Annotated in this window: 49 protein-coding genes and 1 riboswitch (2 of these 50 cut by a window edge); of the genes, 25 read left to right on the top strand and 24 right to left on the bottom strand. The window is 62.5% G+C overall.

The features are described 5' to 3' along the window. Both tkt and gap read left to right on the top strand, forming a co-directional pair. A protein-coding gene (gene tkt, locus ACDC67_RS07270; protein ID WP_376691872.1) for a transketolase crosses the window boundary here: on the top strand, positions 1–270 show its 3' portion. It extends 1740 nt beyond the left edge of the window; only the last 270 of its 2010 coding nucleotides appear in the window; its start codon lies off the left edge, out of view; it ends in the stop codon at positions 268–270. Positions 271–516: 246 nt separating this feature from the next. Next, positions 517–1521 carry a type I glyceraldehyde-3-phosphate dehydrogenase gene (gene gap, locus ACDC67_RS07265; protein WP_376691870.1) on the top strand — a complete coding sequence of 335 codons (1005 nt, stop codon included), beginning with the start codon at positions 517–519 and terminating at the stop codon, positions 1519–1521. A gap of 516 nt (positions 1522–2037) precedes the next feature. On the opposite strand, the gene ACDC67_RS07260 is transcribed toward gap, so the two are convergent. Beyond that, positions 2038–2526, bottom strand: coding sequence for a helix-turn-helix transcriptional regulator (locus tag ACDC67_RS07260; protein ID WP_376691868.1), 489 nt, complete (start codon positions 2524–2526; stop codon positions 2038–2040). 196 nt (positions 2527–2722) lie between these two features. On the opposite strand from ACDC67_RS07260, the gene ACDC67_RS07255 reads away from it, so the two are divergent. Next, a complete protein-coding gene (locus tag ACDC67_RS07255) occupies positions 2723–3883 on the top strand; it encodes a phosphoglycerate kinase (protein ID WP_376691866.1) in 1161 nt (386 codons plus the stop codon). Positions 3884–4126: 243 nt separating this feature from the next. Then, the gene (locus ACDC67_RS07250; RefSeq protein WP_376691864.1) at positions 4127–6415 is read left to right on the top strand and encodes an NACHT domain-containing protein; all 2289 of its coding nucleotides are present in this window, start codon (positions 4127–4129) and stop codon (positions 6413–6415) included. A gap of 533 nt (positions 6416–6948) precedes the next feature. Here the strand turns inward: ACDC67_RS07250 and ACDC67_RS07245 are convergent. Next, the gene (locus ACDC67_RS07245; RefSeq protein WP_376691862.1) at positions 6949–7254 is read right to left on the bottom strand and encodes a hypothetical protein; all 306 of its coding nucleotides are present in this window, start codon (positions 7252–7254) and stop codon (positions 6949–6951) included. A gap of 286 nt (positions 7255–7540) precedes the next feature. On the opposite strand from ACDC67_RS07245, the gene ACDC67_RS07240 reads away from it, so the two are divergent. The 3 genes from ACDC67_RS07240 to ACDC67_RS07230 all read left to right on the top strand — a co-directional run bounded on the left by ACDC67_RS07240 (position 7541) and on the right by ACDC67_RS07230 (position 13796). After that, entirely contained in the window at positions 7541–11011 is a 3471-nt protein-coding gene (locus ACDC67_RS07240; protein ID WP_376691861.1) for a hypothetical protein, read from the top strand. A 581-nt stretch (positions 11012–11592) separates the two neighbouring features. Then, the gene (locus ACDC67_RS07235) at positions 11593–12486 is read left to right on the top strand and encodes a hypothetical protein (protein ID WP_376691860.1); all 894 of its coding nucleotides are present in this window, start codon (positions 11593–11595) and stop codon (positions 12484–12486) included. 455 nt (positions 12487–12941) lie between these two features. Next, complete coding sequence (locus tag ACDC67_RS07230) at positions 12942–13796, top strand: CPBP family intramembrane glutamic endopeptidase (protein WP_376691859.1); 855 nt, start codon at positions 12942–12944, stop codon at positions 13794–13796. A 24-nt stretch (positions 13797–13820) separates the two neighbouring features. Here the strand turns inward: ACDC67_RS07230 and ACDC67_RS07225 are convergent, their stop codons facing one another. Together ACDC67_RS07225 and ACDC67_RS07220 are read right to left on the bottom strand one after the other, a co-directional pair. Beyond that, positions 13821–14660, bottom strand: coding sequence for a DUF6544 family protein (locus ACDC67_RS07225; protein ID WP_376691857.1), 840 nt, complete (start codon positions 14658–14660; stop codon positions 13821–13823). A gap of 192 nt (positions 14661–14852) precedes the next feature. Further along, on the bottom strand, positions 14853–16085 hold the full coding sequence (locus tag ACDC67_RS07220) for an acyltransferase family protein (RefSeq protein ID WP_376691856.1): 1233 nt from the start codon (positions 16083–16085) through the stop codon (positions 14853–14855). A gap of 131 nt (positions 16086–16216) precedes the next feature. On the opposite strand from ACDC67_RS07220, the gene ACDC67_RS07215 reads away from it, so the two are divergent. After that, positions 16217–17098 carry a LytTR family DNA-binding domain-containing protein gene (locus tag ACDC67_RS07215; RefSeq protein ID WP_376691854.1) on the top strand — a complete coding sequence of 294 codons (882 nt, stop codon included), beginning with the start codon at positions 16217–16219 and terminating at the stop codon, positions 17096–17098. A gap of 314 nt (positions 17099–17412) precedes the next feature. On the opposite strand, the gene ACDC67_RS07210 is transcribed toward ACDC67_RS07215, so the two are convergent. Then, a complete protein-coding gene (locus ACDC67_RS07210; RefSeq protein ID WP_376691852.1) occupies positions 17413–18000 on the bottom strand; it encodes a helix-turn-helix domain-containing protein in 588 nt (195 codons plus the stop codon). Positions 18001–18048: 48 nt separating this feature from the next. Between ACDC67_RS07210 and ACDC67_RS07205 the strand changes: the two genes are divergently transcribed. Continuing rightward, positions 18049–18780, top strand: coding sequence for a CPBP family intramembrane glutamic endopeptidase (locus ACDC67_RS07205; protein ID WP_376691850.1), 732 nt, complete (start codon positions 18049–18051; stop codon positions 18778–18780). Between the two features lie 157 nt (positions 18781–18937). Beyond that, on the top strand, positions 18938–19855 hold the full coding sequence (locus tag ACDC67_RS07200; RefSeq protein ID WP_376691848.1) for a hypothetical protein: 918 nt from the start codon (positions 18938–18940) through the stop codon (positions 19853–19855). Positions 19856–19934: 79 nt separating this feature from the next. On the opposite strand, the gene ACDC67_RS07195 is transcribed toward ACDC67_RS07200, so the two are convergent. Beyond that, on the bottom strand, positions 19935–20663 hold the full coding sequence (locus tag ACDC67_RS07195; RefSeq protein ID WP_376691847.1) for a hypothetical protein: 729 nt from the start codon (positions 20661–20663) through the stop codon (positions 19935–19937). 467 nt (positions 20664–21130) lie between these two features. On the opposite strand from ACDC67_RS07195, the gene ACDC67_RS07190 reads away from it, so the two are divergent. Together ACDC67_RS07190 and ACDC67_RS07185 are read left to right on the top strand one after the other, a co-directional pair. Continuing rightward, positions 21131–21388 (top strand): GlsB/YeaQ/YmgE family stress response membrane protein, encoded by a 258-nt coding sequence (locus tag ACDC67_RS07190; RefSeq protein ID WP_376691941.1) that lies wholly within the window; start codon positions 21131–21133, stop codon positions 21386–21388. Positions 21389–21539: 151 nt separating this feature from the next. Beyond that, positions 21540–21926: a DUF302 domain-containing protein gene (locus ACDC67_RS07185; RefSeq protein WP_376691845.1), complete on the top strand. Its 387-nt coding sequence runs from the start codon at positions 21540–21542 to the stop codon at positions 21924–21926. Between the two features lie 93 nt (positions 21927–22019). On the opposite strand, the gene ACDC67_RS07180 is transcribed toward ACDC67_RS07185, so the two are convergent. Continuing rightward, positions 22020–22466, bottom strand: a complete 447-nt coding sequence (locus ACDC67_RS07180; protein WP_376691844.1) for a hypothetical protein — start codon at positions 22464–22466, stop codon at positions 22020–22022. 227 nt (positions 22467–22693) lie between these two features. Between ACDC67_RS07180 and katG the strand changes: the two genes are divergently transcribed. Both katG and ACDC67_RS07170 read left to right on the top strand, forming a co-directional pair. Beyond that, on the top strand, positions 22694–24856 hold the full coding sequence (gene katG, locus ACDC67_RS07175) for a catalase/peroxidase HPI (protein ID WP_376691843.1): 2163 nt from the start codon (positions 22694–22696) through the stop codon (positions 24854–24856). A gap of 152 nt (positions 24857–25008) precedes the next feature. After that, positions 25009–25254: a YdcH family protein gene (locus ACDC67_RS07170; protein WP_376691841.1), complete on the top strand. Its 246-nt coding sequence runs from the start codon at positions 25009–25011 to the stop codon at positions 25252–25254. A 102-nt stretch (positions 25255–25356) separates the two neighbouring features. Here ACDC67_RS07170 and ACDC67_RS07165 read toward each other — a convergent pair whose 3' ends face one another. Then, positions 25357–26448: an SMP-30/gluconolactonase/LRE family protein gene (locus ACDC67_RS07165; protein ID WP_376691840.1), complete on the bottom strand. Its 1092-nt coding sequence runs from the start codon at positions 26446–26448 to the stop codon at positions 25357–25359. Positions 26449–26768: 320 nt separating this feature from the next. Here ACDC67_RS07165 and ACDC67_RS07160 point away from each other — a divergent pair, with 320 nt between their 5' ends. Next, a complete protein-coding gene (locus ACDC67_RS07160) occupies positions 26769–28670 on the top strand; it encodes a choice-of-anchor D domain-containing protein (protein WP_376691838.1) in 1902 nt (633 codons plus the stop codon). 79 nt (positions 28671–28749) lie between these two features. Here the strand turns inward: ACDC67_RS07160 and ACDC67_RS07155 are convergent, their stop codons facing one another. Beyond that, entirely contained in the window at positions 28750–29652 is a 903-nt protein-coding gene (locus tag ACDC67_RS07155) for a TraB/GumN family protein (RefSeq protein ID WP_376691836.1), read from the bottom strand. Between the two features lie 211 nt (positions 29653–29863). Here ACDC67_RS07155 and ACDC67_RS07150 point away from each other — a divergent pair, with 211 nt between their 5' ends. Then, the gene (locus ACDC67_RS07150) at positions 29864–30295 is read left to right on the top strand and encodes a GtrA family protein (RefSeq protein ID WP_376691835.1); all 432 of its coding nucleotides are present in this window, start codon (positions 29864–29866) and stop codon (positions 30293–30295) included. Between the two features lie 21 nt (positions 30296–30316). Here ACDC67_RS07150 and ACDC67_RS07145 read toward each other — a convergent pair whose 3' ends face one another. From ACDC67_RS07145 to ACDC67_RS07135, 3 genes are all read right to left on the bottom strand, one after another. Beyond that, positions 30317–32416: a bifunctional metallophosphatase/5'-nucleotidase gene (locus ACDC67_RS07145; protein ID WP_376691833.1), complete on the bottom strand. Its 2100-nt coding sequence runs from the start codon at positions 32414–32416 to the stop codon at positions 30317–30319. Positions 32417–32526: 110 nt separating this feature from the next. Next, positions 32527–33327, bottom strand: a complete 801-nt coding sequence (locus tag ACDC67_RS07140) for a crotonase/enoyl-CoA hydratase family protein (protein ID WP_376691832.1) — start codon at positions 33325–33327, stop codon at positions 32527–32529. 228 nt (positions 33328–33555) lie between these two features. Beyond that, positions 33556–34185: a DNA-3-methyladenine glycosylase family protein gene (locus ACDC67_RS07135; protein WP_376691831.1), complete on the bottom strand. Its 630-nt coding sequence runs from the start codon at positions 34183–34185 to the stop codon at positions 33556–33558. 172 nt (positions 34186–34357) lie between these two features. Between ACDC67_RS07135 and ACDC67_RS07130 the strand changes: the two genes are divergently transcribed. Next, positions 34358–35308 (top strand): hypothetical protein, encoded by a 951-nt coding sequence (locus ACDC67_RS07130; protein WP_376691830.1) that lies wholly within the window; start codon positions 34358–34360, stop codon positions 35306–35308. A 2-nt stretch (positions 35309–35310) separates the two neighbouring features. Continuing rightward, a complete protein-coding gene (locus ACDC67_RS07125; protein WP_376691828.1) occupies positions 35311–36765 on the top strand; it encodes a glycerophosphodiester phosphodiesterase family protein in 1455 nt (484 codons plus the stop codon). A gap of 33 nt (positions 36766–36798) precedes the next feature. Here ACDC67_RS07125 and ACDC67_RS07120 read toward each other — a convergent pair whose 3' ends face one another. Next, the gene (locus tag ACDC67_RS07120) at positions 36799–37506 is read right to left on the bottom strand and encodes a DUF3047 domain-containing protein (protein ID WP_376691827.1); all 708 of its coding nucleotides are present in this window, start codon (positions 37504–37506) and stop codon (positions 36799–36801) included. Between the two features lie 83 nt (positions 37507–37589). Here ACDC67_RS07120 and ACDC67_RS07115 point away from each other — a divergent pair, with 83 nt between their 5' ends. The 4 genes from ACDC67_RS07115 (at position 37590) to ACDC67_RS07100 (ending at position 41584) form a co-directional block, all read left to right on the top strand. Next, positions 37590–38378, top strand: a complete 789-nt coding sequence (locus ACDC67_RS07115) for a 23S rRNA (adenine(2030)-N(6))-methyltransferase RlmJ (protein WP_376691825.1) — start codon at positions 37590–37592, stop codon at positions 38376–38378. Positions 38379–38664: 286 nt separating this feature from the next. Continuing rightward, positions 38665–39381, top strand: a complete 717-nt coding sequence (gene gntA / locus ACDC67_RS07110; RefSeq protein ID WP_376691823.1) for a guanitoxin biosynthesis heme-dependent pre-guanitoxin N-hydroxylase GntA — start codon at positions 38665–38667, stop codon at positions 39379–39381. After that, positions 39378–39980, top strand: coding sequence for a DUF1989 domain-containing protein (locus tag ACDC67_RS07105; RefSeq protein WP_376691821.1), 603 nt, complete (start codon positions 39378–39380; stop codon positions 39978–39980). Before gntA ends, ACDC67_RS07105 begins: the two co-directional genes overlap by 4 nt. 338 nt (positions 39981–40318) lie before the next feature. After that, the gene (locus tag ACDC67_RS07100; RefSeq protein WP_376691820.1) at positions 40319–41584 is read left to right on the top strand and encodes a mechanosensitive ion channel domain-containing protein; all 1266 of its coding nucleotides are present in this window, start codon (positions 40319–40321) and stop codon (positions 41582–41584) included. 53 nt (positions 41585–41637) lie between these two features. Here ACDC67_RS07100 and ACDC67_RS07095 read toward each other — a convergent pair whose 3' ends face one another. The 5 genes from ACDC67_RS07095 to ACDC67_RS07075 all read right to left on the bottom strand — a co-directional run bounded on the left by ACDC67_RS07095 (position 41638) and on the right by ACDC67_RS07075 (position 45519). After that, the gene (locus ACDC67_RS07095; RefSeq protein WP_376691818.1) at positions 41638–42276 is read right to left on the bottom strand and encodes a lysophospholipid acyltransferase family protein; all 639 of its coding nucleotides are present in this window, start codon (positions 42274–42276) and stop codon (positions 41638–41640) included. Then, a complete protein-coding gene (locus tag ACDC67_RS07090; RefSeq protein ID WP_376691816.1) occupies positions 42276–43217 on the bottom strand; it encodes a phosphatidate cytidylyltransferase in 942 nt (313 codons plus the stop codon). The genes ACDC67_RS07095 and ACDC67_RS07090 overlap by 1 nt, the downstream gene beginning before the upstream one ends. Then, positions 43214–43762: a CDP-alcohol phosphatidyltransferase family protein gene (locus ACDC67_RS07085; RefSeq protein ID WP_376691815.1), complete on the bottom strand. Its 549-nt coding sequence runs from the start codon at positions 43760–43762 to the stop codon at positions 43214–43216. The genes ACDC67_RS07090 and ACDC67_RS07085 overlap by 4 nt, the downstream gene beginning before the upstream one ends. A 122-nt stretch (positions 43763–43884) precedes the next feature. After that, entirely contained in the window at positions 43885–44637 is a 753-nt protein-coding gene (locus ACDC67_RS07080) for a class I SAM-dependent methyltransferase (protein ID WP_376691813.1), read from the bottom strand. 9 nt (positions 44638–44646) lie between these two features. Continuing rightward, the gene (locus tag ACDC67_RS07075) at positions 44647–45519 is read right to left on the bottom strand and encodes a PA4780 family RIO1-like protein kinase (protein ID WP_376691812.1); all 873 of its coding nucleotides are present in this window, start codon (positions 45517–45519) and stop codon (positions 44647–44649) included. 165 nt (positions 45520–45684) lie between these two features. Between ACDC67_RS07075 and ACDC67_RS07070 the strand changes: the two genes are divergently transcribed. Further along, positions 45685–47124, top strand: a complete 1440-nt coding sequence (locus ACDC67_RS07070; protein WP_376691810.1) for a 1-acyl-sn-glycerol-3-phosphate acyltransferase — start codon at positions 45685–45687, stop codon at positions 47122–47124. 45 nt (positions 47125–47169) lie between these two features. Here ACDC67_RS07070 and ACDC67_RS07065 read toward each other — a convergent pair whose 3' ends face one another. The 5 genes from ACDC67_RS07065 to ACDC67_RS07045 form a co-directional block, all read right to left on the bottom strand. Further along, a complete protein-coding gene (locus tag ACDC67_RS07065) occupies positions 47170–49275 on the bottom strand; it encodes a diguanylate cyclase (RefSeq protein ID WP_376691808.1) in 2106 nt (701 codons plus the stop codon). Between the two features lie 262 nt (positions 49276–49537). Next, positions 49538–50572 carry a sodium:calcium antiporter gene (locus ACDC67_RS07060; protein ID WP_376691806.1) on the bottom strand — a complete coding sequence of 345 codons (1035 nt, stop codon included), beginning with the start codon at positions 50570–50572 and terminating at the stop codon, positions 49538–49540. Positions 50573–50648: 76 nt separating this feature from the next. Continuing rightward, positions 50649–51416 (bottom strand): phosphotransferase, encoded by a 768-nt coding sequence (locus tag ACDC67_RS07055; RefSeq protein WP_376691804.1) that lies wholly within the window; start codon positions 51414–51416, stop codon positions 50649–50651. Continuing rightward, on the bottom strand, positions 51413–52048 hold the full coding sequence (gene pnuC, locus ACDC67_RS07050) for a nicotinamide riboside transporter PnuC (protein ID WP_376691802.1): 636 nt from the start codon (positions 52046–52048) through the stop codon (positions 51413–51415). The genes ACDC67_RS07055 and pnuC overlap by 4 nt, the downstream gene beginning before the upstream one ends. Before the next feature lie 18 nt (positions 52049–52066). After that, positions 52067–54187, bottom strand: a complete 2121-nt coding sequence (locus ACDC67_RS07045; RefSeq protein WP_376691800.1) for a TonB-dependent receptor — start codon at positions 54185–54187, stop codon at positions 52067–52069. Positions 54188–54265: 78 nt separating this feature from the next. Next, a riboswitch (TPP riboswitch) is annotated at positions 54266–54369 on the bottom strand. Positions 54370–54512: 143 nt separating this feature from the next. On the opposite strand from ACDC67_RS07045, the gene ACDC67_RS07040 reads away from it, so the two are divergent. Continuing rightward, positions 54513–55889, top strand: coding sequence for a GntP family permease (locus ACDC67_RS07040; protein ID WP_376691798.1), 1377 nt, complete (start codon positions 54513–54515; stop codon positions 55887–55889). Between the two features lie 4 nt (positions 55890–55893). Here ACDC67_RS07040 and ACDC67_RS07035 read toward each other — a convergent pair whose 3' ends face one another. Further along, positions 55894–56499: a hypothetical protein gene (locus ACDC67_RS07035; RefSeq protein WP_376691797.1), complete on the bottom strand. Its 606-nt coding sequence runs from the start codon at positions 56497–56499 to the stop codon at positions 55894–55896. Positions 56500–56611: 112 nt separating this feature from the next. On the opposite strand from ACDC67_RS07035, the gene djlA reads away from it, so the two are divergent. Further along, positions 56612–56739 carry the start of a co-chaperone DjlA gene (djlA, locus tag ACDC67_RS07030; RefSeq protein WP_376691795.1) on the top strand. Its footprint extends 664 nt past the window's final position, so the window shows 128 of its 792 coding nt (coding positions 1–128); it begins with the start codon at positions 56612–56614; its stop codon lies off the right edge, out of view.

Raw genomic sequence — 56739 nt, 5'->3', positions numbered from 1 at the left:
GGCAAGCAAGTCCGCGTCGTCTCCATGCCCAACCCCGGCCGCTTCCTCGAGCAGGACGAGAGCTACCAGAAGTCAGTCCTGCCGAGCGACGTCACCGCCCGCGTGGCCATCGAAGCCGGTGTGACCTACTATTGGTGGCCCTTCGTCGGCCAGCACGGCAAGGTCATCGGCATGGATACCTTCGGGGCGTCCGCGCCGGCGGAGGACCTGTTCGAAGAGTTCGGGTTTACGACTGAGCGCGTGGTGGCTGCTGTTCGCGAAGTGCTGTAACCGTCGCGGACGGAATGATCAAGTACCAAGCACCAATTTACAAACAAGGACTGAATACCCAATGACCAAACGACATCCGGGCGTCGCCGACGGTAGGCGAGTTTCCGTCATTCGGTCATTGCAAATTGAAAATTGTTTGGTACTTGGTGCTTGAAAATTGATCATTAGGCAGGTTCCGGTGGTTCGCGCGGCCCGCTCGCAGTACAATCTTCACATCCCTGAAAGCCAACGAATTTGGAGACTCAGATGCCTATAAAGGTTGCCATCAACGGCTACGGCCGCATCGGCCGCAACGTGCTGCGCGCGCTCTACGAAGCCGATCGCACCAGCGAAATCCAGATCGTCGCCATCAACGACCTGGCCGACGCCGAAACCAACGCCCTGCTGACCCAGCGCGACACCGCCCACGGCAAGTTCCCGGGCGAGGTCTCGGTCGAAGGCGACCACATGATCGTCAACGGCGACAAGATCCGTGTCCTGGCCGAGCGCGATCCGGCCAAGCTGCCCTGGGGCGAGATGGGCGTGGACGTGGTGCTCGAGTGCACCGGGCTGTTCGCGAGCAAGGAAAAGGCTTCGGCCCACCTGACGGGTGGTGCGCGCAAGGTGCTGATCTCCGCCCCGGCCGGCAAGGACCTGCCGACCATCGTCTACGGGGTCAACCACGACATCTTGAAGGCCGGCGACGACATCGCCTCGAATGCCAGCTGCACCACCAACTGCCTGGCCCCGCTGGTCAAGCCCATCCACGACGCCATCGGCATCGAACAGGGTCTGATGACCACGATTCACGCCTACACCAACGACCAGGTCCTGACCGACGTCTACCACAAGGACCCGCGTCGCGCCCGCGCCGCCGCGCACAACCAGATCCCGACCAAGACCGGTGCAGCCGCCGCCGTCGGCCTGGTCATGCCCGAACTCGACGGCAAGCTCGACGGCTACTCCATCCGCGTGCCGACCATCAACGTCTCGGTCGTCGACCTGAGCTTCATCGCCAGCCGCGACACCTCGGTCGACGAGATCAACGACGTGGTCAAGAAATCCAGCGACGGCGCGCTCAACGGCATCCTCGCCTACAACACCGAGCCCCTGGTGAGCAGCGACTTCAACCACAACCCGCACTCATCCATCTTCGACGCCACGCTGACGAAAACCAGCGGCCGCCTGGTCAAGGTCTTCAGCTGGTACGACAACGAGTGGGGCTTCTCCAACCGCATGCTCGACACCGCCCTGGTCCTGTCCAAGGTCTGAGCCCGACACCCGGGGCCAAGCCCCGACCCCCAAAAAGGCCCGGCACCCCGCCGGGCCTTTTCGTCTACCCACCCCTGCCCGCCCCGCAGTCACACGTAGGATGCGTGAAGGCGAAGCCGTAACGCATCAGCCGAGCCCACCGGTAGCCGATGCGTTGCGCTGCCGCTCCACGCATCCTACGAAACCGGCCACGCCAAGGAGAGCCGCAGCACCAGCACTCGTAGGATGCGTGAAGGCAAAGCCGTAACGCATCAGCTCCCACCTGGCGCGACTGCCCCGCTGCGGCCACACCTCCACACACCCCACGAAGCCCCCAACCAAACCCCAAAAACCCCGGCACCCGGCCAGACCTTTTCCTCTGCCCGCCCCGCAAGCACACGTAGGATGCGTGAAGGCGAAGCCGTAACGCATCAGCTCCCGTCTGACACGACTGACGTGCTGCAGCCACACCTCCACACACCCCACGAAGCCCCCAACCAAAACACCAAAAAACCAAACAACCAAAAAACCAGCCAATCAGAGCTTCCGCCCCAGCTTCTTCTCCGCCAGCCGCCGCTCCAGATCCTGGAACGGCAGCCGAATGATCTCGAAGGCCACCAGCCCCTGAATAACAAGCCAGAGTCCGATACCACCGAAGACCAGGTTCAGGACGGGTTCGTTGAAGCCGAAGAACGTGAAGAACATGATGGCGAGACTCAAAAAGCACGCCACCCCGCTATAAAAGTCCTTGATCCCCTGGGCATATTCGAGCGCTTCAGCTTCCTCCGGCTCGAGGTGCTCGTCCTTGGTGTCGGTGCATTGATCGTCGTTCCGAGTCATGTCGTCGTCCTCCAAAGTGAAAGTTGTACAGTCCACCTCGAATACCGCCGCCAATGCCTTGGCCGTCTCCAGACTCGGTTTGTGCCCGCGCTCGAGCCGCTGAATAGTGCGAACCGTCACGCCGGCAAATTCGGCCAGCTGATCCTGCGACCAGCCGTTCCGGAGTCTGAGTTTTCGGACAATCATCAAGCAGTTCCTTTGGTTCCGAGGTGGCTGCATCATCACTTCGGGCCGCGAAATTGCACACGACACCAACCCGAAATGTACCCGAAACTGCCCCGACCCGCCCAATCGAGCCCCGCCACCCCTTGAGCCCAACCCCACCCCTCTCTAAACTGAACAACCAGCCAACAAGCAAACCAGCCAACCAGGAAACCAAGAGATGAAAACCCTCGACCAGGTCGATCTCCAAGGCAAACGCGTCCTCATCCGCGCCGACCTCAACGTCCCCATCCGGGGCGGCCAGGTCACCTCCGCGGCCCGCATCGAAGCCGCCCTGCCCACGATCAAGCAGGCCGTCGACGCCGGCGCGGCGGTGATGGTCATGTCCCACCTCGGCCGCCCGGAAGAGGGCAAGTTCGACGAGGAATTCACCCTGGCCCCGGTGGCCGAGAAGCTCACCGAAATGCTCGGCCAGCCCGTCGAACTCAAGCGCGACTGGATCGACGGCGTGGAAGTCGACAAGGGCCAGGTCGTCCTGCTCGAAAACGTCCGGTTCCTGAAAGGCGAAAAAGCCAACGACGACGCGCTGGCGAAAAAGATGGCCGCCCTGGCCGACGTCCTGGTCTTCGACGCCTTCGCCACCGCCCACCGCGCCCAGGCCTCCACCGAAGGCGTGATCCGGCACTCACAAGTAGCCTGCGCCGGCCCCCTGCTGGCGCGCGAAGTCGACTCCCTGGAAAAAGCCCTGGCCAAGCCCGGGCGGCCCATGGTCGCGATTGTCGGCGGCGCCAAGGTCTCGTCCAAGCTCACCGTGCTCGAAGCCCTGATCGACAAGGTCGACCAGCTCATCGTCGGCGGCGGCATCGCCAACACCTTCCTGGTCGCTGCCGGCTACGACGTCGGCGGCTCGCTCTACGAAAAGGACCTGGTAGACACAGCCAAAGACCTGATCAAGCGCGCCGAAGAAAAGGGCGCCGCAATCCCACTACCCACTGACGTCCTCACCGCCGAGCGCTTCCACGAAGACGCCCACGCCACGCTGAGATCCGTCGGCCGCGTCCACAAGGAAGAAATGATCCTCGACATCGGCCCCGAAACCGCCGGCAACCTCGCCGCCATCGTTCGCCAGGCCGGTACCGTGGTTTGGAACGGCCCGGTAGGCGTATTCGAGTTCGAGGCCTTCCATTCCGGCACGCAGGCCATCGCGCATGCCGTGGCCGCCTGCAAGGGCTTCACGCTCGCCGGCGGCGGGGACACCATCGCGGCGATCGAGAAGTTTCATGTAGCGGATCGGATTGATTACATTTCGACGGCCGGTGGGGCGTTTTTGGAGTATGTGGAGGGAAAAGATCTGCCAGCGATTGAGGCGTTGGTTTCCTGACACGTTGATTTAAGACACCGCAAACAAAGATTGCGAACTATTTTCCAAGCTCTCTGGTTTGACCCAGTGATGCCTCTGAGCTAGTTTTGTTAAAAGGTGGGCAGTAGGATAACTCTAGAATCACCGTGCAACGGCGACGTAGCAGATGTTGTTGGTGATTCTACTCTTGTTGCCCAAAAGCCCCTGAGATATTTCCGGGAGAACTCAGAGGATGGGGCTGCGCGTTAAGAGTGGAGGGCTCTCATGAAGCTTAAACAACAGATTCAAGGCCTCAAAGATGAGGTGCGTCAGTTTCACCCGATGCTCCACAGGCTGTTCGGTGCAATGCCGAATGTCCGGAGAGTAATTTATACGCATGGCATTGACGAGATGGGCGCTGACTTTGTTCTAGAGCGATTTGACTCTGATCTGGCGTCAGAAGAATCGATTGGCGTAGTTGTTAAGTGTGGGTCGATAAGTCAGGGGCACGCTGACGTCGATCGACAGATAGAAGAGTGCAGAGTAAGAAGGCTCATCGATGGAGAAGAAAGATACTTAAACTCAGTATGGGTCGTATGCAATGGAAATATTTCAAGAAATGCGCAGGAGAAAATTCGAGACAAGCACAATGCTTCTAACGTCAAATTTATATCGATCGACCCTCTGTGCTCATTGGTTGAGAAACACTTAAACGGCGCAATCGATGACGTGCCGATTAGGCTGCAGAATTATGCTGATCAACTCAGGCATACAATTGACGTCGCGGAGAAGGCGAGCGAATTAGTTCCGGGTCTATCTTCAATCTATGTTGAGCCCGAGATTTTCCTGCTCTCAGAGGACTCGGCAGGATTTTACAAAAAAGAAAAAGAGATCGGGTCGATTAACGGGCTGAAGAAGCACCTAAAGCGAAATCGGCTCTGCCTATTCGAGGCAAAGATGGGTGGTGGCAAGTCAAAAGCCATGAGAAAACTTGCTGTATCTCTTCTTGATGATGACGAGTTTTCGTCTGGTTCGTTGATCCCGATACTGATCTCAGCCCAGGGCTTTGTGGATATTGTAGCTACTGCAGAAGACTGGTTAGCTGAAGTAGTGCCTAAGGAGTTGCGGCACGAGGGCTGTGAGGTTTACGTCTTGGTTGATGGGCTTGATGAGGTCGGAGGTGACGAGGATCAGATATCCGAACTTTTGGAGATCGCGTTCCAGACTGTGCACCAAAATGAAGGCTTGCGCCTGTTGGTTTCATCTAGGCCTGTAGATAGGTATACGGGGGCCCTGCATTCTACATTCAGTAAAATGGATCGCCTAGAAATAGAAGCTCTACGCGGGAAGCGTGCAATCAGTTTCTTGACAGAGATAGCGGACGCCACAAGTATCAGTGAAAGAGTCATTCAAGATCTGAGCTCAAACAATCTGATACGGGCTTTTGACTCAACGCCGATTGCCTACATCCTACTTGGCAGTCTTATGAATCAGCAGTCAAAAGAGTTGCCCGCGACCGTTCCAGATCTATTTGAGCGGTACTTTGGCTTGGTCTTGGAGAGGTGGGAGATTGAGAAAGGCCTTCTGCACCAGAAAGAATCTCAGGTCATGTTTCAAGGTCTCGAGGAGGTTTCTGGGCGAATGTTTGAGTCAGGATCCTTTCAGCTAGCTGAATCAGAAGTGGTAGATATTTTCCGCCAGTATATTTCAGAACGCGACATCTCCGGTGTTTCACCAGAGGAGGTTGTCGACAAGCTTTGTAAAAGGTGCATGGTCCTCTACCGAGGGGCGGCAGGCACCCTCTCCTTCCGTCACCGTACATTTGCGGAATATTTTCAAGCACGGCTTTGGCTGAGACGGGGTGAGAGAGAGTTAGATTATTCTGCCTTCTTTTATTCCAACGTAACTAGTGCGTATTTTTTTGTGGGTTCCTTAAAAGATTGCCCAAAGGTTCTTGGGGATTTGGCTTGCATGGAACTGCCGGGAGAAGTGCTTCGGTTTAACCGGATGGTCCATTTTGGAAACATGCTTCAGGCCGCGTACACGACACCGTCCCATTGCCGAAGAGAGTCATTAAAGCAAGTAATTCAAGACTCAGCCAAGCTGTACTTTGAGATTTGCGATGGGGGTGTAGATACGCCACTCGCCAAGCTTAGCCGAATTCATTTGCTAGGGTTTTTCCGGAATGTAATCGTAGGCTGCTATAGCTACTCAGATTTTGCAAAACATGCAGAATGGATAGCCAGCCAATTGCTAGACGGCGAGAAGAATAGAGAAAATGCGCTGGCCATCTTTTTCCTCGTGCTTATAAAGGCAGAGCATGACAATGATCTAGATTTCGCTAAGCTTATCGATGAGTATGGTGCTGATATCCCAATAGAAATTAAGCTAGGTATTCGTCACGAGGAAGATCTGCGCTATTCTGGGTTAACGAAGGCAGCAAAAAAAATGTCAAAAAATTTGAAGGCCGGTCTAAGAAATAATCCAGGCGCAAAGAAGTTTATTGACGATCTATATAAGCTACCCATAGAGAAAGCCACTAGTGAGAAAAAAAGCAAGGCTGGGAGCAGCTAGTAGGATAATCCCATGGAAATTGGTATTGCTCAGCGGAAAACCAGGGCACTCACGATTTGCCCGGCGAACTGAACGGAAGGGAGGCGCCTGGGCTATTAAGACTGCTGGGATTTAAGCCGGAGCGGCAGTGACCGGGTGAATTGAGTTATCAGTTGGCCGTCTACGGCTGACTTTGTGCACGGGTGGACGCCCGGCTCGTCCGGATCAATCGTAGACCCAGAGGGAGCGCAACCAGGGGACAGGCTGATGTCGTAGCTTCTACAAGGCGAACTCCCCGGAAGCAAAAAAACGAGACACCCACGATTCTCTGGGTGTATCGAGCGTCAACAAAAAAACGGGACACCCATGATTCTCCGGGTGCCGGGTGTATCGAGCGTCACGGGACCTGATTGGTCTCCGGGGACTCTGGGATTGAGCCGGAAGTGGCAGCGAGTGGCCCTTCCGTTTGGCAGGCTGGCCAACTGCGGCCGAGTTCGTGCACGGGCAGGCGCCCGTCTCATTCCGGTCGATCGGAAGCGCAGATTAGGCGGGTGCTACCAAGGGGCTGGCTGTTCTCGTAGTTTCTTGAGGGCAAACTCTCGGGAGACGCCTTTAATCCAACGCTGGCCAAGATCGGCAGCCTCAAGCATAAGCGCTTCGGCCGAGCCGATTGCCCGGTAGTAGCGGCTCGCCGTCCCTTGTACCCGTCGCATCCACTCGAGCGGATGGTTGGCGACGCTCTGAAGACTCTCGGGCGGAGATTCATCGGCAGTGGAAAGCTTGCTGCGTTTGTCCGGGTGCGCCCGTTGTCCTGTCCAGCGCACGAGCTCGATGTAGCAGGATTCTGTGAGGTCGGCCACGGTGTCGAAATCAGGATCCGCGACCGGTTCAAAGGATAAGAGCCTTCATGCGTGGAAGAAGCCAGGATCCCCGTCGCTGCCCAGTTGGCTGCGGGTATAAGCCATCCATCTATGATAGCGGGATCGACAAAGAGCGAAATCGGGCCAGTTGCGCGATGATCTGTAGGAAATATCCTACAAGTCGTGAGTGTTCCGAGTCGTACCACCCTTTCACGCGCATCGCCATTTATTTTCCGCTAACATGAACTCCGCAGAGGGTTCATGCGCGTTATCTAATGGGTCGCTCGTGGCTCTATCTTCCATCGGCTGGGGGCTTCTTTTGGTGTTCAATTTCCGGTTTCTTTCGCTTCTCCCACTGTTGCTGGCGGCTGTTTTGCCGACGGATCATCCGTCGGCAGCGAGCCCTGAATCGGACCTATCTATTGTGGTTGTGGACGATGGGCAGAACGGCGGTGCCGCCCAGGTAGCGGCTCACTGGACCGGCTCGCTTCCGGTGCGGTTGGTCCCAACCAGATTAGCCAGTTCAGGCACGCCAGTTCCAGCCAGTCAGGCCATTGTCCTTGACGATCCCATGAGTCTGGTGGAGCTAAGGCGCGGGCAGCTCGATGAATCCTTTTCCGTGGTCGGGAGAGAAGGCAACATTCTTGCAACAACATCGATAGCGGGGAGTTCGTTTGGGTGGCAGTCCGAATTTTTTGGACCCGGCGTCAATGGAGCGATCCATACGGCGCTGGTCCACGACGGTGAATTGATTGTCGCCGGCGACTTCGATGCTGCCGGTGCGATCAACGCGGTATCCATCGCTCGCTGGGATGGCGCGCAGTGGCAATCGTACGGTGACGTTCTAACGCAGCCGACGAACCCGGGCATCTCGATCAATGATCTAGCCATCTACCAGGATGATCTCTACATCGGCGGGGAATTCCAGCAGATCGGCGATAGCGAGTTCAATGGCGTCGCCCGCTGGGATGGATCCGCTTGGCAACCGCTGACAGGAAGCTCAGGCACAGGCGTCTGGCGGGAGGCGGGTTATCCCTCTGACGTTCGTGCTTTCGCCGTTCATGAAGGAGACTTGATTGTGGGCGGCCTTTTTGACCGAGCCGGTGGCTTGGAAGTCAGCAACCTGGCCCGTTGGAACGGCGATACCTGGCAGCCGGTTAGCGGAGCCGCCGGCGGAGGTCTCACTTCGTCCGAAGACGGGCCGAATGGACCTGTCTATGCGCTGCACAACTTTGAAGGTGAGCTGATCGTTGGCGGCGCCTTCGATGCAGCCGGGGGTGTTCTCGCCTGCAAGGTCGCGCGTTTGCATGATGGTCTCTGGCGACCACTGCGAGAGGAGACCGGCGGGCCCTGCCTGAATCATGTGAGCTCCATGACGCGGCTTGGTCCGGATTTGATTCTGGGCGGAGAGCGCTGGCTAAAATCATGGGATGGCCAGTCCTTGGCGGATTTCCCGAGTGACCCCGGGGCCGACTACTATCCCGAGCACCTGCAAGATCTTATTCAATGGAATGGCGAGCTTTATGCAAGCGGTGAGTTTCGCAAGACGTTGGATCCGCTCGACCGACTGAAGGGTCTGTTGCGTTGGACGGGCGAAGCCTGGCAGCACGTTAAGACTGCAGACGGGACTGTGTTGGATTCGGTAAACCGTACAAAGGCCTTGGCGAACTACGAAGGGCAGCTTGTGCTGGGCGGGTATTTGTCCTCCCTGGCGGGCTTGGGTGTAAATGGCGTGGCACTATTCGACGGTCAAGTCCCTCAGAACCTCGAGGCCGGTACGGGCACGGGAATTCTCTCGGGCGGTGTTACGACCAGCACGATCTGGAAGGGCAATCTAGTGGTAGGCGGCTCTTTTGTCTGGGCTGGTTCGGAGACTGTGAATCATGTGGCACTGTGGGATGGTGCGAATTGGCAGGGGCTTGGGGAGAACGGATCGTATGGTGTTTCGCGACAGGATGCAGAGGCAAAAGTGCACGACTTGCAGGTCCTGGGCGATGACCTGATTGTTGCCGGAGAATTTGAACAGGCTGGTGGCGTGTGGTCTCGGAACATCGCTCGTTATGGCAGTGAAGGATGGTCCCCAATGACCGCGTTTGACCTATTCACGGGACCGACTTACGCGTTGGGCCTTTGGGATGGTGATTTGGTGGCCGTAAGCTCGAGGCCCAATGCCTCGGGATACCCGATTGAATTCCATGTGGTCAGAATGATCGGCTCCGATTGGCATCGATTGCATGCCAGCGGTTCGGCAGGATTCAGCGAAAGGATTCGAGATCTCACGGCCTATCAGGGAGACCTCTATGCGGGCGGGGATTTCACCTGGGTAGATGGGCAGCCGGTGGAATATGTTGCGAGGTTCGAACAGGGGGAGTGGCGGAATCCCTCGCCAGCTTCTGGTGACGGCCCGGATAGCAGTGTTTGGACCATGCTCCGCTTCGAGGATGATCTCATCGTGGCCGGTAGCTTTTCCGAAGTGGGAGAGGTCGATGCAGAAGCGATTGTGCGATGGGATGGCCAATCATGGAATCCGATCCAAAGCCCGTCGAATTTTCTGGGCAATGTTGACGTAATTAGAGCGATATCGGTGATCGATGGGCGCATTCATGCTACCGGAAGGTTCGAACGTAGCTCCGATCTGCACTACGTCGCTCGTTTCGACGAAGATGGCTGGTGGCCACTGGGCCCTGGTGGCTCTGGCCCGGGATTCATGCCGACCACTCTAGTCAAATGGATGGGCTCGCCCCTGGTGGCCGGATACTTCGAGAGGGTAGGCGGTTTCCCGGCATGGGGGCTTGCCCGGTTTGTTCGCGAGCCGTCGTCGACGGAGATCGTCGAGCTGGTTCCCGGCGGCGGACAGGACTATCCCTATCTGCACGGCGCTGTGGTTACGGCGAGCGTCACAGGCGTGGAAGGGCCGCCGGAGTCCGGATTTATTAAAGTGGTCAGTGACGCCGGGGAATACTGCGAGACCTCGTTGGAGCAAGATGCAGATGCTGCCACCGAGTACAGATGCGCGATTGAGTATGAAGGCAGCGGGCCGAGGGAGCTCACAGCCATTTTCTCGCGCTCACCGACTCATAAGAACAGCGAATCGGCGCCTGTCAGCACACTGGCGCGCTATGAAACTACAACCGAAATAACGGAAATCTCGCCGGATCGGGTGCAGGCTACGGGACAGCCAATCGAGGTGAATGTGGCTTTCTCGGGCGGCGTGAATCCGACCGGTACGGTGGAGATCAGCGTCGGTTCCGATTCTTCTTGCTCGGTTCCTTTGCAGGATGGCCAATGCTCACTTTCACATGATGGATCAGGCTGGATCGACGTTACGGCCTCCTATGTTGGCGATGACGCCAACCGAGGTAGTTGGGACTCGAGGGAGTACTACATCAACCCTGGCTCATTGACGCTTTTGCCTAGTCGACTTGATTTCGGTTCCGTCGGGCTTGGACAGCAATCCGATCCGCGAACCATGCGGGTCTCCAACTCGACCGACGAGCCTGTCGAGATCTGGGGCATTTCCGGTGCCGAGGCGCCCTTTCACGAGTCGGACGGCGGTACCTGCGTTCCAACACCGGTCACGCTCTCGCCAGGAGAGGCTTGCGCACTGGTATATCGCTTCAGCCCGCTTTCCAACCAAGAGTACATTCAGTCGGTCGGAATTTACCTGTCTCCCGACAATGTGCCACACCTGTTCTACCAGTACGGTTTCGGACAGGATGTGATCTTCGGTGATTCATTCTGGGCGGCTGAGAATTAGCAACCCGGCGGATGAAATCAGCATGAGTTTTCAGTCGACGCCAAGGCTGGATAACAGCACCGGGAAACACACGATTTTCCCGGCGCCTTGAGTCCACTGTCCCCGACTCCAGGCTGTAAATCTCTGTCATTGAGTTTGAATTGGCAGAGATCGAGCCATTCTAACCATCGAGCGGCTTTCTGCGGCCAAGTTCGCCCACGGGCGGGCGCCCGACTCATTCCGGTCGATCGGAAGCGCAGATTCGGCGGGTGCTGCCAAGGGACTGGCTGTTCTCGTAGTTGCTTGAGCGCAAAATATCCGGAGACGCCTTTCATCCAGCGCTGGCCGAGATCGGCGGCCTTAAGAATAAGCGCTTCAGCCGAGCCGGTTGCCCGGTAGTAGGGGCTCTCCGTCCCTTGTGCCCGTCTCATCCACTCGCGAGGATGGTTGGCGACGCTCCGGAGAGCCTCGGGTAACGAGCGGGACTTCGCATTACACGGGTCCGTGTGCCGCCCGAATTCGCCTGTGTGGTTGCAAGGCGCAAACTAGCTTTGATCCGGTATCATGAGAGATACGCGGATTTAGGGCTCTACTGAGTTGGAATGGCAATCAAGAACTGGATAATTACCGTGTCCTTTGGCGCCCTCTGGGCATTCTTGTGCCAAGGCGCGCACTCAAGCTCTCAGGAACTGGCGCAGAGTGTCAGGGACACCATTGCAACCACCTCGCCTGAGGAGTGGCCAGAGACTTGCGTCGAATTGCGTGCGCAATTGCATGATTTGGTCCCGATGCCACAAGCCCTTGCCCTAGAGCGAGAGGAAACAGAAAGTCAGGGAATGCGCGTGATTTCCTGGAATGGCATCCGAATTCCTGTGCCGTATTCGAACATCCAAACGGTCGTCTTGATTCCGGGCGGTCTTGCTGGATTGATGGCTTCGGCAGAGGGCGTCGTTTTGTCGAGCATGGATTTGGGCGACCATTTCGATCACTTTGACGGTGTGGAAGGGTTTGATGGGTACGTTGAGAAGCGACATGCTCTCATTGGTTGGCTTCACGAAGGCCTCGCTCTCCAACAACGTGATGTCTTATGCAAGCAAGACTCCATGCCTTCTGATTTGGTTTCCCTCGTCCACTCGCTGGTGGCCCGTCTCTTGGTCTCAGTGTCAGAAGAGACGGTACTTATGCGTCTTAGCGAGCCTGAAGCGGTTCTACTGGTTGGCTCGCGTCAAGCTGATGGTAGTGGTGCGCGGATCCGCTATTTCTTTCAGGATCAGGAATCAAAAAAGCCCACATTGCACACGCTACTGTATAGCTATGAAGAGCCTGCAGCGGTTATTCAATCAATGCAGGGGCTGGCTAGCGCTATCAGTAATAGCGGACTTACTGACAACACACGACTATCAGATCTCATTCGAGCTATTCTTGAGCTCAAGTATTCGCGGGCAGAGTCCATTGCCGAATCTATTGGGTTGCCTGTCCAGATCGGTCTTGAGTGACCGGAAGCCTAAGAGAGATCAGGATGCCAACGAACCCAGCGAGAGAAATTGAGAAATCGGGACACCCACGATTCTCCGGGTGTATCGAGCGTCAAGGGACCCGGTTGGGCACCGGAAACTGCTGGAGTTGAAGAGGAAGTGACAACGATCGGGCCTTCCGGGTGGCAGGTTGGCCACCTGCGTCCGAGTTCGTGCACGGTCAGGCGCCCGGCCCAGCCGATCGCCACTTGCAAGCGACTGGTTTCCCTCTACAACTCCTGCACGTTCTCCGGGACTCCCAACCTTGCTCCGGTTTCGTATGCCGCGTAGCGGGCATCCAATTGGACCACTGTCGCCGTAAGCTGCCCGGACTGTTGTCTCGTTGAAGGCCTTTCGTCCACACTACACGCGAAGGTAAAACTCGTCGTATATTGTCACCAAGCGATGACTTCGCGCACGACACGCAGGGCTTCCCGATGCCAACCGAGCCAAGCTCTCCTCGCTCGAGAACGATTCCAGGTTCGGCGCTGGCTCCTTTCCTTGGTCTCGCGTTTCTGATCACCTGGGGTGTTATCGGCGCCTATATTCTGGCGCCGGATCTGGCCGCCGGCATGTTCGGCCCGATCAGTGGGTCGCATCCCCTGTTCTTCCTCGCTACCTGGTCGCCGGCCATCGCGGCTTTCTGGGTGGTCTACCGACATGGCGGTCTGTCGGGCATCCGCGCGTTTTGCTCCCGGCTGTTGATGTGGCGCGGGTCCTGGCGCTGGGCGGTCTTCATCCTGCTGGTGCTGCCGCTCGTCTTCGTCGCCGGCTCGCTCATCAAGGGCGGGCCGGTGCTGGCGCCCTTGCCGCCCGAGGGTGTGGGGCCGGTCCTGGTCATCCTGTTCATGATGCTGTTCCTTGGCCCAATCGAGGAATTCGGCTGGCGCGGTGTCATGCAACCCGTGCTTCAACGGCACGTCGCTCCGATCTGGGCGGGTCTCATCATCGGCGCGACCTGGGGGATCTGGCATTTCCCGGCCTTTTTCCTCGCCGGGGTCGTCTTCGCCGACTGGGGCTTCCTGCCCTTCTTTATCGGGAATGTCGCGTTGGCGGTGCTGGTCACGCCGATCTTCAACAGCACGCGCGGCAGTCTGCTCTGGCCGATGCTGTTTCACTGGCAGTTGATCAGTCCGTTCTGGCCGGATGCGCAGCCGTGGGATACATGGATTCTCGTGGCCGTGGCGGTTGTCGTCGTCTGGTGGCAGCGAGACACGATGTTCAGCCGCAAGGGCGCGGTGACCTCCGTGATCCCGGCCAAACGCGCCGGCGAGCCGCGACCCACGAGCTAGTGCAGCTGGCGGAGGATTCGCATGTCACGGTGTGCTTTTCGGAAAGCGGATGGCTGTCACCTCTGCGAGAAAGAAGGGAAAGTAGTCGTCGGTGCCGTACAGGTTGCCGGCCTCGACGCGGAAGGGAAGCCTGTAGCCATCCACCTCGCGGAAATCCGACATGACCGCACCGAACGGCTGCAGCCGGTGGACCTTGTCCGGGTTGGCGTCGCTCCATCGCTGGAAGACAACCTCGACCGGGCGGCCGTCTTGGTCGACCGTGACATCGACCGCCTGCTCGAGGTCGCCGTGTGTGACCGTCACGCGGGCGGTGTCCTCGTCCACGGCCGCCCATGTAATACCCGGCCCGGGCAGCAGGGCCGCGGGCGACCAGATCATGGCCTCGCCCACGTAGCGCCCGAAGGCCGAACGGGTATGGTCCGGATCGCCGCCGAGCCGCGCCACGGGGATCACCCCAAGAATCCGAAAGCGCGTCCAACGCCCGGAATCGGACCCGGAGATCGGCATGCCGTCGCGTGTGCGCATCGTCCAGACGAAACCCTCGGGTGCGGCCAGGATCTGGTTCGCCGCCATTGGCTGGTAGCGGGAGTCCTGCTTGCTGCCGAGGCTGAACTGCCCGCGCATGTCGATTTCGACCACCGGCAGTATCGGCGTGCCCGGCCGAATCACATAGCCAAAATACCGGCGTGCCGGCTCGGGCAGGTCGGCGACCATCTCCGGGGCAAAGCGCTCTGGCGTGGCAGGCTGCAGCGCCGAGAGCCTTTGCCATTCAGCGCTATCCGAGCGCCGATCCATCATCAGCAGGACCACCAGCGCCAAGGCGCCGACGAGAAGACAAACCAGGATTGCAGCAACGATCTTCATCTTGGGCGCACCATCCCGAAGACACGCTCGCTATGGTAGCGCTGATCGCCCGGTAGTAGCGGCACTCGGAATCTCGAATGCGCCGCATCAGTGACAAATTCGGACAGCGCGACCTGTCCGGTGAAACTGGCGATCGAAAACTCGACCGCCCAAGCAGATGGCCGAGGCGGAAGAACAGGCGAGCTGTGCCGTTCATGCCACGGACCCGCTGCCCGTCGGTCGGCTCTCCGGTTTCGGTTGGATTCGAACACCCATGAGCGGCTGAAGCCAGCGGACCCGCAGCACAACGAAATGATGGAGCACGGCGCAGCCGACAACGGTACCGGTCAGCACCAGCATGGCCTCGATGGCGCCGGGCAGGGACAGCGGAATCAGCAATGCGGCGAGCGGCACGATCAGGCTCTGGTGCAGGATGTACCAGGGATACACCGCCCGGTTGGCGTACGGCATCCAGCGTCTCGGCCGGTTCAGCCACGTCGCGGCGTAGCCGAGAATCGCCAGCAGCGCGTTCCAGGCGTAGAGCGCGTGGGCGCCGTCGGAGATCGCGCGCCAGTTCAGGTCGGGCAGCGCGGCCAGTTCCCCGGGCGGCAGTGCGCGCCCGGCGATGCGAAGCGTCATGTAGATGGCCAGCCCGGTCAGCGCCAGGCCCAGCGGAATGCGCCGATAAACGCGAACGGCCGTCCACCATGCGCGCCGCCGGGCCAGCCAGAACCCGAACACAAACACCGGGAAGTACTTCGCGTGCTGGGCCCAGTCGTCGAGCAGCGACTTGGTGTCGCCGAAGCGCGGCTCGAGTGCGTAGAGCACGATGAACCACCACAGCACGGGCAGCGTAACCAGCCACGCGATGCCCGCCCGTCCTACGGGCGCTGGCGTCTGACCGGTGTTCGGGTGCCGAATCGCTCGCCGAGCGGTCAGGCCGGCCGCCAACGCCAGGGTGTAGGTCCACAGGTAGGCCAGGTACCAGAGATGGTTCCAGGTCACGCCGAACTCGGCGCCGGCGAAGCCGCCGCCGGCCCAGGGCCGCAGCTGCAGGTAGCGCAGCATGAACGCTCCAAAGCCGGCCTCGAAGGCGCCGTTGGCGCGCGCTTCCACCCAGGCCTGGATCGGCACGATGGCCAGCATGCCGAAGACCAGCGGCACCAGCAGCAAGCCGGTGCGGCGCAGCGCCATCCGGCCGGGGCGCAGCGCCAGTGCGCTCAGGCCCAGCGCCAGGCCGGAGACCAGGAAGATCAGCGGCATCCGCCAGCGGTTGATCGCCACCATCGGCCACTGCAGCCACTCCATGGCGCTCGGGCTCTTGATGTGGAAGCCCCAGTCGGCCACGTAGACCATGCCAACGTGGTAGAGGATCAGCAGCGCGAACGCGCCGATTCGGACGGCATCGACGTCGTGGCGTCGTTCGGATGGGGTGAGTCGGTTCATGATCGGAACGCGTGGAGAGTTGAAGCCATCGTCGTGCGGCCGAGGCTCACCGGCAAGCAGTTGGGGACGAATCGTGGGCCCGGAGGGACCAACCGTCGAATTGCGGGACGAAGCTCGGCTACCATCGTCGGATGCAAATAAATTCCCGCTCGATACTGAACTGGTACGCGCCCCGTCGGCTTCGGTTCGAATGGGGTTTCTGGATCGTTCTGTACCTGGTCAACGCTGTCGCCAACAGCGTGGTCCGTGTGCTCGACCTCGAGGCCGGCGGGCCGACCGAGCGCTGGGAGCCGATTGTCTGGGAGTGCTCGAGCGCGCTGGCGCTACTGCTGCTGGTGTGGCCGGTGGTGGTGTTCACGCGCCACTGGTCCTGGAGCTGGTCGCATCCCGCACGATGGCTGGTCGGTCATGTCATCGCCAGTGTTGCGTTTTCTCTGGCGCACGTGCTCCTGATGGTCGCGATGCGCGAGGCCGCCTATCGCCTGGTCGGCGGCAACTACGATTTCGGGCACTGGCCGAGCGAGCTGGTCTACGAATACCTGAAGGATGCTCGAACCTATGCCGGCGTCGTGCTGTTCATCGAGGGTTATCGCTTCATCCTCCGGCGCCTGGCCGGCGAAGCGCGCTGGCTCGATGCGCCACCGGACAGTCGGCTCGAACGGTCGTCCGGCGATGCCGCGGCTGAAGGCCTGGGGGACTATTCGGAACGCTTCCTGGTCAAGATGCTGGGCCGCGAGTTTCTGGTGCCGGCGGCCGACATCGACTACGCGCAGGCCGCTGGCAACTACGTCAACCTGGTCGTCGGCGGGCGCGAGTACCCACTCCGCAGTACCATGAAAGGCCTGGTCGAACGGCTCGACCCCACGCGATTCCGCAGGGTGCACCGCAGCTTCCTGGTCCGGATCGACCGGGTCGCCGAAATCGAGCCGCTCGACAGCGGCGACGCGCGGCTGAAGCTCGTCGACGGCACTGAACTGCCGTGCTCTCGGAGTTACCGGTCCGGGCTGACCTGATTTTGCCAGAAAGCAGGGCAGCGACGGTTTGGTGCGCGAGTATGCAACGCGATGGCTCTAGATCTACGATCACGAACGGCCGAACATGGCTTTGGGTGGCATCACCCGAAACAGAAGTTGGCCCTTGTGGCCTGGGCTCTACTTCTGAGCCGCACCAAAAACGGGGGGGATTACCCTAGAATGAGGCAGCGCCACGCCGTGCGGGCCGCAAGGGTTTTCGGATGTCTGCAGTATTCCGGGGCGGAGAGGGGCGTAATGGGCGTGGTCTGGGCATAAGTGCGGCCTGATCGGATCAACGCCTACGCTCAGTCCTCTCAGCTTTCATGAAACACGATCATTGCGTTGGCCGAACGCGAATCCTTTTCGCCCGAATCTTCCCGGCCTGACTGGTCCATTGAGGCCAGCTCGATCCAGTCGACCAACATTGCGCGCAATTCCCTGAGTCGGGTAGGTGTTGCCCCCCGGATCAATATGCGAAGACAGATCGGGTCGAGGCGCTCGTCCGCACTTTCCTTCGCCGAGAGTGACTCCACAAACGAATCTGCGGCGGCTCGGAACTGATCGCGGATTGGGTCATGGTCTTCGGAAGCTGAGCCGGTATCGAACAACGAGGGGTCGGCCTCGAAGCGTGAGGCTACCGCCTGAAGCGTGCGTTCGACAGTGCCGCGCTTTGGAATTTCCTGGACAATCTGCAGCAGGCCCGCCTCGAGCAACGCATCGACATGGCGATACAGCCGCGTTGGCTTCTCGCCCAGTGTCGCGGCTACTTGCTTGACGGTCGTTGCCTGCTCAGCAAACGCTTGCAGGAGCTTCAGCTTGAATTCGTCGGCCAGCAAACGCGCCTGTTCCAGCGTCGTGACGACGTACACATCGGCCTTTTCTGGAGGCGCTTGACTATTCATGTTAGCGTGAATATTCTATGTTCACCGTAACGTGAATAATAGAGCAGCATGAACCAGATTTCCATCTTCGACCTGCTTGTGCTTGCCGCCATCGCCGGCGTACTACCCATACTCGGGGCGGTCGAATGGCGCCGCTTCAAGGCCAGCTGCGCGTCGCCCGAGGGTGCGCCGCGGCTTGCATTGTATCGATCAACGATGGTGCAGGCCTGGTTGGTCGCGTTTACCGTAATGGCCCTGTTTCTGCTTCTGGGGCGTCAACCGGCGGAGTTGGGTATCCGGTGGCCAAGCGGCCCATTGCTTCCCTGGGCGCTACTGGTCGCCGCGGGCTTGGCGGGCGCCTTGCTCTGGGGTCTGCACTCGGCCCGCCACGCCGGGCCGAAGCAGCGCGAGAGGGTTCGTCAGGCGTTGGGTTCCCTGGCCCATTTCATGCCCCGCGGCATTGCTGAACGCCGAGCCTGGTCGGCGATGTCGGTGACTGCGGGCATTACCGAGGAACTGGCGTATCGTGGCTACTTACTCTGGGTGTTCGCAGCGGTCGTGCCCACCGGGTGGGCCATCGTTCTGGCGTCGTTATTGTTTGGTCTTCAGCATGCGTACCAAGGCCTGGCCGGAATCGTTCGAACCGCGCTGCTAGGCGCAGCACTGGGCGGGCTGTACCTGGCCAGTAACTCGCTATTGCTGCCTATCCTGGTGCATATCCTGATCGACCTGCTTCAGGGAGTAACTTTAAGGACCTACCTGAGTGGCAAAGAGAGTTGCGCGCCGAGGCTGACGCAATGAGAGAGGCTGGCCTGCTCCTCTCTGATTAACTGACGACGCGGCCATGTCACGAAGGAATGTTGTCGCTAGGTCCCTAGACCTCTAAACTGGAGAACCGCGGCGTCCGGGCTGTGGGAAGTCTTTAAATTCACGGGCACCCCATTCTTCAAGGGGTGAGTTGCTCTCAATTATCACCAAGCTGATGCGTTATCTCCCCATTCTGCTGAGCGTCATCGCTATTCAGGCGCCTGCCAAGTCGGCGACAAGCACGTTTCTACCAGAGCCTTGGGCCGGCGAATCCTTTGCCGAGCGTGTCACTACGATGAATGCTTGGTTGGAAGAGTGTAGAAGCATCCGCGCGGATCTTTCGGATGCTCGCTCTGGGCCGTCGCGCGTCCAAGCGACTCCTCAAGGACCCGCGGACGACCGGCGTTCTCTTCGCACTCTACAGTGGAGCAAGGTCTCCCTGCCTCTTCCAGAAATGCAGTTTGATTCTGTGGTGCTTATTCCGGGAGGCATCGCGTCAGTCCGCGGTCCCACAGGATCAGTCCTCTTCTCCAGTATCGACCTGACTGCCCACTTTAAGCGCCTGTCGGAACTCGAAGAGTTCTCGGAGCACGCGTCGACTAGTCGAAATCTTATAGATTGGCTGGACCGCGGACTCAAGCTAGGTAGAGAGGATTTGCAGTGTGTTCGTAACTCCAAATTAGATGATGTGATCAACGTTGTACATCAACTGTCCGCGAAAGTGCTCGTGATGGCAGGCGAGGATACGAAATTGATGCGCATACCCGGCAGACAGGGTGCTCTCATTCTCGGAGAGATATCGCAGCGCAGTGAGATAATTCATATTCAGTATTTCGTTCAAAGCCCCCGCAAGGACCGGACAGAGTTGATTCACGTGAGCTATCACCTCGACTGGCAAGTCGATCCGGTCCAAGCCATGAACGAGTTTGCGGCTTCGCTCAGCGGATCGGAGCAGCCTTCTGACAGCAACATTGCGCAGATTGTTCGAGCCATTCTAGACAAGCGCTACGAAGAGGCCGCGGCTCTGGGAGAAGCCGGGGGGGTGAGTGTGCAAGTCGGCCTCCATTAGACTGGCAAAACCAGAAAGCATGGGATTCAAAAAGGTTGTGGTTGTTCTCGTTCCGGGAGCCCAGACCAAAAAGGCGGCCTCAGATCCTCGCCAGGACCTCTCCGGCCAGGCCGTAGTTGGCCGGCGTCGTTGTCAGGTAAAGATGCTCGAGGAGGGAGCTCCCTGTTCCGCACTGCCCGAAGATGCCGGCCGTGCAGATGAGCATGGTCATATACTGCCCCGATTCGCAGCCGCCGAATCTCTGGCAGCCGAACAAAATGATGGCAACCTTTTGCGCCTGCAATAACTCTGCCTGAGGGTACAGCCGGCTCTGGGTCTCCGCGCCCAGTCGCCACAGAGGCCGACCACCGTTCTCCTGGGCATGCAGCATATTCAATGTCAGGAGGTTGTTGATCTCGTCGAAATCGCGCGCCTGGCGCACCCACTCTGTGAACCGGTCGCTGCGGTTATCTTCTGTGGCGTTGGCGAGTTCCTCCTCCATCTCATATTGCCGGCCGAGATACGGGTCCCGCGCCAAACGCTCGACTTGCGCCGCTTCCCCTTCCAGGTCCTCGTCGATTTGCGTCAGTTCTTCGAGCCGGGCCTTCATCGCCTCTGTAGAAAGGCTCAGGCCTGCACACCAGTTTCGCCGTTGTTTCAGCAGTTCGGGCGGCGCGTCGAGCCTCTCCTGAGCATCCACGTGCCGCGGTGAGCAGAATGCGGCCAGTTCCAGCAATTTTCTCGCGGCGAGCACCGGCTCTCTGTCCGCCAGTCGCTCCAGTTCATTGGCTCGCTCAACCGCGCTGGAGGCAGCTTCCGCATCGCGCATGATGGCTAGCCGGCTGTCTGGTTCAACCGAAGGTCGGTCACGCTTCGCCTTGGCTCTTGCTTCACCGGTAGTCGGTGCCGGGCTTGAATCAGAATCCGGGTCCGACGCAACATTCTCTGGCCCTCCGACAGCCGGCTGCGGTGCTGTCGGTGTGGATTGGGCTGTCTGGTCCTCGGATGCCCTATTTGGTGATGCGCCCCATGTCGCCCAGATGATGGCACCGACCAAAGACGCGACAATAGCGAATACGAACCACTTTCCAAGGTTCATTGTCGACCACTCCATCTGCTCAACATGGAAACTGTATCAGAGTGGGTATTCCGCCGCCAGCATGAGTAGCCGAGCGATCGATGAGCCGGCGAAGCTCGAGAATCCGGGTAGCGGCTTGCAACACTTCGATAAAGGGATTACCGTCAAGTCAGGCGTTGCCATAGCACGGTCAAGGCCGCCCACTCACTTCATGGGAGATTGTTATGGAAGGGATTCTGATCTGGTTGATCGTTGGCGGTATCGCGGGCTGGCTCGCAGGATTGATCGTCAAGGGTGGTGGTCAGGGCATCTTGATCAACATCATTGTCGGTATCGTCGGCGCGGTCATCGGCGGCTGGCTTTTCGGCCAGCTGGGTGTGTCCATTGGCACCGGCATCCTCAACAGCATTGTCACGGCCGTGATCGGCGCGGTGATCCTGCTCCTCATCATCGGGGTGATACGGGGAAAGCGCTGAGTCGAGAGCTGGTCAGGGGAAAACCAGGACGCCCAGGATTGTCTGGGCGGGCTCGGTTCAGTCCCGGTCAGCGACCCACCGGAGTCTGGCGTTGCAGCCCTTGGTGCGACGGCGCACCGACTTCGGCCGGCGCGGCGTTCATGCTTGATCCATGAGCTACGAAATCAGCAAGACTCTGGATACGACGCCCGCCCGGGCGCGCGAACGCGCAGTGGAAGCCCTCTCCGAAGCGGGCTTCGGCGTGCTGACCGAGATCGACGTCCAGGCAACCATGAAAAAGAAGCTCGATCGTGACATGCGCTACTACACAATCCTGGGCGCATGTAACCCTGAAATGGCCTGGCAGGCACTGAGCCGGGAGCCGAAAATCGGAACGATGCTGCCGTGCAACGTGATCGTTCGCGAGCTCGAAGACGGCCGGGTCGAAGTCTCCGCCGTGGATCCACAGGCCTCCATGCAGGCGGTGGAAAATCCGCAGCTCGCGGAGATTGCCGGCGAAGTCAGGGCAGGGCTTCAGCGGGTCATCGATGCCGTCTGATTCACCCCGGATGCGGGCACCCCTGATTTGCGGGGTGCCACCCGATTCGTCGCCTCCAGCGGTCTGGAAGCGACTGCCCCGTCATTGACTCCGTCAATAAATGAGGACTTGCGTGTCCGGTTGATCCATCAGGCCGGCAATTTCCGGTGGCATGGCGACCGTCACCCCGTCGATCAGATCGGCTTCGCTGTATTCGCTGTTGGGCAGGAACAAGGCGCATACCTGAACGGTAGCGCCCTTGTCCATCAGGCCCATTAGGAGATCCTTCGGCGTCATGTCGCGTGGTGCCAGTGATTCCGGCTGGTAGTCGTCGACTGCCAGTTTTCCGGCCTGGTCGCACAGCAGGACATGAATTGAGTTGCCTCGGGCCTCGAGCGCTGTCGCCAGGACCAGGGCCATGCCCTGGGTCTGGAGAGAATCGCTGGAGAGAATGACCAGCTTGTCGGCTGCCGGCTCGGCCGGCTGCTCGGCGAAGGTGCTGAAACCGACCGCCAGGAAGGCGGAAAGCGACAGAACCTGAAGGACTCGAATCAATGACATTGCATGCACTCCTTCTCGAAACTACCTATATATTAGCATAGCCTTATGTTAGTGGAGATATCTATCCGTAGCGGCAGAGCGATGTCTTTGGGCTATCGAGGTCATCTCGAATTCAGATTGGGCCCAGGTCCACACTCCTGTATATTAGCCATATCTAAATTTAATGGTGGTGGGCAGTCAGCGACGGCTCCACTGCTGCACGCGATACCCGAACTGGAGAAGTGAACATGACGAACGAAGGCAAGTGCCCGGTGATGCACGGCGGCAACACGGCCGTGGGCAACTCCAACATGGAATGGTGGCCCAGGACCCTGAACCTGGACATCCTGCACCAGCACGACAGCAAGACCAATCCCCTGGGCGAAGACTTCGACTACCGCGAAGAGCTCGAGAAGCTCGACGTCGATGCGCTGAAGAAAGACCTCGCCGATTTGATGACCGACTCGCAGGACTGGTGGCCGGCCGACTGGGGTCATTACGGCGGCCTGATGATCCGCATGGCCTGGCACGCGGCCGGCACCTACCGCGTGGCCGACGGCCGCGGCGGTGGCAATACCGGCAACCAGCGCTTCGCGCCGATCAACAGCTGGCCTGACAACGCCAACCTGGACAAGGCGCGGCGCCTGCTGTGGCCGATCAAGAAGAAGTACGGCAACAGCATCTCCTGGGCCGACCTGATCATCCTGGCCGGCAACGTGGCCTACGAATCGATGGGTTTCAAGACCTTCGGTTTTTCCTTCGGACGTGAAGACATCTGGCATCCGGAGACCGACACCTACTGGGGTTCGGAGAAGGAATGGCTGGCGCCCAGCGACAATCCCGAGAGCCGCTATTCCGGCGACCGCGAATCGCTCGAGAATCCGCTCGCGGCGGTGATGATGGGCCTGATCTACGTCAACCCCGAGGGCGTTGACGGCAACCCGGACCCGCTCAAGACGGCCCGCGACATGCGCGTTACCTTCGAGCGCATGGCGATGAACGACGAGGAAACCGTGGCCCTGACCGCCGGCGGCCATACTGTTGGCAAGTGCCACGGCAACGGTGATGCGGCCAATCTCGGTCCTGAACCCGAGGCCGCCGACGTTGAAGAGCAGGGCCTGGGCTGGAACAACCATGTCAGCCGCGGCATCGGCCGAGACACCGTCACCAGCGGGATCGAAGGCGCCTGGACCACCCACCCGACCCAGTGGGACAACGGCTACTTCGCCCTGCTGCTGAATCACGAATGGGAGCTCAAGAAGAGCCCCGCCGGCGCCTGGCAGTATGAGCCGGTCGACATTGCCGAAGAGAACATGCCCGTCGATGTCGAGGATCCCTCGATTCGCCTCAACCCGATCATGACCGACGCCGACATGGCGCTGAAGGTCGACCCGGAGTACCGCAAGATCTCCGAGAAGCTCTTCAACGATCCCGAGTACTTCGACGAAGTATTCGCCCGCGCCTGGTTCAAGCTCACCCACCGTGACCTGGGCCCGAAGTCGCGCTATATCGGCCCGGAAGTGCCCGACGAGGACTTGATCTGGCAGGATCCCGTTCCGGCCGGCAACACCGACTATGACGTCGACGCCGTCAAGGCGAAGATCGCCGAGTCCGGGCTGTCGATCAGCGAGATGGTCGCCACCGCCTGGGACAGCGCGCGGACCTTCCGTGGCTCGGACTATCGCGGCGGTGCCAACGGCGCCCGCATTCGCCTGGCGCCTCAGAAGGACTGGCAAGGCAACGAGCCCGAGCGCCTGTCCCGCGTACTGTCGGTCTATGACAATATCGCCGCCGACACCGGTGTCAGCCTGGCCGACGTGATCGTGCTGGGGGGCAGCGTGGGCATCGAGCAGGCCGCAAAGGCGGCCGGCCACGATGTCAAGGTGCCGTTCGCGCCGGGCCGCGGCGACGCCAGCGATGAGCAGACCGACGTCGATTCCTTCCAGTACCTCGAGCCGCTGGCCGACGGGTATCGAAACTGGCAGAAGAAGGACTATGTCGTCACCCCCGAGGAGATGATGCTCGATCACACGCAGCTGCTGGGTCTGACCGCACCGGAAATGACGGTGCTCGTCGGCGGCATGCGCATCCTCGGCACCAATCACGGCGGCACGAAGCACGGCGTGTTCACCGACCGGGAAGGGCAGCTGACGAACGATTTCTTCGTCAACCTGACGGACATGTTTAATCGCTGGGTGCCCAAGGGCAGCAACCTCTACGAGTTGCGCGACCGCAAGACCGACGAGGTCAAGTGGACGGCGACCCGCGCTGACCTGGTGTTCGGCTCGAACTCGATCCTCCGTGCCTACGCCGAACTCTATGCCCAGGACGACAACCGGGAAAAGTTCGTTCAGGATTTCATCGCTGCCTGGACCAAGGTGATGAACGCGGACCGTTTCGACCTGGCCTGATTCACGCGTTGGGCGACTCTGCCAGACCCCCGATCCCGGCGCCGAGAACGGTGCCGGGATTCTTTGCAGTGGGCCCGATGGACGAGTCGTCTTGTTAGTATGAGCCATACGCCGATGGCCACGAACTCAAACTCCAAGATAGGCATTCTGAAATGACGCATACCCCGCACGAACTGGCCGAAGAGTTTCCCGAATATACGGAAACGATCCACAATCTGAAAACGACCGATTCTCACTTCAAGAAACTGGCGGACGAATATCACACGCTCAATCGCGAGGTCCACCGGATGGAGACGGAGGTCGAGGCGGTCAGCTCCGACACCGAGAGGCACGCGCGGGAACGTCGTGTCCACCTGAAGGACGAGATTGCGCAGTACCTGAAGCAGCACGCTGGCTGAAGCATTCGGGAATGTTGTCTGCGACCGGATACCGGTCGCGACTTCTCGAGGTCGCAGTAAAGGCCATTCCCAGGTTCCCGACTGAGGCAGGCGCCCGGCTTTTCAGTCGGGGCTGTCTTCGCAAACGACCATGTGCGGCTTGAACACCGATCCGACCAGCAACAGCTCGTCGCGTGCCGTGGCGACACTGGCGCCGGAGATCAGCTCGCCGTCGTCGAGAAACAGGGTTTCGATTTGGGGTGTTTGGCCCAGCCGGACTCGCACGGCCTGTGACGGTGCAAGAACCGTTGCGTCACGGGCGTGGCGGGTGAAGGTCAAGAGCTTGACGTGGCCGCCCAGCAACAGATCGCCCGTGTCCGGATCGACCTCGATATTGTCCACCCCGAAACCCACGTCGAAACGGCGAAGCTCCGCCAGGCCGCCGTCTTGCCCGTCCCGGCTGTATTCGCGGATGCGACTGCGGGTGACTTCGGCAACGTACAGCCGCGTCCCGTCGGGTGAGAGGTTGATGCCGTTGGCATAGCTCAGGCCGTCGGCCACCTCGCGATATGCTTCGCCGTCGAAATAGACGACGTTGGCCCAGCCCAGCCGCAGGTAGTCTTCCAGGGTTCGTTTCCAGCCCGGATCGCTGCCATGATCGTTGGTGAAGTAGAAGCGTTGATTGTCCACGGCCACGATGTCGTTGGGGCTGATCATCGATTCGTCCGCCAGGGTTTCGCGATGAACCAGGCGCAGACCATCCAGATCGAAGACCTCGATGGTATGCGACGGTCCAGAGGGCTCGTCGGGCTGCTCGCCGAACAAGGACGCGCCGGGATGGTTGACCACGAACAGCGTCGCACGGCCATCGGCCCCGACGAACAGCGAGATGCCGTGCGGCCTGAAATCAGTGCCGGCATCGGGTGTCAGGTTGGCCGGTTCAGCCATCGAGCCGTCCAGCGCCCAGGCGTAAATGCCGCCCGGCTGGACATTGCCGGCCAAGGCGGCCCTGCGGTCGAAGCTCGAGACAAGCGCAAGATCCCGATCCGGATGCAGCGTGATGTCCTCGGCGCCGGGTACACCGGCGATCCTGCTGCACTGGCCCGGGTGCAGGTTGTCCACGCTGCGGAACTCGCCGGCGTCGAACGCAAGGTAGACCGCGTAGGCGAGGACCAGCAGCACCGGAATGCTGAGCAGCAGAATCGATTTGCGCATCGCGAACACCACTTAGGACCTCGGCGTCGATTATGCCTGGCGCCTGATTTCAACGCGAACCGGAAGCTTTCTCCTGGCACCCAAGCGGGTGACGCCCAGGTGCGCGTATCGCCCGGAACCGGGTTTGAGAACGGCAGGACAAGATGTTGTCGCTTCCCGGTTTGCACCGAACGTTGGTCGACTTTGCCCGGACTTTTCTCTACCATGTTGCGCCACGTGCTCCCAGTCACGGAGAGGCTGGTGGTGTTTTCTGCCTGCCTCTACGGCCCCTCGCGCTGGCCGTCGAACCGGGCGGTTCATTCGAGAAAGGGGAATCCGTGATGCGGGACTACGTTCGACTCTTCACTTTGCTGCTTGTGGCGGGCTGTCTGACGAGCTTGTTGCCGGCCGACGCCAGGGCGCAATCCGAAGTCGTGGTCCAGCCTGGCAGCCTGTCGGGGTGGACTGTAGCCGTTTCTCCCCCCGATAGCGGCGCTTCCTTTGATTTTGTCAGCGGGCCGGGCGTGCCGCCGCAGGGATCCGGCAGCCTGGGCGCGGAGATTTCCAATTCCGGCACCCGGGTCGTGCTCATGCGCAGCAGCGCGCCTTACTCGGGGCAGACCGTGTCGGGGCTCAACGCACTGTCGATCACGACCTACAATGACGAGGCCGGTGGTTCTTCCGTGGCCGACGGCTGGTACGTCGATCTCTACATCGACAGCGAAAACAACGGAATACCGGATTGTCGGCTCCATCAGGCGGCGCCGCAGCCAAGCGGCGACACATGGGCCACCTATGACCTGCTGGACGGTACGTGGACCGGATTCAATAACATTGAAGGGGAGCCGGGCTGTGAGGGCTTCTCCGGCACGCTTTCCGACTTTGCGGCGGCTTCTCCCAATGCCCTCTTCCTCGCCTTCCCCGATGCTTCCGAGCCTGTCGTGCGAGTGAGCGTCGGAAACGCCGATACTGACTATGTCGGTTACCGCGGCAATCTCGATTCCGTCACGATCTCGCATTCCGATCTCGAGAACCTCGTCTGGGACTTCGAGCCGCTCTACAGAGTTGGCGGTACCGTCTCCGGGCTCAGCTCCGGATCGGAAGTGGAGCTGGCGCTCAATGGATCGCAGCTTCTCGCCGTCGACTCGCCCGGTGCGTTCGAGTTTCCCGACGGTTTCCTGATGGATTCCGACTACGAAGTCACCGTCGAGACGCAACCGGACATGCCGCAGCAGATCTGCACGGTGACCAACGGCAGCGGCACGTTGGTCGATGACGATGCCGACGACGTTCAGGTCGACTGCACAACGCTGACGTTCACCGTCGGTGGCACGGTTTCCGGCCTGGCGGGGGATCAGGTCGTATTGCAGAACAACGGCGGCGATGACCAGGTTCTGAATGCCGACGGCAGCTTCACTTTCGCTCCCCAGGACGACGGCAGCGGTTACGACGTGGCGGTGGCCATCCAGCCTGCCGACCCCGCCCAGACATGTAGCGTCGCCAATGGCTCGGGTACGCTGACGGGCGCGGATGTGACCGACGTCGAGGTCACCTGCACGAACGATCAGTTCACGGTCGGCGGCACGGTCTCGGGGCTGGAAGGCGATCAGGTCGTGCTGCAGAACAACGGCGGCGACGATCAGGTTGTCACGGCTGACGGCGGCTTTACTTTCACGGCGCAAGATGATGGCACGGACTACAGCATTAGCGTGCTCACCCAGCCTGAGGATCCGATCCAGACCTGTACGGTGGCCAATGGCGAGGGCACGCTCTCCGGTGCGGATGTGACCGATGTGCAGGTCGATTGCGCCAATGAGCCGCCCGCAGTCGAACTGACTGCCGGATCACTGGACTTTGGCGCCGTGCTGGATGGTGAAACCGGGGCCGAGACCGTTACGCTAAGCAATACCGGTACCGGCGACCTGGTCATCAGCGAACTCGCCGAACCCGACATGCCGTTCGCCGTCACCGGCGGCAGCTGCACCGCGGTGCCCGTCACCCTGCTGCCTGGCGAGAGCTGCGAAATCGCGATCGAATTCACGGCCGCATCCGCGAGCGGTGCCTTCAGCGACGAGGTCGCGATCGTCAGCAACGCGGCTTCCAGCCCGGATACGATCACCCTGTCGGGCAGCGCCCAGCCGCCCGCGTTACCGGTGCCGGTGCTGGGTTGGCACGGTCTGCTGCTGCTGATCCTGCTGGTTGCCGGCCTGGCCTTGCGCCGGGGGCGACTGGCGGCAGGCTGACGGCCTTTGATCAGGCGTCTTCCTTTTCGGTCAGCTGCTCCAGCAGGTCGCGTAGCCCGCGTTGCGCTGCGTGGCGGCCCTACGACGGATCTTCCACCGAGACGGGCGTCAGCGTATACCCGGCTTCTCGAAGCAGGTTGATGACGCCCATTCCGCCGGGCAGATGGCCGGCGCCGACCGCGTAGAACATGCTCTTCTCCCGCGACATCTCTTCCATCGAGGGAATCCAGGTCCGGTTGCGTTCGTCGATCAGCAGGTCGTTATGCGCCTGCATGAATTCATCCTCGCTGATCAGCCGATAGAGTCCACTGATGTCCTGGCGACGGTACAGCTCGGTCATGTGGCGGAACTGGTCGCGTTCCGCCGCCGGATCCTGAACGATGGAGACCAGCTCCTGAACCTGGTGGTCAAGGGGGATCTTGTCGAACAGGCTGAACTGGAATGCCACCGTTTCTAGCGCCCTGATTTCCGTACCGAGTTTCATCGCCTCCTGCATCAGGTGGATATCGTGCGACGTGATCGCCTGCTCGCATTCCGCAACCGCCGTGGTTGCCATGGTCATCAGCATGATCGGGTGCATGCCGCCGAACTGCTCGAGACCGGCACCGAAATGACGGGTGAGAAACGCCTCAACTTCGTCGCGTGTCTCGTCATCATCAATGCTCTCGGAAATGCGCTTGCCTTCCGGCAGCTGTGAGAGCTGCATCATCTGTTGCTGAATCGCCGGGTCCGAAAGGTCGATCTCGAGCACCAGCCCATCGCTGGTCTTCAGGCGCTCGAGGGCATCTTCCGGAATGATGAAGTCTTCACCGCACATCAAGTGCTGGGTGCCGTAGAGCCAGGAGGGCTCGGACAGGCCGTTGCCCTCGATCTTCCACAGTAGCGAAGATGCCTGGGAGAAGGCAGGGCCAGCCACGGCAAGAGAGACAACAAGACAAAGCAGCGAGGCTGCCAACGCTTTCCTCGATCGGTTCGCTTTCATGGTCGATATCTCCTCTGGTGTGACGGTCGTCTTTGACTATGGATAGTTACCCACGGCTAAAAAACCTTACACCGGCCGGCGCAAGGGATGTCGCATGGTCCACTAGTCTACAATCGTTGTTCTCGGCGCCGCGACGGGCCGGGCTTCCGGTCTTTCAAGCGAGGGCGGGTCCATCCCGGTACGAAGTTCCTACAATCTGATCAAGCGGGGAGTGCGCTCGCACAGTTCGCGCGCGACGTTCTTTCGCTTCGCCGTCGTCGGCAGCACCATTGCGCTGATCGATGCCGGCCTGCTGTACCTGCTGAAGGACCTGCCGGGATTCAACGCCTATATCGCGCGGGTGTTTTCCTATGCTGCGGCGATGTCGGCCGGCTATGTGCTCAACCGCTATTTCACCTTCCACCATATCGAGTCGGGGCGGGTGCTGATCGATGAGCTACTGCGATTCTTCAGCGTTCACGCGCTCGGTGGTGTGCTCAATTTCGGCGTGTTCGCCCTGGTCGTGTTCCTGGGTGAGCAGGCCGAGCTCACGCGCTTCTGGGATACCGTCATGCCGCTGCTCGGCGTCTGGCTCGGCGGCATTGTCGGCATGAGTTTCAACTTCCTGGTTTCCCGCAAGCTGGTGTTCGACGGCCCCGACTAGCAACCGTCGAACTGCGAAGTACTACGGTTTCTCTCCCGTCGGCTGCTGATGCAGGCCGGAGCGTTCGATCAACCAGGCCTGCTCGCCCGACGGCCGCGGGCGAAGCTGGATGGCCTGCTCCGGGGTGGCGTGGAACTCGGCCAGGTAGGCGGCCAGGGCGTACTGCTCGGTGCCGGGGGTGACAAAGTCGATGCTTGCGTCGGGATACTCGAGTCCGACGAGATTGCGGCGCTGCGGATTGCCGAGGCCGCGCAGCGGATAGCCGTCGCCGCAGGGCGCCGCTTGCCGGTCCTTCTCGCCCGGGAGCGGCACGCACTGCGCCAGGAAGGCCAGGCTGATGACGCGAAATTGTTGGTCGGCATCGCCCACCCATTTGCCGTCCCTGACCAGCTCGGTGGTGGTCCCGTCCGGCGCCACCACCGACAGCTCGCGTACCCGTTCCCCGTTGGTGTCGACGCCCTGGTTGAGATCACCCTGACCGGGCTCGAGCGGTCGCCGGGCGGGCCGAGATGCATCGTAGCCCAGGCGAAGGCCGGTAAATTGCGGAAACCAGCCCGGCGTGGCGCCGGGCGCGATGCCGGAGACGGCATACTCCATGATGTCGTAGAGCTCGCCCGCGGTCAGGGTCAGGGCGACCAGTTCGCCGTTGAACGACAGGGCGGTCTCCAGGTCCAGGCGCGAGATGCCGCCTTCCGGGCGGAAGCGATTGGCCGCCGGCGGTTGAAGCCGGACTTCACGAGCCTCGCGGCTGCCCGGCGGCACGCGCATCTCGCCGATCGAGCCCCGGATGCCGCCGCCGTTGCGGAAGGCGATTACCGCCTCGGGCTCGTGCTGACGGCCTAGCCAGAGGCCGGCCCGGGCCCAGAGGCGGCCCAGGTTGGTCTCGCGCGTGCGCACCATGGTCCGGCGTCCGTCCAGGAATCGATCGGTGTAGCCGAGGATGTGCCCTTCCTTTGCTTCCAGGATTCGCCAGAAGGTGTCGCGAATGGCCAGCACTTCGGGCATGGGTTCGGCGCCGCGGTCTTCGACCACCGAGGCCTTGCTGGCCCAGACACCCGCGCGGCTCGTATCGAGGCGCTCGATCTCGAGCACGCCCTCGTCGTCGAAGGGCAGCAACAAACGTCCCAGGTAGCGATAGTCGCCGCCGGTGTTGACCAGCAGCACGGGTTCTTCCAGCGGTGATTGGTAGACCAGCGGATAGTCGTCCACCGCCACGTCACCCGGGTGCAGTTCGCTGCCGGAACCGGCCAGGATGGCGTTGGAGCCGCCGGCAATGAGCACATCCACGTGTTCGAGCCGCTCGGCCAATGCCCGCTCCACTTGCAGCTGCTGCATGTGCGCGGCCAGGACGATGATATTCACGTCGTCGGCCACCAGCTCATCCACGGCATCCTGGATGATGTCGGCCAGCGCGTCGATATCGTCCGGGTCGGCCGGGCTGATGCCGATCTCGCCGGTGGTCGTGATCTGGTTCAGCGTCGGGGTCGAAGCCCCGACCACGCCGACGCGACGGCCGTCGATTTCGAACACCACCGAGCCGGCGAGCCGTCCCTGTACCGTATCGGCATCCAGTCCGTCCGGACTGACCCGCTCGGCCAGCTGCGGCTCGCTGGAAAAATCCAGGTTGGTCGACAGCCAGGGAAAGCGCGAACCCGGCCAGCCACGCCCATCGGGCTGGATGATGCCGGCGAACTCCTCCGGGCCGCCGTCGAGGTCGTGGTTGCCCACGGCGGAAACGTCGACGCCCATGGCGTTCAGGAACGCAATCTCACCGCGGCCGACACCCGCCGAGCCGGTGATCTCGGCCATGGCCGGGTCGTTGCTGGCCTGGTACAGCGGGCCGGGGATGTAGTTGTCGCCGGAGCTGACCAGCAGCGTGCGCTCAGGCATCTCGGCGCGAAAGGAAGCCACCAGGGCGGAGAAATCCGCCACGTGTTCAAGCGACCCGGTACCGCCGCCGTCGATATCGGCGAAATGCAGCAGCTGCATCTCCAGCCCCTCGGCCGCTGCGTCGCCGGCAAGCGGCTCGGGCCTGCGCTCGGGCTGGCTGCAGGCGAGCAGGCTGGCAACGAGAGCCAGCGCGAACAGGGCGCGAAAGCAATCAGGGAGGGAAAAGCGCATGCAAACCTCGGATGGGCAGTACGGCGCGCCATTCTTTGACACCGGTCGCCGGATTGCAAGAGGCCGTCTAGCGGATCGGCGTTCGGGCGCTCGCGCAGTTGTCCGGCTTGTCATCGTCGCCGACGGAAGCGCGGCGGGCGTTCTTCCCGTCGGGCGCGCATGGCCTCGCGCTGATTGGCTCCCATCAGCACGCCCAGCTGGCCCCACCGCTCGCGCCGTAGCGCATTCCGCTCGGAGCTCTGCCGGGTAGACGTCAGCAGCCGCTTGGCTGCAGCGACTGCATCGGGGGAGCGCTCGGCGATCCGGTGGGCGAGGTCGTGGGCGGCGCCGAGCGGGTCTTCATCGATGCGCGTGACCAGGTTCAAATCCAGCGCTTCATCGGCTTTGAATCGTCGCCCGGTGAGCGTGAGTTCCAGCGCCTGATCCAGTGCCACCAGGTCGCGCAGGGTGACCGAGGCGCCCATGTCGGGGATCAGTCCCCACTCGATTTCCATGATCGAGAATTCGCACTCCGGTGAACTGAAGCGGAAATCACAGCCCAGCGCAATCTGAAACCCGCCGCCAAAGCAGTAGCCGTGAGTTACCGCGATGACCGGCATGGGCAGGTTGCGCCAGGCCAGGCTGAGGCGCTGAAACAGGTTGGCCTTGCCCAGCCAGGGCAGGAAAGCCCTCACCACGCTGGCCGGACGGCGGCTCACGCTGGCGAAATCCAGACCCGAACAGAAAGCTTTGCCGTGGCCAGACAGAATCACGGCGCGCACATCCGGCTGGCGGCGAATCAAACGGGCCGCCTCGACCAGGGCGCGCATCATGGGGAGATCGAGGGCGTTGTATTTCTCCGGTCGATCGAGGCTGACTAGCGCCAAATGGTCGGAGAACTCGATGGAGACCCGATCTTGGAGCACTGGCATGGCGTTTCCCGGTTGCGGCTTGCCTCTATTGTGCACCGGGTCGATGCTCCGGGTTTCCTCGCCCCGGCCATCGCTGCAGAAAAATCGCTGGCAGGGGTTACACCGCGCTGGCGAGCTTTCGGCAAGTGGGTCTGGAACGGTGCGATCGGCGTCGATAGAGACCATGGAACGCCCGGAAGGCCTTCTCAAGTCATCCGATCGAGCGGTCTATGGCCCAATGCGGAATGGCTACATCGGCGCGTTCGAATAGTAGTGCCAGACGAAGATCGCCACAGCGCCTCGGTAGGGCCGCCAGGGGCGAGCGACGGCGTCGGTGCGTTTTCGGTCGGGGCGCTTGCGCATGTTCTTGATGCGGTGCAGGCCGGCCTGGATTGCGAGATCGTCGGCGGGCCAGACATCGGGTCGGCCCAGCGAGAACAGCAGGAACATCTCCGCGCTCCAGCGCCCGAAGCCCTTGAGGCGGGTGATCTGTTCCAAGACCTCGTCGTCGGGTAGGTCGGCCAGCGCGGCCGGCACGAGAGCGCCTTCCTGGACGGCCTGCGACAGGCCCCGCGCATAGCCGATTTTCTGCCTGGACAGGCCGAGCGCGCGCAGGTCCTCGTCGCTCATGGCCAGCACCCGCTCGGGCCGGAAGTCGCCTTCGAGCGCGGCCTCGACCCGGCCGAAGATGGTCGCCGCCGCTTTCACCGAAAGCTGCTGCCCGACGATGATGCGCAGAAAGTGCTCGAAGCTGGGTTCGCCCATGCGACGCTCGGCGGGATAGCCCACCTGCGCCAGCGCGGCCGCAATATGCTTGTCTCGCCGGGCGATTTCGTCCAGCGCGCCCTTCAGATGGCTTGCCGTCAACTCGAACTTCAATTTATCGACTCACGCTTGTTCGGCACGCCCACGATTCTATCCTCGAGGGCGGCAGCGGGGTGTCGGACGCGCTATCCTGATTCCGGAATACGCCGTGGGAGATTCGGGTATGTCGCCCTGGCCCGGTGGGCGCATATCCCGTCAATCCAGGAATGCTCGAGGAGGTCGCAGGATGTCGAACGATACCCGCCCGCAAGTGCTGATTCTCGGCCGGGGTGCCATGGGCAGCATGTTCGAGGCCCTGCTTCAAGGGACCGCGACCGTGACCACCTGGGAGCGCGACCTCGAGACCGGCCGCGAGTCCGCGCCGCTGGAGTCGCTTGCGACCGACAGCGACGTGGTGATCTTCGCGGTGCCGGCCGCGCCGCACGATGAACTCGCCGGGCGACTCGCCGACTGCCTTGCTTCCGACACGCTGTGCCTGACGATTGCCAAGGGCCTGGATGACGAAGGTCGCACGCCGGCCGACATCTTCGCCCGGCATTTCGGCGACACGCCGGACCCGGGGCCTGCCTGGGCCGTGGTCTACGGGCCGATGATTGCCGACGATCTCGATCGCGGGCGGGCCGGCTTCGCGCTGGCGGCGGCCAACCGCGCCTTCATTGCCGAGCGCGCCAAGGCGCTTTTTGACGACAGCCCGCTCTATCTCAGGCCCCACGGCGATCCGCACGGCGCGGCCTGGGCGGCAATCCTGAAGAACATCTATGTACCGTTGATCGGTATGGCCGACGAGCTGGACCTGGGCGACAACATGCGCGGCTTCCTGATCGCCGAGACGCTGGCGGAACTGGCAGCCATCGTTCAGCGCCTGGGCGGCCAGCCGGGCACCGCCTACGGCCTGGCCGGTCTGGGTGATCTGGTGACCACGTCAACCAGCGCCGACTCGCATCATCGGGGCATCGGCCAGGCGATCGCCCGGGATGAACTCGAAACCGAAGCCGACGACGACGGGAACGTGCGTAGCGAGGGGGTTTTCGCCATTACCCAGATTCGCAGGCACGGCCTGGTGGATATCGCCGACTACGTCCTGCTGGAACTCGTAGCGGCGCTGCTCGAGACGCCCGCTGATGCCGAGCAGCGCCTCGACGACTGGATCCGCCGTCGCTTCGCGCGCCGGTCGTAAACATGAGTCGGCCTGAAGCCGCCGATTGGCTGATTGCCCATCGCGGCTATCCGCACGCCTACCCCGAGAACTCCCTCGTCGGCGTCGAGGCCGCACTCAAAGCCGGCGCGCGTTTTGTGGAATTCGATATCCAGTTGACGCGGGACGGGGTGCCGGTGGTGGTCCACGACGCATCGCTTGGCCGCGTCGGCGACAGCGACGAGGCGATCGCCGCGCTGGACTGGGACAGGCTGTCGCAGCGCAGCATTGGCGAGCCCGCCCGGTTCGGCGCCGAGTTCGCCCGGCAGCGCGTCCCGCGCCTGGCCGACATGCTCGCGCTGCTCGATCGGTACCCGGGTATCACGGCGTTCGTCGAGATCAAGCGCGAGAGCCTGCAAGAATTCGGTTGTGCCGCGGTGGTCGGCGCGGTGTGCAGCGCGCTGCAGCTGGCCACGACCCGCTGCGTGACGATTTCTTTCGACGCCGCCGCATTGGCGATCGCGCGCAAACAAGGCGCCGAGGCCATCGGCCTGGTCATCAAGCCCTGGAACGCGGCATCGAGACGCAAGGCCGAGCGCCTGGCGCCGGACTACCTGTTCGTCGAGGCCAGGCGTGTTCCGGGAGGAGACCGGCCCTTTTGGCCGGGCGAGTGGCGGTGGGTGGTTTACGTCGTCGACGACCCCGATTCGGCCGTCGCGCTTCGCTGCCGCGGTGCGGACATGATCGAGACCGACCGGTTCGAGCCGATGCTCGCGGCCCTGGGCGACCTGCAGTCGGCCACCAGCGGCAAGGCCCATGGCGTGAAACGCGACCGTTTCACGTTTGGAGTAGAACATACATCCGGGACAACCCCCATGGCCGAGAGCAATCAAGACGAGGGTCGACAGACCGCCGACGCATCCGAACCCTCGCGCGGCGAAGCGACGCCGAGATACGAAGAAACACCAGGCTATCCGGACCACGTCCGGTCGGTCTTTTCGGCCCCGGATGCCTTCTTCGAGCCCGGCCATCGCAGCGATCGCACGCATGCGCTGATCGATCTGGCCGTCTACGCCGCCGCGGTTTACCTGGCGGCGCTGTTTGCCCGCATCACCGGCTACTCGGGGTGGGGCTTCGAGTTCGGCTACTTCCTCGACGCGGCCAAGTCGGTGCTGACCATCGGCATTCCGCTTGCCTGCGCGGTATTCGCGCTTTCGGCCTACGGCAATCGCAGCGGCAAGTCGCATTCGACCGGCTTCTACATGGAGAAACTCGGCGCCGGACTGTTGCTGCCGGCGGTGCTGCTGCTCGGTGCGCTCTTGCTCGATCTTCTGGATATTCGCATCCACGCCTGGCTGCGCGGCCTTTCGAACATCTTCATCTACGTTCTGATCTTCACCTTCGCGTACCGGTACGCGACACCGGGCCGATTGACGGTCGCAGCAGGCTTCCTGGCCGGATTCTACGTTCTCTACCGCCTTCTGGCGCTTCTGTTCTGAGCGTGGCTCTGATCTGCGCGGTTGCGGGAGCGGTTACCGGCCTGTACTGGACCTGATGCCGGGATTTTCGCGTCCGAGCCAGCGGATCGGTCCGTACCAGGCCGTGGCCGATTGGCCGGCATTGTCGCAGTCGGTCATGATCGCCAGGGCGTCGATGTTATCGGGCTCGAGGTCGTGCAGGCGTTTGAAGTCCTCGAGCACGTTTCGCCGCTCGGTCACCCATTTGCCGAGGCGCTCCTGTCCGGAGCGCACCGCCACGACCGTGAACTGACTTGCGAAGGCGTTCTCCCAGCTGGCGCCGCCGGGCTGAGAGCTGGCCCAGACGTAGTTGATCGCGCGGCTGCGAAACGCCGGCCAGCGCTCGGCGACGACGTAGACGCGAGCCGGGTAGTCGTCGCCGCCCTTGCTGGTCTCGTCGAGGCCGGAATAGACCGCGTCCACGCGCCAGCGCCATTCCAGGATCGGTGCGTCGGCGAGTCTGTGCTCGCGTTCGAGTACGAGCCCTGAGGCGGTCGCCTTGCTGCAGCTGGCGCGAACTGCCGCGTGATCCGCGCCGGCTTCTTCGGCGCCGGTGAGCGAGTAGTCGGTCTGGCCTTTGAAGGACTGCGTCTGCCAGTCGAGAATCTCGGCCGGCGTGTATTGCTCGGACGCCGCGGTGGCGGACGAAAGTGCCGCGGCGAGGTACAGACAAATGCGCTGCATGGCCGGCTCGGAGTTCGGGTTCAGCTGCGACGTTAGCATGTCGCCCAGACGGCCATGGCAAGGCCGCGGTCGAGCCGGGGGGCGATGTAGACTGGCAGCCCCCTGTAGCGTAATTCGACACCATGCTCAGCTATCGCCACGGCTATCATGCCGGCAATCCGGCCGACGTTTTCAAGCACAGCGTTATTGTCGTGCTGGCCCGTGCCATGCAGACGAAAGAAAAGGGAATCCTTTTCGTCGACACGCACGCCGGCCCGGCCCTGTACGACCTGCAAAGCGAAGCGGCGTTGAAAAACCGGGAATTCGAGCGAGGCATCGCCCGCTTGTGGGCTGCCCGGCCGCTGCGGGGTCCGCTAGCCGAGTACCTGGCGCTGGTCGAGGCGCACAACCCGGGCGGCCGCCTGCGCTACTACCCGGGCTCTCCGCTGCTGTTTCGAGCCCTGCTGCGCCCACGGGACGAACTCGTGCTGTGCGAGCTCCATCCTGCCGAGCAGAAGGCGCTGGCCGAACAATTCGCCGGCGATCGGCACGTCCGGATTCACGCCGGCGACGGCTACAAGGCCCTCGAGAAGCTGTTGCCGCCGCACACCGCCCGCGGGTTGGTGCTGATCGATCCCTCGTTCGAACTGCGCTCGGAACTCGAGGACATGGCGACCGCGCTGCGCGCAGCACTCCGGCGCTTCGCGCACGGCGTCTACGTCATCTGGTACCCGGTCATCGACGGGCGCAATACCACGCCGGATGCCTTGCCGGCAGCACTCGGGCTCGACAGCGAGCAATGGCTGGACCTCCGAATCGAGTTTCCCGCCGAACAGCAGCTGGGAAAAATGACCGGCTGCGGCATGGCGATCATCAACTGCCCCTATCGCGCGCGGGCCGAACTTCTGGCCATGCACGCGGCCTGGGAATAAGCAGACCGGCTTTCCGGTATTCGGGCTGAACCACGACAGCGTGTGTCAGGCAGCCTTTTCCACCTTCGCGGGCCTGCTCCCCCGGGGTCAACATCCCCCGAACAATGTGGGTGCCCGCACAGACAGTGTGCTGCAACGAACGCTAGTCTCCCATCGCAGACAGGTTCTGAGGGCGTTCAGGACTGAGCTTCGACATTACCTCAGATACATCGGGCTGCGTTGAGCAAGCGGGCTTTCCCGGCCGTCTCCTGTCGCCACCGACAACATGCGAACCGGAGAGAATCTGATGAAAGCTGCCGGAGGCCCCGGCGTCGACGCGTCGAAACGCATATCCACTGCGGATTTGGGCGAGCGCTTTCTGGGCTTGATCGATGATGCCGTCTATCCCTGTGTCGGCGCGAAGTCGGCTTTGGCCCACGGATCCATCGAAACGCACGAATTCGATACACTCGGCGACAGGCACAATGACCAGCCACTGGTGGATGGGCTTTCTCGATTCGTTGCCATGATCGAATCGGACACTTGCGACAAGGACATCGCGCATTCCTACGTCGCCATGTTCCATGGACCCGACGATATGAACGAGATTCAGTTTGAGGCTTTGCTGTGGGCGCAGTTATGGCGAGCCCACAGGCTCGATGCCCTGGCGGGCAATCACTATGCCCACGATGTCAGCAACGATTCCGATAGCCCTCTGTTCTGCCTGAGTGTCGCGGGGCATCCGTTCTTCGTGATCGGGCTTCACGCGCATGCGTCGAGACTTGCCAGACGCTTCAGCCACCCGGTGCTGGTGTTCAATTCTCATCGTCAGTTCGAGAAACTTCGTGAGGATGGACGCTACTGGAAGATGCAGAAGGCCACTCGGGCACGCGATGTCGCTCTGCAAGGTTCCATCAATCCCAACCTGGCGGATTTCGGCGAGGCAAGTGAAGCCAGGCAGTACAGCGGCCGCAAGGTCGGGGCCGGCTGGCAGTGTCCTGTCAAATTCAAGGTGCGGCCGTGACCGACGGGCTGGAAGCAACGAGAATTCCCCCCTGCTCCGCGCAGACGGTCGAGCTTGCGACCGGTGATGAACTGGTGATCATCGATCCCGAAGGCCAGCAAGTGAGCGATGTGGTCGCCTTCGGGCATCCGGACGTTCGCGAGTACCTGTCTTCGGGGCGATCCCTCGACTATGCCTCACGCCTGTGGCTTACCACGGGCGATGTGCTCTACTCCAACCGCAGTCGTCCGATGTTCACCATCCTGGAAGACACCTGCGGCCGACACGACTTTACGCTGACGCCCTGTTCGAAGGATACCTTCAGAATCATCTACGGAGAGACCGAGGAGCGTCCGGGTTGCGAGGGCAATCTGGCAGCCGTACTGGCCCCATACGATATCGGCGTCGATCGTATTCCAATCGCGTTCAACGTTTTCATGCATGTCGCGGTCGACGCCGACACGGGAGAATTCGAGGTTCTGCCGCCGCGGAGCAAGGCAGGAGACTACCTGCGCCTGCGTGCCGAGATGCCGCTGCTGGTCGCGATGACCGCATGTTCGGCCGGGCAGTCCAACAATTTCCGTTTCAAGCCCATCGATTACAAGGTTGTGCGCTGCTGAAGGAACTGAGCCCGATCCACGTCGGACGTTCCGATCACCTACTGAACGGCTTGAGTACTTACCCAAGCCGTATATTGCCTGCAGCGACGATATCGGGCATGCTTGAATCGCTGGGTCGCTAGGATGGCGGCGGATGATCCGGTAGCTGCCGCCGCCCAACGCAATCGAACGGTTCGAAATTGCGATCCTTATCAGCCTCGCAACATTCTTGACGGTGGTTGTCTCAAGCTGCTGATGGATACGACCGAGACATCCGACAAATGACAGGAGGCAGTCCCGGCATGATTCGGATCCCGATTGTCCTGGCTTTCATTGCCATGGCCCTGCCCGGAGTGTCGATGGCGGCCACCCAGGTGCTCGGCTCTGCGCAAACCGAGATGGAGGAGCATCCGGAGCCACCCGGTGCTGTCGATATCGAGCCGGAAGCCTCCGATGAAGCCATCGCGGCGCGGCTTCAGCGCATTCTGGTGGCAACGGGCTGGTACGAGCAGCCGGCGGTGACGGTCGATGAAGGGGTTGCTTTCCTGTATGGCGAGGTCCGCCGCCCGGCCCATCGACAGTGGGCCGGCGACCTGGCGCGCAGCACCCAGGACGTGGTTGCGGTCGTCAATAACGTCCAGTTCATCGAGCCGGCGATCTGGGACCTCGGTCCGGCACTGAGCGGCTTGAACCAGCTCGGCAGAACGGTGCTGAGAAGCCTGCCCTATGTCCTGTTCAGTCTGTTGATTCTCGTGCTGGCCTGGCACCTGGGCGCGCTGGTAACCCGGCTACTGCGCTGGTTCACGCGCAACAGGGAAAAGAACATGTTGTTGACCGACGTGTTCGCCCGGGGTGGTGGCGTCCTGGTTTTGCTTGCCGGCTTGTATAGCGTATTTCACGTGGCTGGATTGACCAATGTCGCGCTTGCCATTCTGGGCGGCACGGGTCTCGCTGGTATTGCACTGGGCATTGCCTTTCGGGACATTACCGAGAACTTCCTGGCGAGCCTTTTCCTGAGCGCCCAGAACCCCTTCCGGACCGGCGATTTGATCGAGGTCGGGAACACTCGCGGGTTCGTCCAGAGCATGACGACTCGGGTCACTGTGCTGATGACCCAGAACGGCAACCATGTTCAGATTCCCAATGCGACCATCTACAAGAGCGACATTACAAATTTCTCGGCAAATCCCAACGAGCGAATGGAGTTCGGCGTCGTCATCGGTCTCAACGACTCCATCAGCGCTACCCAGGAGATTGGACTGGCTGTGGTGTCGGGTCATCCGTCGGTCCTGGTCGATCCCGAGCCGTGGGTTTTCGCCGAGGAGATCCGCAACGCGGCCGTTCTGATCAAGGTGTCATTCTGGTTTGATTCACGAAAAACCAACGGACTGCAGTTGCGCTCCTCCCTGATCCGGCTGACCAAGCGCGCGCTGATGGAAGCCGGTATGACGATCCAGGCCGAACAGCGTCAACTCGTGGAGCAACAGGCAGTCGACCATGCAGAAGAATCGGCCGAGGCCATGACCCCGTCCGAGGCCGTGATCCGCCCGGAAGGCGAGGTTATTCGAAACCAGGCCGCGCTCGCACCAACGCCTGAAAAGGGCGAGAACCTGCTCGATCGGTGAGACTGACCCTGTGTCGGCATCCCACTCCAAGTTCCCGAAGAAGGCCGCAGTCTTCAGTCCCATGAAGCCGTTTGATGCTGGCTGGCCAGGGCTTCGATTTTCTCGCGCAGGGCTACCAGGAAGTCATCGTGGCCGTCGCGGCCATGCAGGGCGGGCCCGACGTAGATATCGAGCATGAAGGGCACCAGCAGGCCTTCGCCGCGCGGCAGCGCCTTGCCCAGGCCGTGCATGAACGCCGGTGTGACCGGTACGTCCGGGTAGAGCCTGGCAAGCTTGGCCACGCCGCCTCGAAACGCCCCCATCTGCTCGGGCTCGCCGCGCGATCCCTCGGGGAAGATGATCAGGATCTGCCCGGCCTCGAGCGCCTTGTAGCAGCCGGCCAGCGGGTCTTCGTCGGCTCCGCTCTTTCGCGCGATGGGCAGGATGCCGATGATCTTCGTCGAGAACCAGGTCAAGAAGCGGCCCTTCATGAAGTAGTCCGCGGCCGCGACCGGCCGCACGCGGTGCAGCAGCCGGTGCGGCAGCAGCGACATCAGCACCATCGCGTCGAGATGGGAATTGTGGTTGGCGGTGATGATCGCCGGGCCGGTTTTCGGCAGGTGGTCCCGGCCGCGTACGTTCATGCCCAGCACGATACTGACCACCGGGCGGACCAGCACCGAGAAGAACAGCCAGCGCAGGACGGCGGTCATCAGTAGTGCAGGTAGTGGATGAAGTGGAAGAACAGCGGCGCGGTGTAGATCAGGCTGTCGATGCGATCGAGAATGCCGCCGTGACCGGGCAGCAGGCTGCCGGAGTCCTTGACGCCGAGATCGCGCTTGAGCGCCGAGATGGTGACATCGCCGATGAACCCGGCCATGCCGATCAGCGCGCCGGCGGCCAGGGCCTCGATGCTCGACAGCGGCGTCAGCCAGCCGGCCAGCAGCCAGGCCAGCACGATGGTCGTGGCGAGTCCGCCGACGACGCCCTCGGTGGTCTTGCCCGGGCTGACCGTGGGCAGGGCCTTGTGCCGCCCGAGCAGCTTGCCCCAGCAGTACTGCGCGACATCGTTGAACTGGGTCAGGAACACCAGGAACAGCACCAGCCCCGCGCCGCCCGCACCCGGATTGACCGCTTCGGGCAGGACCAAGAGGTAGGCGACGTGGCTGACGCTGAACACCATCGCCATCAGGCCCCAGTGCATGATGCCGGCCGCGCGCAGGAAGTGCCGGGTTTCTCCCGCCAACACCATGCGCATGGGCAGCAGCAAGAAGGCGTAGACGGGGATCAGGATGATGAACATCCCGTACCATTCCATCGCCACCAGGACGTACTGCGCGGGAATGGCCAGGTAGGCCCAGAACAGCACGCGCCGGTCGGCCCGTCGCGTCGGCACGAGCGAGAAGTACTCCTTGAGCGCCATGAAGGAGATGAAGGCGAAAAACGCCAGCGAGACGTTGCGCGACAGCGCCATGGCCACGGCGAAGATGAAGAACATCAGCCACCAGGACTGGATGCGGGCGACCACTTCCTCGCGAACCGAGTCCGACAGGCGCGGGCCGACGACGGCGACGATCAGGCTGGCGACCGAAAGCAGGGCGAAGATGCCGCCCAGGGCCTGGAGCACGACCGGTTGCAATCCGACGAACGTCATGCCGAGCGATCCCCGGCCAGGGCGCCTCTTGCCCGGTTGATGATCATCAGCAGCGACAGCGCCAGGACCAGCGCCAGCACCCAGTCGGCCCAGGGTTCGAGTGCGCCGCCCAGGCCGGCCCAGAGTGCCAGCGCGCCGAACACGAAGGCCCGATCGCTCTTGCCCATGGGGCCGTCGTAGCGCCGCTCGCCACCGAGCACCTGGCTCATCACCCCGGTCATCTCGCCGATGATGCCCAGCACGACGATCACAACGACCAGGGCCGGGTGCAGGCCGGCAACCAGGGCCAGCGGGAGGTAGAGGGCGGCATCGGAAACCACATCGCCGAGTTCATTGAGCAGTCCGCCCAGGCGCGTTTGCTGGTCGTGCTCGCGCGCGAGCATGCCGTCGATCGCGTTCATGGCCATGCGCACGAAAAGGAATCCGGGCAGCAAAAGCAGCGGCCAGGCCGAACCGGGCCAGGCGAAAAGTGACAGGCCGACGAGAATCGATAGCGCGGTCGCCAGCACGGTCACGGCGTTGGCACTGATCCCGGCCCCGGCCATCCACCCGACAAGCGGACGAAGGAGCGACTGAAAAGCCGGCTTCAGTTCCTAGATGCTGACCAATGTTGCGGGCTCCGATGGGGTGCGGACATTCTATCCAAGGAGAGTTCGGCCGGTGCCCGTCAGTCCCTGAAGGCGGCGACCATGACGCGCTTGCCGGTACTGAGCTGTTCGTAGGCGTCGGGCGGCGGCTTGACCAGGCCGACGCGTTTAAAGCCGATCTTGCCGAGGATCCACAGCAGCGCCGGCGTGCTGGGCAGCAGGCAGATGCCACGGGTGCCGGCCTCGTCGACATGGGTCGCGTCGGTTTCGTCGACGATACCGAAACAGCCCTTCATGTCCTTGACGCAGGTGTGGTGTCCGAAATCCACCGGACCGGCCATGTGCGGCGCGACCTGGGTTTCGATCAGGCACAGGCGCCCGGTCAGGGCGTGCGCGATTCGAAGCGCGCCGACCGGGTCCTCCAGGTGGTAGAGCAGGCCGAACATCAGCACGATGTCGAAGCGCCCGAGTCGTTCGGCGTCAACGGCGTGGATGTCGGATTGCACGGCACGAAGGTTATCCAGACCGAGTGCGCTCGCCATGAGGTTGCTGTCATCGACGAGCGACTGGCGGGCGTCGATGCCGAGGACTTCCCGGCAGCCGCGTTGCGCGAGGCTGGCGGCGAAGAAGCCTTGATGACAGCCCAGGTCGACTGCGCGTAGCCCGTCGAGCTCCCGCCCCCAGGTCCAGTCGAGCATCTGGTTCATCATCCGCAGCCGCGTGGCGTGAACCGGGTCGAGTTGTCCGTCGTTGTAGGTGGGCGTGACCCGGCCGCTGGGCAACTCGAAGGGGTAGAACCACTCCCGGGCCAGCACGGCTTCTTCGGGGTTCATGGTCGAAGCTCACTGAGCGCTATCGGGCTCATCCGAGTCATCTTCACGCATTCGCTCCAGTCGCTCTCTTTCTTCTTCCCGGGCGGCATCGATGATGGCCATCAGCTCGCCCAGGTTCACATCGTCGGCGGAAGGGTGGTAGACGCCGGTCAACGCGCTTTCCGCATGCAGGTCTCCGGAAGCATAGCGCGACCACATTTCCTTGCCGTATTCGGTCGTCAGCAAGTCAGGTGCGAACTTGCCGAAGAAACGCTTCATCCGATCGACGTCGCGCACGAGCATCATCGCGGCACTGTTGTTGGCCGCGGCGTTGACCGCCTGCGGCAGGTCGATGATGACCGGGCCGGTCTCGTCGACCAGCACGTTGAACTCCGAAAGGTCGCCGTGAATCAGGCCGGCGGCCAGCATGCGCACGATCTCGGCGATGATGCGGTCATGGTAGTCCCGCGCCTGTTCGGCGCTCATCGTCATGCCGTCGAGTCGCGGTGCCACGTTGCCCTCGGAGTCGACGATCAACTCCATCAGCAGCACGCCGTCGACGAAGCCCTGCGGTCGCGGCACGCGCACCCCGGCGGCCGACAGGTGATAGAGCGCATCCACCTCGGCGCTCAGCCAGGCTTTTTCCTGCTCTTTCTGGCCGTAGCGAGTGCGCTTGTTCATCGCCCGGGCGCGCCGGCTGTTGCGCACGTTGCGGCCTTCCTGGTACTGCACGGCCTGCTTGAAGCCGCGCACGTTGGCTTCCTTGAAAACCTTTGCGCAGCGCTTCTCGGCGCCGCAGCGAACGACGAAGACGTCGGCTTCCTTGCCGCTCTTGAGCGGCCGCAGCACTTCGTCGATCAGGCCGTCTTCGGCCAGGGGTTTCAAGCGGGCGGGAATCTTCATTGAACAGGATTATGACATCGATCAGGCGTGAGGGCTTCGCCCGGGGCCGGCTGGCGCAGGTGCGGTCCGGCGGATGCATGCCGCATCTCGCCCGGTGGGAACGAGCTACTCCAACGCGCTTCAACTCGGGTGGCGGTGTCGCCTGATCACCCCTATGCTGGAGGCATGCGCCTCTACAGCGGCCTGATTCGATTCCTGCGCGTGGTCGTCCACCTTTACTTCGTCGAGGTGCGGTCTTCCGGGCGAGACCGGGTGCCGGCCGAGGGGCCGTTGATCCTCGCGGCCAACCATCCGGGCTCCGTGCTCGATGCCGTTCTGCTCAGCACGCAGGTCTCGCGCCCGATCCGCTACCTGGCCCGCAGCGGCCTGTTCCGCGTGCCCATGATTGCCGCGCTGTTTCGCTCGCTCGGGGCGATTCCGGTCTACCGGCCCAATGAAGCGGCCGATGCCGGCGAGCGCAACCAGGTGACGTTTGCTCGCGTCTTCGAGCATCTCGAGGGCGGTGGTTGCATCGGCATCTTCCCCGAAGGCCGCAATTCCTCCTGGGCCCAGGTGGGGCAGTTGCGCAAGGGCGTGGCCCGCATGGCCCTGGGGGCCGAGGCGCGCAACGACTTCTCGCTGGGCCTGGTGATCGTGCCCGTGGGGATCAATCACGACCAGCGCGACCTGCTGACGTCGGATGCGCTGCTGCGTTTCGGCCGGCCGATCCGGGTCGCCGATTACCGTCAGCGCTACGCCGAGGATGAGGAAGCGGCCGTGGTGGCGATGATCGAGGAGGTCCAGCGGGTGCTTCGTCGGCAGGCCCTGCATATTGCCGATCGGCGGATCGAACGGATGGTCAATGACCTGGAGGCCGCGTTCTCGGTGGAATTGGCCGGCCTGCTCGATCATGACGAAGCGTCCCGGACCGAAGAAGGTCAGTTGTCTTTCGCCAGGCGCTGGGTGTGGCAACTGCTGCGCCTGTACCATCGTTCCAGCCACGCCGCCGGACGGGCGTTGGAGCAGCGGATTCTGTCGCGCAACCTCATCAGCACGGTCCTGTCCCGGGCGCTCGAGAATGAACCGCGCTCCGTGCTGGCGCTGAACAAGCACCTCGATCGCTACAAGGATCACCTGGCGCAGACGCGGCTGAGGGCAGCCCTGACGCAGCGCTTCGACCAGCCGGTGCGCGAACGCTGGGTTCGCCTGCGGATGACGGTTTTCGCCCTCGTGATGGCCCCGGTTGCCCTGTTCGGGCTGGTCCACAATGTCGTGCCCTACCTGGTCACGACGTTCCTTCCCCGGCTCTTTCGAGACGAAGCCGTGCGGACCTTCGCGTACTTCGGAATCGGTGTCCTGGCCTTTCTCTCGAGCTACGCGCTGTTCGGTTACTGGCTTTGGCAAACGAGCCAGTTCAGCGCGCCCTGGATCGCGACCTATCTTGCGGCGCTGCCGCCGACCGGGTTCGCCGCGCTGGGCTATCGCCGAACCATCATGGCTTTCCGCGACAAAGTCCTGTTGCGAACGGTGATCTTCGATCGAACGCAACTGGTCGAACTGCTGCGCGGCGAGCGTGAATCCCTGTTCAGGCGATTCCAGACGCTGAGCGAACGCTACCGCGACTGAACGGGTCCGAGCGCGACGCGCGGTCACTAATCCACCGGGCGTGGTTCACGAGAGAGCCGTTGCGTCGTGAAGATGCCTGCGCACCAGGGCGCCGCTTGCCACCAGCGATTCGATGTCGAGCGAGCCTTCGAATATCCCGGGGTCATCGGCGCGGCGCTCGAAGCCCGTCCAGCTGTCGCGACCGGAATCCTTGGCCTCGTAGAGGGCGGCGTCCGCGATCTTGAGCGCCAGGTCGAAAGCCCTTGAGGGATCGTCCACGCGCAAGTCAACGGTCGATACGCCCATCGAACAGGTGATGGAGAGATCTCTGCCGGGCGCTTCGAAGTCGGTGGCGCGAAGCTGGTCGGCCAGGCTGCGGCATCGCTCCGACGCATCGGAGATGCGTGCGCCGGCAACCAGCCAAAGAAACTCTTCGCCACCCCAGCGAACCAGGACATCACCGGGGCGCGCAACGTCACGGAGTACCCGGGCGAAGCGCGCGAGTACCCGGTCGCCCACCGGATGCCCGAAGCGGTCGTTGATGCCCTTGAATCGGTCGAGGTCGATCAGCACCAGCAACACTGGCACTTCAGCAAGCGCCCGGGGCAGTTCCGACTGCAGCAGGTGGCGCAGCGAACGGCGGTTGCCCAGGCCGGTCAGTTCGTCCTCGAAGCTTTGTCGCTGTAGCAACACGTTGGTCTCACCCAGCGCCTTGCGCTGCTTGTCGATTTCACCGTTCTTTTCCGCAAGCAGGCGATTGGCGCGGATTCGGACCTGCAGCAGGCGCAGCAGCAAGACCAGGATCAGAGCGAGGGCGGCCACGCCCGTGAGAAGAAGGGTGCGATAGTGCTGCTGGCGGACTTGAATCGATTCCATGGCCGCCAACCTGGCTTCCCCGGCCATGCGTTCGCGTTCGGACTCGGCCAGCCGGCGCTCACTGCGCTCGAGGTCGAAAGCCGATTGCAGTTCGGCGACCCTTGCCTGGGCATCGGCCGATGCCAGTTCCTCGGTCAGTTCACGGTACTCGCGCATCATGGCCAGGGCTTCCGTGTACCGACCCAGCTGCTCGAGATTCTCGACCAGCACGGGATAGAGCTCGAGCCGCTTGGGCTTGATGTCGGCCTCGCGATACGCCGCCAGCGATTGTTGCAGTGCAGCGTCTCCGTCCTGCCGGCGCCCGAGCTGAATCAGGGTCTCGCCGATGTTCTTCGTCGAGATGGCCAGCGAGCCGGTGTCGTTTGCGGCGCGGTTGAGTTCGGCCGCCCGCTCGAAATGGGTCAATGCCTCCTCCGGCCGATCGAGTTCGCGCAGCACATAGCCGAGGTTGCTGATGACCGAAGCATTTGGTCGACCCTGCGCCTCGCCGACCGCCATGCCGTCCTCGAGGGCGCTCAGCGCGGCCTCGAGCTTGCCCTGCTCGGTCAGGGCGGCGGCCAGGTTCGAGTAGATCCCGGCGATATCCGTGTCCTCGGGACCCAGCCGATCGAGGGCCAGGTTGGAGAACGTGACTGCCTGCTCCCAGTCCTTGAGGTAGATCGACAGGCCGCCGATATTGCGCAAAAGCTGAACCGACGGGCCGTCCTCGGTCTGCTCGAAGAGTCGATGGGACTCCAGCATGGCACTGAGTGCGTCGTCGAGCTCGCCCTGCTGGGCGAGCGCGACGCCAAGCGAGCTCTTCAGGTTGGCCTGCTCGGGGATCGTCCTGTCGGCAGCGTCCATCCCGGCGAGCCGGAACAGCCTTTCTGCTGATTCGAACTGGCCGCGCCAAAGGCTCAGGTTGCCGTACGCCTGATGCAGGAGTGATCGCTCCGGACCGGCGGGCAGGCGCTCGGCGAGCTCGGCGTACGCCGGGCCTGCCTCGGTCTCGAAATCGAGTTTCGCGGCCGCGCGCGCTGCCGAAATAGCGGCTCTCAGGACTTGTGAGCGAAACGCGTCCGGCAGCGCGGGGTCCTGTATCCAGGCCGCGGCCTCCGGACGGGCCCGGGCGAAGTCCTGTTCGAGCCATTCGGTCATCGCTTGTAGCGACCCGGCCCGCTCGGTTTCGGACGCATTCGCATGGGGCTGGGCGACTTCGGCCTGCGCGCGCGCAGGCTGCGTCTGGCCGTTCGATGGCGCGGGCAGAATGGCCCACAGCGCGATCAGCACGGCGGAGATAGCCAGGAAACGCTTCATCGATGATCCCCTTTCGTCGCCAGAGCGCCGAAGCGGCGCCCCTTGGGCCTGGTCTGGAAAGCCTTTCCGGCGGGCGCTGGATTCTCCCGCGGGTCGAACGGCCAGGCTGGTCGAATCCGGAGTTTACTCCAGGTTCACAAAGAAACGGCAATCGTGCCCTGACGCTACCGCCGCCACACCGCCGTCGTGCAGGATGAAGAACACCAGGTAGAAATCGACCGCGTCGATGCCTGGGGTCGTTTGTTTACTTGGCGTCGCTTGTTTAGTTGTACAGCAGCAGCATGGACACGCCGACCGCATACAATGCCAGGAGCACAACGCTTTCGACGCCGATCAGGCCCGGCCCGCGCTTTTCTCGGCGGATCAGGCCCAGCAGCAGCACGGCTGACATCAGCAGGGTCAGCGTCGTCCAGAAGACCACCGAATCGGACATGGCGTGATAGATCGAGCCCGGACGGTAGGCGATGTCGGAAGCAGCGGTAAACAGCGTATCGAAGGCATTGCCCCCGATGATGCCGCCCACCGCCAGGGTCAGTGCGCCGCGGCGCACGGCAGCAACGGAAGTCACGAGCTCGGGCAGGGAAGTGGCTATAGCGGTGAAAAGGACGCCCACCGCGGTCGCGCTTATCCAGGTCTGTTGAGCGATGTTGGCGGCCGACTTTTCCATCGTCCATCCCGCAATCCCCAGTGCGAGCATCAGCGCCAGGAATTTCACCACCAGATTTCCAAGCGCGGGAACCTTTGCCAGGTCTTCGGGCTCGTCCTGGCGCGTTTCAGGCGTCTGCGTCGGTTCCCACATTGGCCGCGCGCGCATGCCGCCGATGACTGAGATGCCGTAGATATAGACGCCGAACAGCAGCGGCGTCAGCGGATGGACACCCCAGATCGTGAAATTTGGCAGGGTCGGTCCCAGCAGGATCATCGCCAGAAGCGCAATGAGCAGCGCGTTTTGCATCATGTTCTGGGCCGAAGCCGCGGCGTGCTCGAGGTTGGCCTTGCGATAGAACATGTCGGCCACGACCAGGAAAGTGGTCTGCACGGCAATGCCGCCCACGGCGTTACCCAGCGCCAACTCCGGCAAGCCGTTCCAGGCGGCCGTCACCGACAGAACGCTGCCCGACAGGGAGGTGGCCGCGCCGAGCAGCACCGCGCCGGCGACGGCCTCTCCCATCCCGGTCCGATCCGCCAGCTGATCCACCACGCCGGTGATCCAGATACCGCAAACGCCGATCACCAGCGTGCAAGCGCCAAAGACGATCACGCTTTGCAACAGCGTCCAGCTTTCGAAGTCAAACAAGGTCGATCCGCCTGCGGGTTGATCACCCTTAGCGTACTACGCCGAAAACCCGGGCTGCCCCGACTCGGATACCCGGTCAGGAAATCGGGATCAGCCGCTCCCACAGGCCGTTGACCCAGTCCATCATCTCGGCGACGAAGGGTTCGCGCACGGCGGGCGGGTGCACGGTCCAGACGTCGATGTCCGGATGGCCCGGTGCGGCGTATTCCCAGTCGATCAGGAACAGCCCGCTGTCGGTTTCCAGGATATTGTCGGGGATCATGTCGTGGTGGACGAGGCGAGCCGACCAGTCGGACTGGTCGAAGGAAAGCAGTCTCGGCTCAAAAGACGCCCAGGCCTGTCGCAGCGCGCGATCGACGCGACCGGCCCGGTCGAGCTGCTGCCAGTAGTGGCGCAGGTAGGCGTGGTAGCTGCGCCGCGGCCAGTTCGGCGCAATGTCGTGCAGCCTTTCGACCAGCGGCCAGAGCCTGGCGCGCTGGTCGGCGTCGTCCAGGTCCGCCTGCGACCAGTGCCTGCCGGCCAGATAGGGGAAGACCACGAAGCGCTGGTCGGGATCCCAGTAGCGGAACGGCCGTGCGATGCCGGCATCAGAGGTCAGCGCCAGGATCTCGCGCTCGCGCTCGCGGTCGATACCCAGGCGTTGCGAAGCGGGATGATTGATGCGCAGCAGGAGTTGTTCGGAGAGACCCGGTGCGCTCAGGTGGTAATTGCGATTGGTTCGGCCGGTGTGAATGCGTTCGATCACGCGGGGCCGGGCGGTCAGCGCCAGGCCCCACTCGCGCCAGGTGTCGATCAGGCTTTCCGGGCTCGCGTCGGATCGCTTGTTGTCGGCCTGCCCGGTCATGGCGTTGCTTGGCCCGGGCCGGCATTCTGCCGGCGATAATCCCGGTGCCAGCTCACCCATCCGAACACCGAGATGACGAGGTAGGCGGCGTGCAGCGTTGCCGTCAGGGCCATGCCGCGATCGAGGAACAGCCAGATCGCCAGGCTGTTGATCACCATCCAGTAGGCCCAGTTCTCGAGCACCTTGCGCGCGACCATGAAGGTGGTGATCACCGCGCCCCAGGTGACGAAGGAATCGAGGTAGGGCCAGGCCGCTTCGCTGTGGCGGGCAAGCAGGTAGCCCGAGATCAGCGTGCACAGCCCGATCGCCCCCAGCGTCAACAGGTGCCGGGGCAGGCTCCAGCGCGTGACCGGCAGCGAGCCTTCGCTGCCGCTGCCGTGCTGCCAGTGCCACCAGCCGTAGACCGCCATGGCCATGTAGTAGCCGTTGAGCGCCGACTGCATCAGAAGCTGGACCTGCCAGAACAGCACCGTGAAGATGGCGGTGCTGACGAAGGCGGCGACCCAGCACCAGCGGTTCTGGCGCACGGCGAGCAGCAGGTAGGTGACGGCCAGCAGCACGGCTGCGAGTTCCCAGCCGGACATCTCGGCCCAGCGCCGGGCGAGCTGCTCGAGCCAGCTCTCGGGCGTCATGGCGCGCGCTCCGGCCGCTCAGAATTCATAGCTGGCCGTGACTCCGACGACTCGCGGTTCGCCGAACTGGAAGTAGGGCTTGACGGCGTAGCCGTCGCGCGGATCGTTGCCGAATGCGCCGAACCCACGGGTCTTGATGTCCTTATCGCCGATGTTGCGAGCCCACAGCGCCAGGTCCCAGCGCGCGTTGCGGTAGCCCAGGCGGGCGTGAAACAGCTCGTAGGCATCGGAGCGGGCTTCATGCCGGCTGGAGAAGAAGAAACCGTCCTTGCCCTCGGCCTCCACGCGCATGTACCAGTGATCGCCCAGGTGGAAGACCGCGCCCAGGCTGAACATGTAGTTGGGCGCATGCGGCACGTCGCGCCCGTCCATGTCGTGGGGTTCGCCGGTTTCGGGGTCGGCTTCGACGTGGGAGTAGTTGAGGAAACCGTCGAACTCCGATTCCAGCAGGCCCAGGCTGGCGAAGGTCTCGATCGAGCGATGGACGCGCCAGTTGATCTCCGCCTCCAGGCCGTAGCTGTCGCCGGCCGTGGCGTTGGCCTTGTACTCGATGAACTGGCAGGGGCAGGAATCGCCCTCGATGGGTTGTACCAGCGACTGCTCGGTCTGCACGTCCTTGCGGTCCTGGAAGAACAGGGCGGCTCTCAGGTCCAGGCGTTCGTCGAACAGGCGGGTCTTGACCCCCAGTTCGTAGTTCCACATGGTCTCGGTGGCGAACTCGCGGCGATCGTCGGGGATGACCGAATCACTGTTGACGCCGCCGGCCTTGTAGCCGCGCGAGGCGAGTGCGTACCAAAGGGCGCGGCGGTCGGTTCGGTACTCCAGTGCCAGTTTGCCGCCCCACATGTCCTCGTCGGGGCGGAACGTCGCGCCGTCGCTGTCGGCATAGCGCACGTCGCGCTGCTCATGGCGCAGGCCGGTGATCAGTTTCAGTTTACTGCCCATGGGAATATCGAGCTGGCCGTAGACGGCGCGGCTTTCGGTGTCGTAGTCGAACAGGAAGTCTTCTTCCAGGTAGGTGTACTCGCGGCGAAGATCCTGCGACTGGTCGCGGGAGTAGGCGCCGACGACCCAGCCCGGTTGCCCCGGCCCGGTGTTGGACACCGCGCGAACGTCGACCGTGGTGTTGCGGTCGCCGCGGATGTAGTTGTCGAAGGACGAGTAGCCGTCGAACACGCAGTCGTAGACCTCGCAAAAACCTTCGAAGCTCCAGTCCTCGTCGTAGCCGTATTCCAGGTCGGCGTCGGTGCGACTGACCAGCGCCTCGATATCGAAGGCTCGATGGGCGCGCCAGTTGACGCGAACCGAACCGGCGACGGTTTCCTGCCGGTCGTGGCCCGGCTCGTCCGATTCGGTGGTTCGGGTGTTGTCGAGCGAAAAGCCGTCGTAGCCGTTGTCGACATCCAGCAATAGCCCCGTGAAGTCCACTCGCAGGTCATCGTGCGGCTGCCAGCGCAGCTTGGTGCGCAGGGTCTGCTCGTCGATGTGCTGGTTGTCGTCGGTGTCGAGGAACGCGTTGCTCTGGAAACCGTCGCTCTGGTGGTTGGAGTAGGCCACGCGATAGCCCAGCGTGTCGCTGACCGGTCCGGAGATCATGCCCTGGAACGAGCGCGTGCCGTAATCGGCTGCGCTGGCCTCGATACGGCTCGAGAAGCTGTCGGTCGGGCTGCCCGAAACCATGTTGATCATCCCGGCCAGGGCGTTGGCGCCGAACAGGGTTCCCTGCGGCCCGCGCAGGATCTCCACCTGTTCGATGTCGAGCGTCGTGGCCGCGCCGCCGAGGCCGGTCATGTCGATGCCGTCGACCAGCAGGCCGACCGAAGCGTTCATTGGCTCGACGAACTGGCTGCGCGAGCCGATGCCGCGAATCTGGAAAAAGCGGCCGCGCGAGGCACCGGTGGAGAAGTTGATGTTGGGCGCCAGGTTCAGGACGTGTTCCAGGTGCGAGGCGCTGCGCTGCTGAAGGGTCTCGGCGTCGAACACGGTGGCGCTGGCGCCCAGGTCGAACAGGCCGGCCTGGCGGAAATCGGCCGTGACCACCATGGGTTCGTCGGCTTCCCAGGGCGGCAGGTCGGATTGTGCGGTTGCGGTCAAGGGTGCGGCCAGTAACAGGCCGGTGATCAGCGAGTACGATTTCATCAAGAGTCTCCGTATACAAGTCGATGGAGACCCGGAATGCGCGGGGGATTGTCGAAAGCGCCCGCGCGAATGGCCGGGGGCGCTTTTTCGTTCCTGTCCCTACGCCGGCATTAACCGGATCAGGTTCAACGGGTCCACCCTGGCGGGTGTCTCAGGCGAAAATGCCGCCCCGAGGAATCAGCCGAATTATAACGCGGCGCAAGACGGGGCGTTGACGATCCGGTCCAACCCGCGAGTCGCCGGCCAGGCCGATCCCCTCGACTCGCCGGCGAGGTGCCGCTAAGCTGGCCTGCACGCCGACATCGGGAATCGAGGGAGTCCACTCATGATCGGAAACATCGGCCTGTTGCTGGGCCTGGCCGCGCTGATCTTCATGGCCCTGCGCGGCATCAACATCCTGGTGGCGGCGCTGGTCGCCAGCCTGATCGTGGCGTTGACCAACGGTCTCGGCCTGGCGCCGACCCTGCTCGAACACTTCCCGACCGGCCCGCTGGGCGCGTTCACCTTTGCCGGGCAGTTCTTCGTCCTGTTCCTGACCGGGGCGATCTTCGGCAAGATGATGGCCACCAGCGGTGCGGCCGCCTCGGTCGCCGGCGCCATTGTCGGCTGGCTGGGTGTCAAGCGCACCATCCTGGTCACGGTGCTGGCCTGTGCCGTGCTGACCTACGGCGGCGTCGTGCTGTTCGTCGTCATTTTCACCATGTATCCGCTCGGCATCGCCCTGATACGCGAGGCCGATCTGCCCAAACGGCTGTTCTGCGGGGCGGCCGCGCTCGGAGCCGGTACCTTCACGATGACGGCCTTGCCGGGCACGCCCTCGATTCATAACGTGATCGCGGCCAGCGCCCTGGAGACCGATCTCTTTGCCGGGGTGCTGCCCGGGCTGGCTGCCGCCGTGGTGATGTTCGCGGTGGGCCTGTGGTACCTGGAAGATCAGTGGCATCGGGCCCGCAATCGCGGCGAGGGCTATGTCTCCAACGCGCGCGACGAGGAAATGGAGCAACTGGCGCCGAAACTCGAACACGCCCCGGCCTGGGGCCTGTCGATGCTGCCGCTGGTAGTGGTGCTGGGCACGATTCTCCTGCCCCGCCTGGCGACCGGCCTGGGCCTGGTGGATGCCGAAACCGCCCTGGTCGGACCGCTGTTCGCCTTCGCCAATGCCCAGCCGATCGTCTGGCCCAGCCTTGCCCTGGTGCTCGGTTCGGTTTTCTGCGTGGTGTTCTTCAAGTCGATGCGCCGGCGAAGCCTCGAGGCGCTGGGCGCCGGTGCCAACGACAGCATCATGCCGCTGCTCAACACCGCCGCGGTGATCGGTTTCGGTGGCGTCGTCGCGCAGACGGCCGGCTTTGCGACCTTCTCGCAAGCGGTGATTGCGCTGGAGCTGCCGCCGCTGGTGTCGGTGGCGCTTTCGGTCAACGTGGTCTCGGGAATCGTCGGCTCCGCCTCCGGCGGGCTGCAGATCTTCATGCAGACTTTCGCCGAAAGCTACCTCGCCATGGGCATCGATCCGCAGGTGCTGCACCGCGTGGCGACGGTGGCCTCCGGCGGGCTCGATTCACTGCCGCACTCCGGCGCGGTGATCGCCATGCTCACTATCATGGGACTCAAGCACCGCGAGGCTTACCGGGACATCTTCGTCGTCACGGTGCTGATCCCCATACTGGCCACGGTGGCGGCCATCGGCGTGGCCGCCTGGGCTTGACGCTTTAGTTCTGGAGTTGCTCGAACCGGTCGGCAAAGACCGGGTCATCGACTTCGGCCGGCTCGGTCAGCTGGAAGCGGGTCTCGATCGGGATGGAGGTCGGGAAGGGGTCGGTGACTTCGATACTGCCCCATAGGATCATGACCGGATCCGGGCCGCTGGTGTCGACACTGTACTCGGCTTCGCCGAGCAGCAGCTCGTCGCCGCAGTCGTTGCCGACGCTCAGAACCGTGCCGGTGGCCGAGTAGGGGCCCGCGCCGGTTTCATTGATTTGCTCGGCCGAAGGTTGGGTGAGTTCGACGTCCAGGGCCACGCTGCCGTAGCCGGAGCTGGGATCGTCGGCCTCGAGCTCTAGCGCTCCCGTTCCTTCACCCACGATGGTGATGAAAGAGGGCGCGGCGTGGCGTATCTCGATCAGTTCCCAGCGGCCGCCGGGAATATCGCCGCCGGTGCCGGCGGGCGCCGACGCGCCGGTTTCCACCGGAACCGCTGTCATGGTGCTGATGTCGGGGAACTCGCAGACCGGGCCGAGCGGCCCGTCGGCACGAGCGGATGAAACTGCGCCGAGCAGGGCGACGGCGCTCAGTACGACGGTGATTCTCGAAAGCATGGGCCGGACTTGTTGAAGAACAGCATGCACGATACCAGCCCGTCCCGCCCATCGCACCCGATGACCCGGTCCGGTCACCCCACGGCGGCGCCGTGTTGGCTATCATGTGCCCATGCTGATCTTTCTGGTTATTGGTGGTCTGGTCGGCCTGCTGGCCGGTGGTTCTGGCGGGTTGATCGCGGGTGCGCTGCTGGGCTATGGCGTCGGGTACCTGATGACGCGCGTGCTTCTGCCGCGCGG

Source organism: Wenzhouxiangella indolica, assembly GCF_042310355.1.
Classification (GTDB): Bacteria; Pseudomonadota; Gammaproteobacteria; order Xanthomonadales; family Wenzhouxiangellaceae; genus Wenzhouxiangella.
This window is presented reverse-complemented; position numbering and strand designations above follow the sequence as displayed.

Excerpts from the sequence above, each read along its gene's own strand:
- gap (WP_376691870.1), top strand. The coding sequence starts at position 517 with ATGCCTATAAAGGTTGCCATCAACGGCTACGGCCGCATCGGCCGCAAC.
- ACDC67_RS07260 (WP_376691868.1), bottom strand. The coding sequence starts at position 2,526 with ATGATTGTCCGAAAACTCAGACTCCGGAACGGCTGGTCGCAGGATCAG.
- ACDC67_RS07255 (WP_376691866.1), top strand. The coding sequence starts at position 2,723 with ATGAAAACCCTCGACCAGGTCGATCTCCAAGGCAAACGCGTCCTCATC.
- ACDC67_RS07250 (WP_376691864.1), top strand. The coding sequence starts at position 4,127 with ATGAAGCTTAAACAACAGATTCAAGGCCTCAAAGATGAGGTGCGTCAG.
- ACDC67_RS07235 (WP_376691860.1), top strand. The coding sequence starts at position 11,593 with ATGGCAATCAAGAACTGGATAATTACCGTGTCCTTTGGCGCCCTCTGG.
- ACDC67_RS07230 (WP_376691859.1), top strand. The coding sequence starts at position 12,942 with ATGCCAACCGAGCCAAGCTCTCCTCGCTCGAGAACGATTCCAGGTTCG.
- ACDC67_RS07225 (WP_376691857.1), bottom strand. The coding sequence starts at position 14,660 with ATGAAGATCGTTGCTGCAATCCTGGTTTGTCTTCTCGTCGGCGCCTTG.
- ACDC67_RS07220 (WP_376691856.1), bottom strand. The coding sequence starts at position 16,085 with ATGAACCGACTCACCCCATCCGAACGACGCCACGACGTCGATGCCGTC.
- ACDC67_RS07215 (WP_376691854.1), top strand. The coding sequence starts at position 16,217 with ATGCAAATAAATTCCCGCTCGATACTGAACTGGTACGCGCCCCGTCGG.
- ACDC67_RS07210 (WP_376691852.1), bottom strand. The coding sequence starts at position 18,000 with ATGAATAGTCAAGCGCCTCCAGAAAAGGCCGATGTGTACGTCGTCACG.
- ACDC67_RS07205 (WP_376691850.1), top strand. The coding sequence starts at position 18,049 with ATGAACCAGATTTCCATCTTCGACCTGCTTGTGCTTGCCGCCATCGCC.
- ACDC67_RS07195 (WP_376691847.1), bottom strand. The coding sequence starts at position 20,663 with ATGCGCGATGCGGAAGCTGCCTCCAGCGCGGTTGAGCGAGCCAATGAA.
- ACDC67_RS07185 (WP_376691845.1), top strand. The coding sequence starts at position 21,540 with ATGAGCTACGAAATCAGCAAGACTCTGGATACGACGCCCGCCCGGGCG.
- ACDC67_RS07180 (WP_376691844.1), bottom strand. The coding sequence starts at position 22,466 with ATGTCATTGATTCGAGTCCTTCAGGTTCTGTCGCTTTCCGCCTTCCTG.
- katG (WP_376691843.1), top strand. The coding sequence starts at position 22,694 with ATGACGAACGAAGGCAAGTGCCCGGTGATGCACGGCGGCAACACGGCC.
- ACDC67_RS07170 (WP_376691841.1), top strand. The coding sequence starts at position 25,009 with ATGACGCATACCCCGCACGAACTGGCCGAAGAGTTTCCCGAATATACG.
- ACDC67_RS07165 (WP_376691840.1), bottom strand. The coding sequence starts at position 26,448 with ATGCGCAAATCGATTCTGCTGCTCAGCATTCCGGTGCTGCTGGTCCTC.
- ACDC67_RS07160 (WP_376691838.1), top strand. The coding sequence starts at position 26,769 with ATGCGGGACTACGTTCGACTCTTCACTTTGCTGCTTGTGGCGGGCTGT.
- ACDC67_RS07155 (WP_376691836.1), bottom strand. The coding sequence starts at position 29,652 with ATGAAAGCGAACCGATCGAGGAAAGCGTTGGCAGCCTCGCTGCTTTGT.
- ACDC67_RS07145 (WP_376691833.1), bottom strand. The coding sequence starts at position 32,416 with ATGCGCTTTTCCCTCCCTGATTGCTTTCGCGCCCTGTTCGCGCTGGCT.
- ACDC67_RS07140 (WP_376691832.1), bottom strand. The coding sequence starts at position 33,327 with ATGCCAGTGCTCCAAGATCGGGTCTCCATCGAGTTCTCCGACCATTTG.
- ACDC67_RS07130 (WP_376691830.1), top strand. The coding sequence starts at position 34,358 with ATGTCGAACGATACCCGCCCGCAAGTGCTGATTCTCGGCCGGGGTGCC.
- ACDC67_RS07125 (WP_376691828.1), top strand. The coding sequence starts at position 35,311 with ATGAGTCGGCCTGAAGCCGCCGATTGGCTGATTGCCCATCGCGGCTAT.
- ACDC67_RS07120 (WP_376691827.1), bottom strand. The coding sequence starts at position 37,506 with ATGCTAACGTCGCAGCTGAACCCGAACTCCGAGCCGGCCATGCAGCGC.
- ACDC67_RS07115 (WP_376691825.1), top strand. The coding sequence starts at position 37,590 with ATGCTCAGCTATCGCCACGGCTATCATGCCGGCAATCCGGCCGACGTT.
- gntA (WP_376691823.1), top strand. The coding sequence starts at position 38,665 with ATGAAAGCTGCCGGAGGCCCCGGCGTCGACGCGTCGAAACGCATATCC.
- ACDC67_RS07100 (WP_376691820.1), top strand. The coding sequence starts at position 40,319 with ATGGCGGCCACCCAGGTGCTCGGCTCTGCGCAAACCGAGATGGAGGAG.
- ACDC67_RS07095 (WP_376691818.1), bottom strand. The coding sequence starts at position 42,276 with ATGACCGCCGTCCTGCGCTGGCTGTTCTTCTCGGTGCTGGTCCGCCCG.
- ACDC67_RS07090 (WP_376691816.1), bottom strand. The coding sequence starts at position 43,217 with ATGACGTTCGTCGGATTGCAACCGGTCGTGCTCCAGGCCCTGGGCGGC.
- ACDC67_RS07085 (WP_376691815.1), bottom strand. The coding sequence starts at position 43,762 with ATGGCCGGGGCCGGGATCAGTGCCAACGCCGTGACCGTGCTGGCGACC.
- ACDC67_RS07080 (WP_376691813.1), bottom strand. The coding sequence starts at position 44,637 with ATGAACCCCGAAGAAGCCGTGCTGGCCCGGGAGTGGTTCTACCCCTTC.
- ACDC67_RS07075 (WP_376691812.1), bottom strand. The coding sequence starts at position 45,519 with ATGAAGATTCCCGCCCGCTTGAAACCCCTGGCCGAAGACGGCCTGATC.
- ACDC67_RS07070 (WP_376691810.1), top strand. The coding sequence starts at position 45,685 with ATGCGCCTCTACAGCGGCCTGATTCGATTCCTGCGCGTGGTCGTCCAC.
- ACDC67_RS07065 (WP_376691808.1), bottom strand. The coding sequence starts at position 49,275 with ATGAAGCGTTTCCTGGCTATCTCCGCCGTGCTGATCGCGCTGTGGGCC.
- ACDC67_RS07055 (WP_376691804.1), bottom strand. The coding sequence starts at position 51,416 with ATGACCGGGCAGGCCGACAACAAGCGATCCGACGCGAGCCCGGAAAGC.
- pnuC (WP_376691802.1), bottom strand. The coding sequence starts at position 52,048 with ATGACGCCCGAGAGCTGGCTCGAGCAGCTCGCCCGGCGCTGGGCCGAG.
- ACDC67_RS07045 (WP_376691800.1), bottom strand. The coding sequence starts at position 54,187 with ATGAAATCGTACTCGCTGATCACCGGCCTGTTACTGGCCGCACCCTTG.
- ACDC67_RS07040 (WP_376691798.1), top strand. The coding sequence starts at position 54,513 with ATGATCGGAAACATCGGCCTGTTGCTGGGCCTGGCCGCGCTGATCTTC.
- ACDC67_RS07035 (WP_376691797.1), bottom strand. The coding sequence starts at position 56,499 with ATGCTTTCGAGAATCACCGTCGTACTGAGCGCCGTCGCCCTGCTCGGC.